The sequence below is a fragment of the Pseudomonas sp. xss_2 genome (assembly GCF_043104195.1).
Taxonomy (GTDB): Bacteria; Pseudomonadota; Gammaproteobacteria; order Pseudomonadales; family Pseudomonadaceae; genus Aquipseudomonas; species Aquipseudomonas urmiensis.
The window spans coordinates 1-57,083 of record NZ_JBICKL010000025.1; the positions used below are offsets into that span (position 1 = coordinate 1).

The following is a 57,083-nucleotide window of genomic DNA, read 5'->3' on the forward strand; positions in this document are numbered from 1 at the left end:
CACGTGGGAGCGGACTTGCCCCGCGATAGCGCCGGCCGAGGCGATCAATGCACCTGAGCCAAACGCGCCCGCCGTGCCCGCCAGCCGGCCACCAACGACGGCCCCAGGGCGACCATCGCCGACCCCGCCACCACCGTCACCGCGCCCACATAACCCAGGGCATTGATGTCCTCGGCATGCACATAATCCGGCCACAACCACGCCGCCAGCGCCACGGCAACGAAGGTCACCAACGGCGTCAAGGCCAGGGTCGCACTCACCCGCGAGGCTTCCCAGTGGGCCAACGCCTCGGCAAACGCGCCGTAGGCCACCAGGGTGTTCAGGCAGCAGGCCAACAACAGCCAACCCTGCAACGGGCTCAACTGCTGCGCCTCCAGCGGATGCACCCAGGGCATCAGCAAGCCGGCGCAGCCCAGGTAGATCACCATCATCACTTGCTGCGAGTTCCACACGGTGAGCAACTGCTTCTGGCTCAGGGCATAGAACACCCAGATGCTGGTCGCCAGCAAAATGGTCAGTACCCCAGTGGTGTAGGCACCCAGCGAGGTCAGCAGTTCTTCCAGGCGCTGATTGAAAAACAAGCCAAAGCCCATCAGCAACACCAGCAGACCCAAGCCCTGCCCCAGGCTGAAACGCTCTTTGAAGACGAACACGCTGGCCACCAGCAGCAGCACCGGGCCAAGTTGCACCACCAGTTGCGCGGTGCCGGGGCTGAGCAGCTTCAGCCCGATCAGGTACAGCACGTAGTTCCCCAGCAGGCCGCAGATGGCCACGCCCACCAGGCCCAGACGCTTGCGCCCCATGCCTGCAAAGGTTGGCAGCCGTCGATTGGCCGCAAGCCAGGCGAACAGCAGGCCGCCTGAGACCAGCAGGCGATACCAGGTGACGGTCACCGGATCCATGACCTGCAGGACTTGCTTGAGCTTGATCGGCAAGATGCCCCAGAGCAGCGCGGTCAATAGTGCCAACAGCAGGCCATGGACCCAGCGTCCGGAAGTGATATGCATAGCGTCCTCGTTCAAGCCCTTGGTTCGGGTCTGTGGATTCTAAGGGCTTGGAGTACGTGGCTGGGGGAAAGTGGCGGGAAAAGAATTCATCAGGTCATTCCCGCAGGGCATGGCTCCTCGTGCCGGCCTCATCGCGGGGCACGCCCGCTCCCACGCGATGTCACGTTGCCGAGGTCGTCAGCGTGGGAGCGGGCTTGCCCCGCGATGAGGCCAGCGCTGAAACCATCACTTCTTGTCCTTGGCGAACGCCGCCTCCAACGCATCATTGATGGTGCGCAGCACCTTGACCCGCGCCCAGCGCTTGTCATTGGCCTCGACCAGCGTCCAGGGCGCGATCTCGGTACTGGTGCGGTCGACCATATCGCCCACCGCCTCGGTATACACATCCCACTTGTCGCGGTTGCGCCAGTCTTCCTCGGTGATCTTGTAGCGCTTGAACGGGATCTGCTCGCGCTCTTCGAAGCGCTGCAACTGGGTCTGCTGGTCGATCGCCAGCCAGAACTTGACCACTACCACGCCAGCGTTGCTCAACTGCTCTTCGAAGTCGTTGATCTCGCTGTAGGCGCGCATCCAGTCAGCTGGGCTGCAGAAGCCCTCGACCCGCTCGACCAATACCCGCCCATACCAGGAGCGATCGAAGATGGTGAACTTGCCGCGCGCCGGAACATGCCGCCAGAACCGCCACAGATACGGCTGGGCGCGCTCTTCCTCGGTCGGCGCGGCAATCGGCACGATGCGGTACTGGCGCGGGTCGAGCGCCGCCGCTACTCGGCGAATCGCCCCACCCTTGCCCGCCGCGTCGTTACCTTCGAACACTGCCACCAACGCATGCCGACGCATGTGCTTGTCACGCAGCAGCCCGGCCAGGCGTGCTTGTTCGGTGACCAACTGTTCCTGGTAGTCCTTCTTGTCCAGGCGCTGGGTCATGTCCAGCGCGCCGATCAGGTTGAGGTTGTCGATACTGCGCCCAAGCGGTGCGACGTTGCTCTTGTGCTTGGCCTTGGGGTCGACCGCCAGCGCCGCTTGCAGGCTTTCGAGCAAGATGCGCCCCACGGCCAGGCTGCGGTAGTGAGGGTCGGAGCCTTCGATCACATGCCAGGGGGCAAAGTCGCGGCTGGTGCGGCGCAGCACCCGCTCGCCGAAGCGCACGAAGCGGTCGTAGGTTTGCGACTGCTGCCAGTCCAGCGGGCTGATCCGCCAGCTGTGCAGCGGGTCGTCGCGCAAGGCCTTGAGGCGCGCTTTCATCTGCTTCTTGGACAGGTGGAACCAGAACTTGATGATCAGCGCGCCTTCATCGCAAAGCATCTGCTCCAGCCGCTCGGCGCCAGCGATGGCTTGGTCGAGCACGGCATCCTTGAACTGGCCATGCACCCGGCCCTGGATCATCTGGCTGTACCAGTTGCCGAAGAACACCCCCATCCGCCCCTTGGGCGGCAGTGCGCGCCAATAGCGCCACGCCGGCGGCCGGGCCAGTTCCTCGTCGGTCTGCTGATCGAAGGTCAGCACATCGATCAGGCGCGGGTCCATCCACTCGTTGAGCAGCTTGACCGTCTCGCCCTTGCCGGCGCCCTCGATGCCGTTGATCAGCACAATTACCGGAAAGCGCGACTGCTGCTTGAGTTCGTACTGAGCCTCGAGCAGTGCCTCGCGCAGGGCGGGCACTTCGGCTTCAAAGGTCTCCTTGTCGATGCTGTGACCGATTTCCGCAGATTCGAACATGGCTTTGCCTGGCTCCTTCAATGGAATGACAAGACTAGCGGAAACGCAGCTACAAGTTGCAAGCGACCAGCTGCAAGAAAAACCGAACCGTGCCACCATCTGCTTTTTCTTGCAGCTTGTCGCTTGCAACTTGAAGCTGAATTCGACCATGCCCGACACCCACCTCCCCCGCCATGCCCAGATCGATTGGGACGACCAGGGCCGCCCGCATTCGCGGCACTACGACGACGTGTATTTCTCGATCAACGAGGGCGTCAACGAGACCCAGTACGTGTTCATCGAAGGCAATCGCCTGCGCGAGCGCTTCGCGGCATTGGCCGCGCACAGCTGCATGGTCATCGGCGAAACCGGTTTTGGCACCGGGATGAACTTCTTCTGCGCCTGGCAGCTGTTCGCCGAGCAAGCCCCTGCCCAGGCGCGGCTGCACTTCGTCAGCGTCGAGAAGTACCCGCTGAGCTACGACGATCTGAGCCGCGCCGTGCAGTTATGGCCGGATCTGGCGCCTTACTGGCAACCGTTACTGGAGCAGTACGTCGCCGTGCACCAGGGTTTCCAGCAGTTCAGTTTCGACGGCGGCCGGGTCACCCTGACGCTGATGATCGGTGACGTGCTCGAGCAACTGCCGCACCTCGATGCCCAGATCGACGCCTGGTTCCTTGACGGTTTCGCGCCGGCGAAAAACCCCGACATGTGGACCCCAGCGCTGTTTGCCCAGCTTGCGCGCCTGTCGCATCCGGCCACCACCCTAGGCACCTTCACCACCACCGGCTGGGTTCGCCGCGGGCTGATCGAAGCCGGGTTCAGCATGAAGAAAGTGCCAGGGCTGGGTAAAAAGTGGGAGGTGATGCATGGCCAGTTCACTGGCCAAGCCAGCGCGAAGGTAGCGCCCTGGTACGCCCGCCCACCTGCGCTCGAAGGGCCCCGCCGGGCCCTGGTGATTGGCGCCGGCCTGGCCGGTAGCGCCACGGCTGCCAGCCTCGCCGCGCGTGGCTGGCAGGTCAGTGTGCTGGAGCGCCATCAAGCCCCGGCGCAGGAAGCCTCAGGCAATCCCCAAGGTGTCCTGTACCTGAAGTTGTCGGCCCATGGCACTGCTCTGTCGCAGATGATCCTGGCGGGTTTCGGCTACACCCGTCGCTGGCTCGAACGGTTGCAGCGCGGCCAGGACTGGGATGGCTGTGGCGTGTTGCAACTGGCCTTCGATGCGAAGGAGTCCGAACGCCAGGCCAAGCTGGCAGCGGCCTTCGACAGCAGCCTGCTGCACTCGCTCGATCGGGCTCAGGCTGAGGCCGTTGCCGGGGTGCAATTGGCCTGCGGCGGCTTGTTCTATCCCGAGGGTGGCTGGGTTCACCCACCCGCGCTGTGCACTGCGCAATTGCAGCATCCGTTGATTCAGTTGCTGACGCACCAGAACGTTATCGAACTGCGTAAGGTCGATGGGCTTTGGCACGCCTGGGACGGCGAACAGCTGCTGGCCAGCGCGCCACTGGTGGTGTTGGCGGGCGCGGCAGATGTGCGCCGCTTTGCCCCCTGCGCCGACCTGCCGCTCAAGCGCATCCGCGGGCAGATCACCCGTTTGCCGGCCACCGCGAGTAGCCGTGAGCTGAGTACCGTGGTCTGTGCAGAAGGGTATGTAGCACCGGTGCGCGGGGATGAGCACACCCTGGGCGCCAGCTTTGATTTTCATAATGAAGACCTGACGCCGAGCACTGCCGAGCACCAGGGCAACTTGACGTTGCTAGATGAGATTTCCACTGACCTGGCGCAGCGGCTGGGCACGGCCGGGATGGATCCGGCAGCGCTACAAGGTCGTGCGGCGTTCAGGTGTACCAGCCCGGATTATTTGCCGATTGTCGGGCCGCTGGCCGATGCGCAGGCGTTCGCGCAAGCGTATGCCATGTTGCGCAAGGATGCGCGGCAACTGCCGGCGGTGGAATGTCCTTGGCTGGAGGGGCTGTATGTGAACAGTGGGCATGGCTCGCGGGGGTTGATCACAGCGCCCTTGAGCGGCGAGATGGTCGCTGCTTGGGTGTGTGGCGAGCCGTTGCCGGTGCCTCGGGCGGTGGCCGAAGCCTGTCATCCGAACCGATTTGGCTTGCGCGCCTTGATTCGCGGCAAGGCATAGATTTTTGGGGCTGCTGCGCCGCAAAGCGGCCCCAATACCGCCCACCCATATAACAGATTGATCTAAAACTCTCACAAACCGCACAGGTCAGTTCCTAAGTGCCCTACTTTTGGGCACCCCTCCCCAACGGCAAAACCGGTAAGGACTTATGTGCGGATTAGCAGGAGAGTTACGCTTCACCCCGATCAACCAAGCCCCGCGCCCGGCGGACCTCGCCGCGGTCGAGCGCATCACCCATCATCTGGCGCCGCGTGGCCCGGATGCCTGGGGCTTCCATAGCCAGGGCCCGATCGCCCTCGGCCACCGCCGGCTGAAGATCATGGACCTGTCCGATGGCTCAGCCCAACCGATGGTCGACAACAACCTCGGCCTGTCGCTGGCGTTCAACGGCGCCATCTACAACTTCCCCGAACTGCGCCAGGAGCTGCAAGCGCTGGGCTACACCTTCTGGTCCGACGGCGACACCGAGGTGCTGCTCAAGGGCTATCACGCCTGGGGCGCAGCCTTGCTGCCCAAGCTCAACGGCATGTTCGCCCTGGCCATCTGGGAGCGCGACAACCAGCGCCTATTCCTCGCCCGCGACCGCCTCGGCGTCAAGCCGCTGTACCTGTCGCGCAATGGCGAGCGCCTGCGCTTCGCCTCGACCTTGCCGGCACTGCTCAAGGGCGGCGATATCGACCCGATGATCGACCCGGTCGCACTCAACCACTACCTTAATTTCCACGCCGTGGTTCCCGCGCCGCGCACCCTGCTGGCCAACGTGCAAAAGCTCGAACCCGGCACCTGGATGCGCATCGACCGGCACGGCGAAGTCGAGCGCCAGACCTGGTGGCAGCTGCAATACGGGCCTAACCCGGACGAGCACAAGCTCGACCTCGAAGACTGGACCACCCGCGTACTCGACGCCACCCGCGACGCCGTGGCGATCCGCCAACGGGCAGCGGTCGACGTTGGCGTGCTGCTCTCTGGCGGGGTCGATTCGAGCCTGCTGGTCGGCCTGCTGCGCGAGGTTGGCGTGGACGATCTGTCGACCTTCTCCATCGGCTTTGAGGATGCCGGCGGCGAGCGCGGTGATGAGTTCCAGTACTCCGACCTGATCGCCCGTCACTACGGCACCCGCCATCACCAACTGCGCATCGATGAGCGCGAGATCATCGAGCAGTTGCCGGCCGCGTTCCGCGCCATGAGCGAGCCGATGGTCAGCCATGACTGCATCGCTTTCTACCTGCTCTCGCGCGAAGTAGCCAAGCACTGCAAGGGCGTGCAAAGCGGCCAGGGTGCAGATGAACTGTTCGCCGGCTATCACTGGTACCCGCAGGTCGATGGTGCCGAAGACCCGTACGCAGCCTACCGTGAGGCATTCTTCGACCGCAGCCACGCCGAGTACCGCGACACGGTACAAGCGCCGTGGCTGCTGGAGACCGATGCCGCAGGCGAGTTCGTCCGCGAGCACTTCGCCCGCCCCGGCGCTCCCGATGCAGTAGACAAGGCGCTGCGCCTGGACAGCACGGTGATGCTGGTCGACGATCCGGTCAAACGCGTCGACAACATGACCATGGCCTGGGGCCTGGAGGCGCGTACGCCATTCCTCGACTATCGCCTGGCCGAACTGTCGGCGCGCATTCCAGCACGCTTCAAGCTGCCAGATGGCGGCAAGCAGGTGCTCAAGTCGGCGGCGCGCCGGGTCATCCCTCATGAGGTGATCGACCGCAAGAAGGGCTACTTCCCGGTCCCGGGCCTCAAGCACCTGGAAGGCGCGACCCTCGATTGGGTGCGCCAGTTGCTGACCGACCCAAGCCAGGACCGTGGCCTGTTCAACCCGGCGATGATCGACAAGCTGCTGAGCAATCCGCACGGCCAGCTCACGCCCCTGCGCGGCTCCAAGCTGTGGCAGCTGGCGGCCCTGAACCTGTGGCTCAGCGAACAAGGAATCTGATCGATGAAAGCCCACGAAATCGCCTATGGCCAGCGCCTGCTACGCGGCCAGGCGCCCTCCTACGAGCGCCTGCAAGCGCGCCTGGCCGGTGACGGTAGCGAACCGCACAACCAGCCACGCGCGGTGCATTGCGGCTGGGGCCGATTGCTGATCGGGCATACCTACCCAGACCCCAGCGAGCTGGCCGAAGCGCTGCTTGAAGAGGCTCCCGGCGAGCGTGATATCGCCCTGTACGTGGCGGCGCCGCAGCAGGTGTTGGCGCATGCGCCGCAGCAACTGTTTCTCGATCCGTCCGACACCCTGCGCCTGTGGTTCACCGACTACCGCCCGGCGCAGCGGGTATTTCGCGGTTTTCGTATCCGGCGGGCGCAGACCGAGGCCGACTGGCAGGCGATCAACAGCCTGTACCAGACCCGCGCCATGCTGCCGGTCAACGCCGAGCTGCTCACCCCGCGCCACCAGGGCGGTCCGGTCTACTGGCTGGCCGAAGACGAAGACACCGGGGCAGTGATCGGCAGCGTCATGGGCCTGAATCACAGCAAGGCGTTCGATGACCCGGAGCACGGCTGTAGCCTGTGGTGCCTGGCGGTCGATCCGCACTGCAGCCGCCCCGGCGTCGGCGAAGTGCTAGTGCGGCATTTGATCGAGCACTTCATGAGCCGTGAGCTGGCCTACCTCGATCTGTCGGTCATGCACGACAATCGCCAGGCCAAGCGCCTGTACAAGAAGCTTGGCTTTCGCAACCTGCCCACCTTCGCGGTCAAGCGCAAAAATGGCATCAACCAGCCGCTGTTCCTTGGCCCCGGCCCCGAGGCTGGGCTCAACCCGTATGCGCGAATCATCGTCGACGAGGCCTTTCGTCGCGGCATCGAGGTGCAGGTCGATGACGCCGCTGCCGGCCTGTTCACCCTCAGCCTTGGTGGGCGCCGGGTGCGCTGCCGGGAGTCGCTCAGCGACTTGACCAGCGCCGTGAGCATGACCCTTTGCCAGGACAAGCGCCTGACTCAGCACGCCCTGCACAATGCCGGGCTGCAAGTGCCGGTGCAGCAACTGGCGGGCAATGCCGACGACAACCTGGCGTTTCTCGAAGAGCATGGCGCGGTGGTGGTCAAGCCGGTAGATGGCGAACAGGGCCAGGGCGTGGCGGTCAACCTGACCACCCTGGAAGAGATCAGCCAGGCGGTCGAGCAGGCGCGGCGGTTCGACAGCCGGGTGCTGCTGGAAAGCTATCACCCAGGTTTCGACCTGCGCATCGTGGTGATTGGCCATGAAGTGGTCGCCGCCGCGATTCGCCATCCGGCCCAGGTGATCGGCGATGGCAAGCACAGCGTCAAGGCGCTGATCGAGGCGCAGAGCCGTCGTCGCCAAGCCGCAACCGGGGGTGAGAGCCGTATCCCGCTGGACGAGGAAACCGAGCGCACGGTGCGCGCTGCCGGGCTGCAATACAGCGACATCCTGCATGCTGGGCAGCGCCTGGCGGTGCGCCGCGCGGCCAACCTGCATACCGGTGGCACCCTGGAAGATGTCACCGAGCGCCTGCACCCGATCCTGGCCGATGCTGCCGTGCGTGCGGCACGGGCGCTGGATATCCCGGTGGTGGGCCTGGACCTGATGGTGCGCGACGCCGAGCAGCCTGACTACGTGATTATCGAGGCCAACGAACGGGTCGGGCTGGCCAACCACGAGCCGCAACCGACCGCTGAACGATTTGTCGACCTGCTGTTTCCCCATAGCCGGTCGCCTGCCTGAATGATGGTGTCCTGGTGGGCCTCATCGCGGGGCAAGCCCGCTCCCACGCTGTGCTCTCTTTTGAGGTAAAGCAGTCAACGTGGGAGCGGGCTTGCCCCGCGATGAGGCCCGCCAGCACAACCACCCACCCGCCGAGGAGTGCACATGTCCAAACACCACCCCGAACCGGATTTGGAATACCTCAAACGCGTCCTGCTGGAGATGCTCGCCATCCCCAGCCCGACCGGCTTCACCGACACCATCGTGCGCTATGTCGCCGAACGCCTGGATGAACTGGGTATCCCCTTCGAACTGACCCGCCGCGGCACCATCCGCGCCACCCTCAAGGGCCGCCAAAGCTCGCCCGACCGCGCCGTCTCGGCCCACCTGGACACCATCGGCGCCAGCGTGCGCCAACTGCAAGACAACGGCCGCCTGGCCCTGGCCCCGGTCGGTTGCTGGTCGAGCCGCTTTGCCGAAGGCAGCCGGGTCAGCGTGTTCACCGACACCGGTGTACTGCGCGGCAGTGTGCTGCCGCTGATGGCCAGCGGGCACGCCTTCAATACCGCGATCGACCAGATGCCGATCAGCTGGGATCACGTCGAAGTGCGCCTGGACGCCTACTGCGCAACCCGCGCCGACTGCGAGACGCTGGGCATCTCGATTGGTGATTTCGTCGCCTTCGATCCGCTGCCGGAGTTCACCGAGAGCGGCCATATCAGCGCCCGCCACCTGGATGACAAAGCCGGCGTAGCGGCGTTGCTTGCCGCACTCAAGGCAGTGGTGGAAAGTGGCCAGCAGCCGCCGATCGACTGTCACCCGCTGTTCACCATCACCGAAGAAACCGGCTCCGGCGCGGCCGGCGCATTGCCGTGGGATGTCAGCGAGTTCGTCGGCATCGACATCGCCCCGGTAGCACCTGGGCAGGCCTCCAGCGAACACGCGGTGAGCGTGGCCATGCAGGACTCCTCTGGCCCCTACGACTACCACCTGTCGCGCCACCTGCTGAAACTGGCAGGTGATCAAGACCTGCCGGTGCGCCGCGACCTGTTCCGCTACTACTTCAGCGATGCGCATTCGGCCGTCACCGCCGGTCATGATATCCGCACCGCGCTGGTAGCTTTTGGCTGCGATGCTACCCATGGCTACGAGCGCACCCATATCGACAGCCTGTCGACCCTCAGCCGGCTGCTGGCCGGTTACCTGCTCAGCCCGCCGGTATTTGCCAGCGATTCCAACCCGGCCAGCGCTTCGCTCGAACGCTTCAGTCACCAGCTGGAGCATGATGCGCAAATGGAGAGCGATACCCGCGTGCCGGCCGTGGACAGCCTGGTCGGCAACAAGAGCTGATGCCTACACGCAGGGGGCGGGTTTCGCGTAGCATGGGGCCACTCCCGACTACAGACCGTCCCTGCGTATGCTGATCCCCTACGACCAACTCGAAGCCGAAACCCTGACCCGCCTGATCGAAGACTTCGTCACACGCGAAGGCACCGACAATGGCGATGACACGCCCCTGGAGACCCGCGTGCTGCGCGTACGCCAGGCTCTGGCCAAGGGTCAGGCGTTCATTCTGTTCGACTTGGACAGCCAACAGTGCCAGCTGCTGGCCAAGCATGAAGTGCCCAGGGAACTGCTCGAGTGATCAACCGGGGTTGCCCCGTGCAGCCCCGCTTACATGTCCCGCTGCTGTTTCTCCTGCGCCTTGATCCGCTTGTACACCTCGCTGCGGTGCACCGGCACTTCACGCGGCGCGCTGATGCCAAAGCGCACCAGCCCGTTGCCCACCGCCATCACCTTGATCTCGATGTCATCGCCGACGGTGATGACTTCGCCAACATCGCGTCCAATTACCAGCATGCTCCGATCCTCGCCGCTAAGGGAAAACCGGAGCCTGCTTCAGGTCTATCGGGCTACACAATATTGCGCCAGCGAAAGAGACGAGTCCTACCAGCAAAGGTAATTCGCCCTACAGAAATACCTGGCTTTAACCCTGCTGCAAGCGTGGCCCGAAGACGATGATGGTTGCGCCGAGCACGCACAGCAGCGCACCGAGCCAGTCGCTGCCCAGCGGCCGTATACGCTCTACCAGGGCCAGCCAGAGCAAAGACGAAACGATATAGATGCCACCATAGGCTGCATAGGCGCGGCCCGCGTAGGCGGCCTCGACGCGGGTGAGGATCAGGCCGAACACGGTCAGGCTGAGCAGCGCCGGTACGATCCACCACGCACTCTTGCCCAGGCGTAGCCACAGGTAGAAGGCGTAGCAGCCACCGATCTCGAACAGAGCGGCCAGGAAGAACCAGAAGTAGTTGATCACGCCAGGCTCCCTTAGGCCATGTAAAAGGCGTCTAGGATACCTGATTGATCTGCAATAACAGGGTGACAGTGATGGCCTCTTCGCGGGCAATTCGCAGCGGCGCACCGCCGCGCCTACAGGACACGCTAGCCCCGACTCCCCGCCTTGGCACGCATCTTCACCGCCATCTCGGCCATCTCGTCATACAGCCGCTCTGGCGCCTGGCACTTGAGCTTCCACGCCTCACGCCCGGCCTCATGCGGCAGAATCAGAAACTCGCCAGCGCCAATCCGCTCATGCATGTACTCGGCGATATCCGCCGCACTGATCGGCGAGCCCTGCAACAACTTGCCCACCTGCGCCTTCATTGCCGGGTTCGGCCCGCGGAACGAGTCGAGCAGGTTGGTCTGGAAGAACGATGGACACACCACATGCACCGCCACTTCCAGCTGGCGCAACTCGACCAGCAGGCTCTCCGACAACGCCAGCACGCCGGCCTTGGCCACGTTGTAGTTGCTCATCCCCGGCCCCTGCATCAGCGCCGCCATCGAGGCGATGTTGACGATCCGCCCCTTGCTGCGTTCAAGCAGCGGCAAGAACGCCTTGCAGCCCTTGACCACGCCCATCAGGTTGACCGCGATCTGCCAGTCCCAGTCTTCCAGCGACAGCTCGGCGAAGAACCCGCCCGAGGCGACCCCGGCGTTGTTGACGATCACATCGATGCCGGCGAACTTCTCTTCGCAGGCCTGGGCCAGGGCAGTCAGCTGGCTGTAGTCGCGCACATCGCAGCGCTGGGTGAAACCATCGCCGCCTGCGGCGCGTACCCGCTCGAGGGTTTCGCGCAGGCCGGCATCGTTGACATCGGCCAGGGCCAGGCGCCAGCCCTCGCGCGCCCAGCGCAGGGCGATCTCGCGGCCAAGGCCGGAGCCTGCGCCAGTGATCATCATTCGGTTGTGCATGGTGCAGGCCTTGTTCTGTGGGCAATGGGCCGAGTCTAGCCAAGGCCTGCATCGAGTTGGTGCGCTATCAGGCTGCTGAATGGGCCGGCATGGCCGCGCCTGTGTTGGGCACGATCCTCGTGGGAGCGGGCTTGCCCCGCGATAGAGCCAGTACTGACACCACAAAATCCACTGCCCGCAACGCCAATTGAATCTTTGCCAAGCGGCGCAGGTCGGAATTGTAAGCGGCCAGCATTCCTAGGCCCCTTCCCCTAGAACAACGCAAGGATTCTGCCCATGACCACGATCCTCATCATCATCCTGATCCTGCTGTTGATTGGTGGCTTACCCGTCTTCCCACACTCGCGCAGCTGGGGCTATGGCCCATCCGGCATCATTGGCGTGGTGCTGGTGATCCTGCTGGTGTTGTTGTTGCTTGGCATGATATGACCCCGCCCCCTGGCCGCCAGCCAGGGGGCCGTCCTCTCAGACACTGCGAGCGGCCTGGTTATCCAGTTGCCGCTCAAGGTGTTGCATGGCCTGGCGCAGCGCCTGTACATCGGTGCTCAAGCGCTCACGGGCCAACGGCCGGCTAGCACAACTCTGCTCGACCCGCTCGCACAGCGCCACCAGGTGCAGGACACGGGCGATTCGCGCGCCGCCCTTGACCCGATGGGCAAGTTGCGCCAACTCCAAGGTATCTTCCGCGACCCGCTCCAGGCGTTGCAGGTCTTCGCGGTTACTGGCGCGCAAATCACCAAGTAACGCCTTCAGCGCCGCTTCATCCTTGCCCACCAAACGTTGTAGATGGTCCATATCCAACATCAAGGCATCTTCATCGCTGGTATTGGCCCGGCAACTGGCCAGGGCTTGCAGCAGTTCTTCCAGCCCCAAGGGTTTGAACAGACAATCGTCCATGCCTGCCGCTTGGCAGCGCCGGCGTTCTTGCTCCTGAGCGTTGGCCGTCAGGCCGATCAGGCGGCATGCCGGCCTGCGACTGCGCCGCTCATGCTCGCGAATCGCTCGGGCCAGGGCATGGCCGTTGAGCCGCGGCATGTTGCAGTCACTGATCACCACGTCGAAGTGTTCCTTGAGCCACAGGCGCAGCGCCTGGGCGCCATCTTCGGCGACCCGCGCCTGGTGGCCGAGGTAGTCCAGCTGCTGGGCCAGCAATAGCCGGTTGGCCGGATAGTCGTCGACCACCAGCACCCGCAGGCGCTCGCTGTCGGCGGGAAACAGCAGCACCGGTGTGTCCAGAGTGGGCTCGGCGGGCAGCACTGCCAGGCTCAAGCGGATATCCACCTCGGTGCCCTGGCCCAACACGCTGCGCAGGCGTAGGCGCCCGCCCATCATCTCGCACAGGCTACGACTGATGCCAAGACCCAAGCCGGCACTACAACGCGGCGACTGTTGCTGGTTGCTGGCCTGGCGAAACGGCTGGCCGAGCCCGGCCAACTCGGCCTCGGCAATACCGACCCCGGTATCCTTGATCTGCACTTGCACCGCCAGCCGGCCATCTCGCGGCACGGCGTTGAGGCTGACCGCCACATAGCCTTGGCGGGTGAATTTGATGGCATTGCTCAAGAGGTTGGCCAGCACCTGCTTGAAGCGCAGCGGATCAAGCATCACCTGCGCATCCACCTCGCCATGCATCTGCAAGCGCAACTCCAGGCCCTTGCCACGCGCTTGCTGCTCGAACAACTGCACCACCCGCGCCACCTGCTCGCGCAGACACACCCGCTGTGGCGCCAGGTGCAGATGACCCGCCTCGATACGGGTAATGTCGAGAATATCGCCGATCAGCTCCAGCAAACCGCGCGCAGCATCGGTTGCCACTTCGATCGCCAGGCGGTCGAGCACACCTTGTTCAGCCTTGTGCTGGGCCAGCTCGAGCATGCCCAGCACCGCGTGCAGCGGGGTGCGGATTTCATGGCTCATGGTGGTCAGAAAGCGCGTCTTGGCCTGGTTGGCCGCATCGGCCTGGCGGGTGGCTCGACGCAGCTGAACTTGCAGGCGGCGCAGGTAGCGAATCCACATCAGCGCCAGCAACAGCAACACCAGCGCCAGGCTGAAGCCAAGCAGGATCTTGCCGCGATAGCGGGGCCAGACGCCGTCGGCGACGATCATCGGATTGCGCCAGCGCCGCACCAGTACGTCAGTCTCACGCGGCGCTAGGCTGAGCAAGGCCTTGTTGAGGATGCCCTGCAACTCCACTGAACCTCGGGCGCTGGCCAGGGCAAAATGCGCCGGCGACATCGGCAAGCTGGCACTGATGCGCAAGCGCCCCGGATACCAACGGGCAATCAGCGGACGCGCATCATCGAGCGTCAGCACCGCGGCTGCCGCCTGGCCACGAGCCACCGCCTGCAACGCCGCTACCGGACCGGGCACGATCAGCGGCTCGACCAACGGATAGTGCTGTTTGAGTTCCTCCAGCACATCGCTACCCCACACCGCTGCCAACGGCCTTCCAGTCAACTGCGCGAGATTGCTCGGCGCGCGCGGATCGTCACGGGTAACCAGCACCCGCGAAGCACTGAGATAGGCCCGGCTAAACCCTAGGTACTGCTCAAGCGCAGCACTGCGGGGAATGCCGGCGATCAACTGCGCCTGGCCCTGGCGCACCTGCTCGAGCATGCGCGCAACGCTGCCACCGGCCTCCACTTCAAAGCGCAGGCCGGTACGCCGGCTGATCAACTGCAGGATATCCAGGCTCAAGCCGCGCCACTGCGCTTTGCTATCGCGGTAGCTCAACGGCAGCAAGTGCTCGTCGAGCAACACCTTGACCGATGGGTTTTCGTTCAGCCAACGCAGCTCGCGCTCGTTCAGTTGTAGCGGTTGGGCCTTGTGCGCGTTGGCCGACACCGGGCTCCAGCGTTCACGGATACGTGCATGCTGGCGCTCGGACAACGCTGCCAGGCCGGTATCGACCAAATGTGGCAAGGGCGAGTCAGCTTCAAGCATGGCAAAGCCGATGGCCTGGCGCGGCAAGGCGGCATGGCCGATTTCCTCGATCCCGCTCAACTGACTGCGCCCCAGCACATAGCGTGCGGCCAAGCCATTACCCAGGTACAGATCGGCCTGGCCGAACGCCAACGCAGTCAACGCGCTAAAGGGGCTTGGGTGCAGATGAACCCGGGCCAGCGGGTAATGCTCACTGACCTGCTCCTGGGTCCGATAGCCCTCGACCATCACCAGATCGAAGGGCTCGGCACGCCGGATGCGGGCGCGCAGGTCCTGTTCCTGGGCCATCAATAACGGCCGGTCTTCACCATACGGCCGCGACAGGCGCAGGTTCGCCTGCAACGCCTGCTGGGCAGTCACCGAGGCGAGAAGATCGATCTGGCCGTCGCGCAATGCCCTGACCGCCTCGGCGAACGAGGCAAACACCTGCACGCTCATTTCAAGGTTCATCTGCTCGGCCAACAGCCCTGCGTAATCGGCGCTGATGCCCTCATAGGCCTGACCGGTACCGAGTATGTCGTAGGGCGGGTTCTCCCGATTAAGCACACCCAAACGCAGCTGGCGCCGCTCCCACAGCCAACGCAGTTGGCTGCTGTCCGGCTCCGGTCGCGGTCCATCCAGGCTGGCGCGGGCATGCAATACCGGTGCGGCGGCGACCGGCAGCCACACCCAGGCAAACCACACTGCCAGTAACAGGGCACTCAGGCGCACCAGTAAGGCATTCAGATGAGCAGGTTGCGGCGGGCAAAGTCCGCCAGGTCGATCAGCGAGTTGACCCGCAGCTTCTCCAGCAGGCGAGCCTTGTAGGTACTGATGGTCTTGTTGCTCAGCAGCATCGCCTCGCCGATGGCTTTGTTGCTCAAGCCCCGCGCCAGCTGCTGCAAAACCATCAGTTCGCGGTCGGTGAGGCTGGCGATGCACTGGGCTTCGGTGGCCTTCAGGTCCTGGCTATGCACCGAGCTCAGGGCCACTTCCGGAAAATAGGTATAGCCGGACATCACCGCGCGTACCGCCTTGTTCAACTCGCAAAGGTCGTCGGTTTTCGACACGAAACCCGCAGCGCCTGCCTGCATGCAGCGCAGAGAGTAGGCCTCAGCCAACTGCGAGGTGAGCACCAGGGACTTGGCCGGATGCTCCAAGCCGCGGATCCTGGCAATGACATCCAGGCCATCGAGGCCAGGCATGGTGATGTCGAGGATCACCAGGTCGGGCCGGTGTTCGCGCACCAGGCGAACCGCATCGATGCCGTTGTCTGCCTGCCCGACCACCTCGACCTGTTCCTGGCGCAGCAGCAGGCATACCGTGGAGCGGATGAATGGATGATCATCAACCACCAAGGCTGTGTACATAGGCGACCTCGCGAGTGGTGCCGGGCAGGCTAGAGTTCGGCATCGAACACCACCGTGACCTGGCCTGTGTAGGTGCTGCCGGGGTGGGCAAGCATTGTGCTGACATCGCCCTTGGCGACTTCGAAATGCAAATGCCCGGGACGATTGAGAGTGGGTTGCGCGGCATCCAGTTGCAGGGCTGCGGCGGGTCCGGTTGGCAGTACCAGGCGTTCGACCGGGCGGTTTTGATATTGAATGCCAGGCGGCAGGCTCAAGGCGACCTCCACCGGCACCTGGTGGCTGGCATCGTTAATGATCGCGCAGCGCACGTCGGCCTGGTACTGGCAGAGCTTGTAGACTTTGAACGGGCCGGTCGACCACAGCCGAAATGGCAGATCACGGTACACACGGCCTGGTGCTCGGCCACCAGCGAGCCAGGCGCTCCAGCCGTTTCTGGGCTCCAGCACGGCCTTCTCCGAGCCTGGGGCGAACTCGAACAGAAATGCATGCTGCACATCCAGCTCGAAGTTGATCGTCAGCGTATCGCCACTGAGCGCCGAGACGTCGTTGCCGAAGTCGAAGTCGCCACCGGGGCCAATGCTGTAGGTGACGCTGCCGCGGTAGATGCCGGCTCGCAGGCGGTAAGGGGGAGGAATATCGAGGGTATAGGTGACCCCTGTACCTTCGACCTGGACGTTTTCCACAGTGCCTGGCCTTGGATCGTAATGGGTAGACCAGCACCCGCCCGGTGACAGCGGATCGTTGAGGTACCAGACATAGAAATACGTCTTGAGGTTTTGCCAGCCCAACCCCGCGCCTTTTCTGCATGGCCCATCGACGGTCACTCTGTTCACCGGGTTGCGATAGTAGATGGTGCTGACAACCCGTTGCCCCACCGAGTTGAACTGAAAAGTCATTCGTCGTGACTCACCCGTTTGCTCGTGATAAACGTCGACGCTCCTCTGCCCCGGTAGTTTCACGTAAAACTGGTCTCGCGGATCAGGTGCTGACTGCACCGTGCGTTTGGCGTACGTGATCGGCAGGTCCACGGTCGCCCTCTCATTACACAGCGACCCAAAGTGACGACAAAACGACGCTGGCGGCGTGGTGTTTTCAAATCGCCCGGAACCCCCGCCGCGATACTGCGCCGTCAGCGTTGTTTCCACGGCACTGGCCGAAAGCGCGGTCATTGCCAGCACCAAGCCGCCGCTGTAACGGCTCAGGCGCTTTTGCCATGAGTTCGAGACGCTCATCCCTCTACCACCATGTCTTTGTGCTCACTGCCTTCGTGCAGCTCGAATTGATGCACCTTGCCTATCTGCCCATCGAAGTCGCGACTGCGCCCCGGGAGCAGGTGGTGCTTGGTTGCCGCCTCGCACCCCTGTCCGGCAGCCTGGCACTGGCGAAAGTGATCGAGGACCACGGTGCTATTGCCTTCGTTGCTCACCGTCAGCCGGCCGCCGTGGCGTTGCACGGGCGTTAGGAAACGGGTTTGGCCGGGGCGCACGAACAGGATCGAGCCATAGCCGGCCAACAGGTTGACCCCGGCCTTGAGGCTGTCGCGATACTGCTCGGCCTCCTGTTCGTTGACCGCAAAGCCATCGCCCGATTCGGGCAGCACCGGCACGAAGCGCAGGCGGAAGTAGCGCTCCTGGTCACGCGCCCCTCGATACAGCAGGCGCACCGCTTGCATGCCCTGGGCCGGGACGATCAGTCGGGCCGGACTGGCCACCAGGCCGCGCTGCTCAAGTGGCAGGCCATCGGTGGCGATTTCGCGAGGCACGCCGTCCTTGTCATAGACCAGCTCGGCCACACTGATCTTGACGAACGCGGTGGTGTCGCCACTGTTGCGCACCCGCTTGAGCAGGGTGCTCTTGCCACTGTCGAGGTAGTCGTACAGGGCGCCGACGTTGAGCTCCGGCGCAGCGCGTGAGGCCAGCGGGGTGAGCAGCAGGATCAACAGGATCAGCCTGGGGATGGTCATGATTAGGGGTCTCTTTTTAGGCATAACGAGAGTATTGATACAGTGGCGTTGATGGCTATGGTCTAGGTCGCGGGATTGCTCCTAAAACCAGTTCGGAAAATTCCCAAGTGCAGCTCTGAAATTGGTGATTGCGTTGAGCATATGGGCGCCAGTGCCGGCCTCATCGCGGGGCAAGCCCGCTCCCACTGGCTTTCACGTTTCCTGTCGCGCGATAGGGCCAGCACTGACTCAACCGCGCCCGTTACCCGCTACATCGCCCACCCCGGCCAGGCTCGTCGGACTGCAGGTCTGATCCCCTGCCAGCACCACGTCGCCTTCGCGCTCCAGCACCAGCAGGTCGAGGCTGAGCAAACAGGCCGCCGCGCCGTGCTGGTGAACCTCAAGGCTCGGGGTCGCTTCGCTCATCTCTACGGCGAAGAACCCATCGGCTTCACTCACCGTGCGGCTGGCGTGATTGATCACCTGAGCCCCCCGCAGCGGCCTACCCTTGACGTCGATCAGGCGGCCAATCACGGTCACGGTGCGCAGCACACGCAACTGTCGATAGGCGATCCCGCCGCGGTTGAGGTGGTAATCGAGGCTCGAGGGTTGGATCACTGCCGCAGTCGCCTCGCTGCCTTCAAAATCGAACTGCACATGGCCAGCCTTATAGGCCGCTACCGGAATCACGTTGCGCCCAGGGCGCAGGCTGGCGGTGCTGCCGTTGGGATCGTCGGCGCGCAGCTCCAGGCCATCCAGATCCGTCTCGACATCGACGATCAAACCGGCCTGATGCGGCAAGTACTGGCCACTCAGCGCCGCCTTGCCATCGCCCACCGCGAGCAGGCTCTGCATGTTCAAGCCACCATTGAACTCGCCGCTGTAGGACGAGCGCTGGACATAGGCATCGCCATGCATCACCTGGTTTTCAAACTGGGTATCGCCGCCCAGGCCAACGCCATAGCGGTCAGCGCTGGCAGTCAGGCCAAGGCTGCGCAACGGGCCGATGTCGACATCCTGCTGGTAGGCCAGCGAGGCATTCAGATCACGCCCACCCTCACGAGACGTGCGGGTACCGACACTGGCCGACAGCCGCCGCCCGCCGCCGCCCAGGCTCATGCTCAAGCTCAGGTTGACCCCGCGACTGCGCGCCTGGCTGGTACCCACCGTGCCAGGTCGATCGAACAGTGACAGGCGCCAGTTGGCGTCCGACCCCAGCACCCGGCCGAAGTACGACCATCCCAGGTCGACCCCCATACCTTCGCTGGCGCCACTGCTGTGGGAAATGCGCAGGCTGGCAGTGTTGCGCGGATCAAGGCGATGGTTGAGCGACAGCGAGGATTGCGTCTGCCTCTCTACGAACGCCGCACTGCGCGCTTGCCGCGGGCGCGACAACCACGAACGGCTGTGGCTGGCGACCAACGAACCGCTGTCATAGGTGTGAATGGCCTGCAGGTCGTAACCGTTGCCGTAGCCTTGGGCCTGGAACACATTGGCAAAGAGCTTGAAACGGTCGTACAGGTCCCAGTCCAGCGAGGTGCCGTATTGCATCATCTGGTCGATACGCTGGGCCGACAGACCAACAATCGCCCGTGGGTGCAGCAGGTAGTTGGCCAACACGCCAGCGCTGAGGCTGTCGTCATGCTCGCGCTGCCAGTTGCTCAGCAGGCTGCTCTGCCGGCCTAGATAGACGTTGTAGCGCCACGGCGCATCGGTGCTGCGCCAGTTGCTGGGTTTGTAGATGAAGGCCTGACTGCGCGAGGTAACCTGGCCGTCCTCCACCAGGCGAACTTCAATTTCGTAGATGCCGCCAGGCAACACCTTGGTGTCGAGGGTTTGCAACCCGGGTTGCACCGGCTGGCTGTTGATCAGTACACCGTTGCGATAAATCTCAGCCACTGCCGGGCGATCAGGGGTGACGTAGATAGGCGTGGCACTGGGGGCGCCATTGTCGATGGCCAGGCCGTCGCTGCTGCCGAACATCAGGCCAAGCGTGGTATCGGTGCTGGCACCCATCAGCCGGGGCTGGCGGGTCAAGCCTTGGGCGCTAGGGGTGAAGTAGCCCAGGCGATAGAAGTTATCTTCAACCAGGCGCTCGGCGTAGAGCTGGTCGAGGCGGTAGCGGGTGCCTTGTTCGCTATCGCTGCCACGGTCGAGCTGGCCGTCGGCCAAGGCGGTCCAGTTGCCGATACTGCCTTGCCCTTGCATGGCGTAACGCCCCGTAGTACCACGCCCATCCCCCACCAGATTGAGCTGATTACGCAACAGCAGGCCATAACTGCCCTGAGCCGGGAGTTGATGAAAGCGTTCAACACCTGCTTGCACTTCAGCCTGATTGGTCAATAACGACAACTGTGAATTGACCAGGCTGTAGTGCACTGCGCGTAACCCATCAGGGCAATCGGACTGGCAGTCTCCCAATGGCCGGGCATTGCTCAAGCGCTCACGCCACAGACGACGCACACGCTCGGGCTCGCGGCTCTCTTGGGTATCGGTGAATTCGATCAGCTGCACACGTTGGTCGCGGCTGAGCACGACCATGGCATCGCCCAGATAGCGGCCATCCAGGTCGACCCGCACCGCCAAGGGCACGTCGAAGAAATGCGCCTCGAATTCACGCGGCAGGCCGTCGATGCGCCCCAGCGCCGTCGCCGCAGCATTTGCTCCACAGGGCAAGGTGGCCAGGCAGACAGCCAATGGCAGCCAACAGCGCAGGACGGCGATGGAGGGGTATTTGATTGGCATGAGCGTCGCTTACAGGCAATACCCCCCCTCCCCTCGACAGGCGTGGAGGACAAGGAGGGCAACAACGAATGGGTTAACCGATAACTGCCCGCTTCAAGGCGCAGCGGTTTCAAACATCATGCTGACCAAGCCTTGGTAGCTGCCCGGCACATAACCGGTGGTAGGCGCGGCTTGGGCATGCACTTCAAAGCCAACGGTGGTGCCGGGGGCAGCCAGGGCCGCACTGACCACTTCGGTCGGCGTGGTCTTGAGCACGGTGCCGGCAACCTTGACATCCAGGCCGATGTTGTTGACGCCGCTGGCAATGACAGCAGGCGACACTAGGTAGGCGGTAATCGGCCCCACGGTGCTCTTGACCTGCAACTCCTTGCGAATCGGTTCTAGCTTGGATTGATAGGAGTTCCAGGTCATCTCTTGCGGGTCGTTCATCCAGTTGCCGCCCACAGGCTCGACAAAGAACGCTCCAGTGGGGATCTGAGCGGTGACCTGGACCTGCTTCTCGATCGGGTCAATGGCAAAAGCCGAAGTGGCGCAGCACATGGCCAGGGGAAGGGCGAATAACGTACGTTTCACGAATCTGATCTCCTTGAAGGGCTAATGCCTGCCGGGGGTTTCCCGGTCAGCAAGGAGATTATTCAGGATCGATTCGTCGCGATGAGTAAGACCGTTCCGAGCGGGCTTCGGAAATTTCCCAGCGACCTCAAAACGCCATCAAACTGGCTTGCAAGGCGGATCAGCCATTCACAAACGACAACGCCCCGACTAGCGGGGCGTTGTGGCACTGCATGCAAGGATTAGTGGGAAACCGCGCCACTGGCACCCAGGCCAGTCTGCGAACGCACGAACTGCGGGAAGAACAACGCACGTTCGTTTTCAGCAGCCTTGGACTTGTCGGTGACCGAGAAGAACCAGATCCCGACGAAGGCGATGATCATCGAGAACAGCGCTGGGTACTCGTAAGGGTAGATGGCTTTCTCATGACCGAGGATCTGCACCCAGATGGTTGGGCCAAGGATCATCAGGCCCACTGCACTGACCAGGCCCAACCAGCCGCCGATCATGGCGCCGCGGGTGGTGAGTTTCTTCCAGTACATCGAGAGCAGCAGTACCGGGAAGTTGCAGCTGGCGGCAATGGAGAAGGCCAGGCCGACCATGAAGGCGATGTTCTGTTTCTCGAACAGAATGCCCAGGCCGATCGCCAGTACGCCGAGGGCGATGGTGGTGATCTTCGAGACGCGGATCTCGTCCTTGTCGTTGGCCTTGCCTTTGCGCCAGACGCTGGCGTACAGGTCATGGGATACCGCCGAGGCACCGGCCAGGGTCAGGCCAGCGACCACCGCCAGGATAGTGGCGAAGGCCACCGCCGAGATGAAGCCGAGGAAGATACTGCCACCCACGGCATCGGCCAGGTGCACCGCCGCCATGTTGTTACCGCCCAGCAACGCGCCAGCGGCGTCCTTGAAGTCTGGGTTGGTGCTGACCAGCAAGATCGCGCCGAAGCCGATGATGAAGGTCAGGATGTAGAAGTAGCCGATGAAACCGGTGGCGTACAGCACGCTCTTGCGCGCTTCCTTGGCGTCGCTGACGGTGAAGAAGCGCATCAGGATGTGCGGCAGGCCAGCGGTACCGAACATCAGTGCCAGGCCCAGGGAGAACGCCGAGATCGGGTCTTTGACCAAACCGCCCGGGCTCATGATCGCCTCACCTTTGGCGTGCACCTTGATCGCTTCGGTGAACAGGGTGTTGAAGTCAAAGCCCACGTGCTTCATCACCATCAGCGCCATGAAACTGGCACCCGACAGCAGCAGCACGGCCTTGATGATCTGTACCCAGGTGGTGGCGAGCATGCCGCCGAACAGCACGTACATGCACATCAGGATGCCGACCAGGATCACCGCAACGTGGTAGTCCAGGCCGAACAGCAGCTCGATCAGCTTGCCCGCGCCGACCATCTGCGCGATCAGGTAGAAGGCCACTACCACCAGCGAGCCGGACGCCGACAGGGTGCGGATTTCCTTTTGCCCGAGGCGATACGAGGCCACGTCGGCGAAGGTGTATTTACCCAGGTTGCGCAGGCGCTCGGCGATCAGGAAGAGAATGATCGGCCAGCCGACCAAGAAGCCGATCGAGTAGATCAGGCCATCGTAGCCGGAGGTGAATACCAGGGCGGAAATCCCCAGGAACGAGGCTGCCGACATGTAGTCACCGGCAATGGCCAGACCGTTCTGGAAGCCGGTGATCTTGCCGCCGGCGGCATAGTAGTCGGAGGCTGATTTGTTGCGTTTGGACGCCCAGTAGGTAATCCCCAGGGTGAACAGGACGAAGGCCAGGAACATGACGATGGCAGACATGTTGAGCGGCTGTTTCTGCACCTCGCCGGTGAGCGCATCAGCGGCCCACACAGCGGGTGCAAAAACGCCGCAGGCCAGGACGGCCAGGGCTTTGGCTTGGCGGATCATTGCTTGGCCTCCTCGAGGATTGCCTTGTTCAACTCATCGAACTCGCCGTTGGCACGACGCACATAGATGGCGGTGAGGATGAAGGCCGAGAGGATCAGGCCGACACCGAGGGGAATGCCCCAGGTGATCGACGAGTCCGGGCTCAGCTTGGCGCCGAGAATTTGCGGGCCATAGGCGATGAGGAGGATGAAGCCGCAGTAGAGGCCGAGCATGATCGCCGAGAGAATCCAGGCGAAGCGTTCGCGTTTGGTGACCAGTTCCTTGAAGCGCGGACTGTTCTGTATCGAGAGGTAAATGCTGTCGTTCATTGTTTTTGTCCTAGCAGCACAGATTAGGGATAACCCGCCTGTAACTTTATGCTGCCGTTGGACGCCAACCAGACGACCTTAGTCTTAGATGCAACGGTGTTTTGCAGATTTGGTAACAACAGACAGGCCAGGGTCGCCCTTTTCGCGGGCAAGCCCGCTCCCACAGCGTTCGATGAAGGCCCTGTGGGAGCGGGCTTGCCCGCGAAGAAAACACACTGGCCGCTATGCCTTACTCGCTCATTTGCCAGTCCACTCGGCAACCCGCTCCGGATGCTTGGCCACCCAGTCCTTGGCCGCCTGGTCAGGCTTGGCGCCATCTTGAATCGCCAGCATCACCTCACCGATCTCATCCTTGGACTGCCACTGGAATTTCTTCAGGAATGCCGCCACTTCCGGCGCCTTCTTGTCCAGCTCCTTGCTGCCGATGCTGTTGACGGTCTCAGCCGCGCCGTACACGCCTTTAGGGTCTTCCAGGAACTTGAGTTTCCATTTGGCGAACATCCAGTGCGGTACCCAACCGGTCACCGCGATCGACTGCTGCTTGGGATAGGCCCGGCCCAGTTCGGCGGTCATGCCCGCTCCGGAGCTGGCCTGCAACTTGTAGCCCGTCAGGTCGTAGTCCTTGATGGCCTGTTCGGTCTTGATCATCACCCCGGAGCCTGCGTCGATGCCGACGATCTTCTGCTTGAAGGTGTCGTCGGTCTTGAGGTCTTCGATGCTGGTGGCTTTGACGTACTCAGGGACGATCAGGCCAATCTTGGCATCCTTGAAGTTGGGGCCGTAGTCGACCACCTTGTCCTTGTTCTTGGTCCAGTACTCACCATGGGTGACCGGCAGCCAGGCCGAGAGCATGGCGTCGAGTTTACCGGTGGCAACCCCCTGCCACATGATGCCGGCGGCCACCGCCTGCAGTTTCACGTCATAACCGAGCTTCTGCTTGATTACTTCGGCGGCCACGTTAGTGGTCGCCACGCTGTCGGCCCAACCATCTACGTAACCAATGCTCACTTCTTTGGCCATTGCCTGCGCAGCGCTCATGGCCAACACCAGGGCGGATCCCACGCCCAGGAAACGTCGCATATTCATCAAAGCATCCCCTCGTCAGGTCTTGGAGATTGCATCATCAACCTGCCACACAGGTCGACCTGCTCTATCAGCGACCTCCACCCCAATCAGATGCGACAGCACTTGGCCATTAGCGTCATCGGCCCGCCCTGCCCTGCGCGATCCTTGCATGCCAATGCGTTGGCGCCGGGCATTTGCGGCTATCATCTAGCCCTTTGCGCCTGACGATGGACCGCCTGATGCCCAGTTCCGCCCGCTTGCTACTGCCCCTTTACCTCCTCGCCTGTCTGCTCGCCTTGCTCGGGCTCGGGGCGCTCTGGTACGGGCTGGGCAAGCCGGTGCTGCTGCCCGATGCGGCCAGCCCCACGCATAAACTGCAATGCGCCTCGTACACCCCGTTCGATAAAGACCAGTCGCCGTTCGACCAGCCGTTCCGCCTGCGCCCGGCGCGCATGGACGCTGACCTGGCGCTGCTGGCGATGCGTTTTCAGTGCATCCGCACCTATTCGATGACCGGTCTTGAGGCGATTCCGGCTTTGGCGCGCAAGCATGGGCTGAAGCTGATGATCGGCGCCTGGGTCAATGCCAACGCTGCCGACACCGACAAGGAAGTCGAGCTGCTGATCGCCTCGGCCAACGCCAACCCGGATGTGGTCAGCGCGGTGATCGTCGGCAACGAGGCGCTGCTGCGCAAGGAAGTTACGGGTGCTCGCTTGGCTGAGCTGATCGCCCGGGTGAAGAGTCGTGTGACCGTGCCGGTGACCTATGCCGATGTCTGGGAGTTCTGGTTGCAGCATCCACAAGTGGCGCCTGCGGTGGACTTTCTGACCATCCACCTGCTGCCCTACTGGGAAGATGACCCCAGCGGGATCGACCAGGCCCTGGCGCATGTCGCCGAGGTTCGGCGGGTGTTCGGCACGCGCTTTGCGCCCAAGGACGTGATGATCGGCGAGACCGGCTGGCCCAGCGAGGGGCGCCAGCGCGAGACGGCGGTGCCGAGCCGGGTCAATGAGGCACTGTTCATTCGTGGTTTTGTCGCCATGGCCGAGCGCAATGGCTGGAGCTACAACTTGATCGAAGCCTTCGACCAACCGTGGAAGCGCGCCAGCGAGGGCGCGGTGGGTGGTTACTGGGGGCTGTATGACGCCGATCGCCAGGACAAAGGGGTGCTTGAAGGGCCGGTGAGCAACCTGGCGCTGTGGCCGCAGTGGTTGCTGGCGAGTGTGTTGTTGCTGATCGCGGTGCTGCTGCTGGCTGGCCGGCCGGCCGATCCGCGTGCGGCATTGTTGCTGCCGCTGTTGGCAGCGATTGGTGCCGGTAGCCTGGGGCTATGGGGCGAGCTGATGCGCACCAACGCGCGGTTTGCTGGCGAGTGGCTGTGGGCGGTGTTGCTGGCGGGGCTGAATCTGCTGGTGCTGGCGCATGCGGCGCTGGCCTTGGCGCAGCGTAGCGGCTGGCGCCAGCGGCTGTTCGCCTGGCTTGAGGCGCGGGCTGGGTGGTGGCTGCTGGCGGCAGGGTTCGCTGCGGCAGTGAGCATGCTGGCGATGGTGGTTGATCCGCGCTATCGCAGTTTTCCCAGTGCGGCCTTGTTGCTGCCGGCGTTGGTTTATCTGCTGCGACCCGTGCCAGCGCGGCGGGCTGAGGTGGCCTTGCTGGCGTTTATCGTAGGCGCAGGGGTTGCACCGCAGTTGTTCCGGGAAGGGTTGCACAATCAACAGGCTTGGGTCTGGGCGGGGGTCAGTGTTTTGATGACTGCAGCGTTATGGCGCAGTCTGCGCAAGATTTGAGCCTGCTATCGCGGGGCAAGCCCGCTCCCACGCCATGACCTGTATGGAAAACTGCGTGGGAGCGGGCTTGTCCCGCGATGAGGGCTGCGCAGTCTCCGCTTAACCGACCTTGCTCGGCACTGGCTGACGCACCAACCGCAACCCAGCCAACACCACCGCAAACACCGCAATGCTGGCGGTGTACAGCACTAACGCCGGGATCCCGAACAGCAACGCCAGCGCCGCCAGAATCCATCCGGCCCGCCCCGCCAGCAACTGCGCCAACAGCGCCAAGCCCAGCCCGGCCCAGGCAATCACCTGAAAATGAATCGCCAACCCCAGCAGCGAGCGCAGCTGGCATTGCCAGTACTCCCCCGGCACGCCGCACAGGCCGACCCACTGGGCGTCTTCCATCAGCCCATAACGCACGCCATAGCTCGCTGCCAGCCATAACGGCAAGCACAGCAGCAAGACAATCACAGGCAATGAACGGGGCATGACGATCTCCGGGTGGTAATAACAATGCGCAAGCATAACCCTGTGCAACATCTGTGCAAGGCAAGAACGCCCGCCACCAGCTATGTTGCACAGAAGCACCGTTGCCGCGCTGTTGTAAGGCGCGGCAATATCCAGCGCGACGGACAACCGTGCACTGGGCAACTTTGTACAGGCCGCCATTGTCAGAGCCTGGGTATCGCACCGCCTTGCTGATTTTTCTGGGGGATTCAATGCTTCGATCAATGCGCCTCGCCGCCCTCCTGGGTGGCCTGCTACTGGCTGCGGCCGCCTCGGCGCGGGACATCGACGCCGCCAGCTACGGTTTTCCCTTGACCAACCCGTTCGAGGCGACCATTGCCACCACCCCGCCCGAACAACGACCGACCCTGCCCAGTGACGAAGACATCACTCAAGCCGACTACAGCCTGAACCTGCGCCCGGAGCGCGCCTTCACCCTGCCCGATAACTTCTGGCCAGTAAAAAAACTCAAGTACCGCCTGGCCCGCCAGGACCGCGAGGCGCCGCTGATGTTCATCATCGCCGGCACCGGCGCCCCCTACTCCAGCACCATCAACGAATACCTGAAGAAGCTCTACTACCAGGAAGGCTTCCACGTCGTGCAGCTGTCGTCACCGACCAGCTGGGACTTCATGAGCGCCGCCTCGCGCTTCGCCACCCCCGGCATCACTTCAGAGGACGCCGAGGACCTGTACCGGGTCATGCAGGCGGTACGCGCCCAGCATCCGCGCTTGCCAGTCAGCGACTTCTACCTCACCGGCTACAGCCTGGGCGCACTGGATGCGGCGTTCGTCAGCCACCTGGATGAAACCCGGCGCAGCTTCAACTTCAAGCGGGTGCTGCTGCTCAATCCGCCGGTCAATCTCTATACCTCGGTCAGCAACCTGGACAAACTGGTGCAGACCCAGGTCAAGGGCATCGACCGCAGCACCACCTTCTATGAGTTGATGCTGGAAAAGCTCACGCTGTACTTCCAGGAAAAGGGCTACATCGACCTCAATGACGCCCTGCTGTACGACTTCCAGAAGTCGCGCCAGCACCTGTCCAACGAGCAGATGGCGATGCTGATCGGCACTTCGTTCCGCTTCTCGGCGGCCGATATCGCGTTTACCTCCGACCTGATCAATCGCCGCGGCCTGATCACCCCACCGAAACAGCCGATCACCGAAGGCAGCACCCTGACCCCGTGGTTCAAGCGCGCCTTGCAGTGCGACTTCGAGTGCTACCTGACCGAGCAAGTCATCCCCATGTGGCGGGCCCGCACCGATGGCGGCAGCGTGCTGCAGCTGGTCGATCAGGTCAGCCTATATGCGCTGGCCGATTACCTGCACAACACGCCGAAAATCGAGGTCATGCACAACGCCGACGACGTCATCCTCGGCCCTGGCGATATCGGTTTTCTGCGCAAGGTGTTTGGCGATCGCCTGACCCTGTACCCGCACGGCGGCCATTGCGGCAACCTCAATTACCGCGTCAACAGCGACGCCATGCTGGAGTTCTTCCGTGGTTAAAAGACTGCTGCTCGTCACCGCCCTGTTCGCTGCCGGCCATGCCATGGCGGCGGAGATCGCGCCGCGCACCAGCGTGATCGAAGCCGACCCGGTGGTTACCCCCCAAGCAGAAAGCGATGGCTTTCTCGATCCGATGCGCGCGCTGAAATTCAACCCTGGGCTCGACCAGCGTGAATTCGAACGTTCGACCCTGACTGCGCTCAACGTCTACGACCCGCTGGAGTCGATGAACCGGCGCATCTATCACTTCAACTATCGCTTCGACCAGTGGGTGCTGCTACCAGCGGTCAAGGGCTACACCGCCATCACCCCGCGCTTCTTGCGCACCGGGGTGAGCAACTTCTTCAACAACCTGGGTGATGTGCCCAACCTGTTCAACAGCGTGTTCCAGCTCAAGGGCAAGCGCTCGGCGGAGATCACCGCGCGGTTGATGTTCAACACCATCATCGGGGTCGGCGGCCTGTGGGACCCGGCGACCAAGATGGGCCTGCCCCGCCAGAGCGAAGACTTTGGCCAGACCCTGGGCTTCTATGGCGTGCCCGATGGGCCATACATCATGCTGCCGATCCTGGGCCCGTCGAACCTGCGCGATACCACCGGGGTGGTGGTCGATTATGCTGGCGAGCAGGCGATCAACTTCCTCAATGTGGCCGAGGCCAGCACCGATCATCCGGAGATTTTCTTCGTCAGGGCGGTGGATAAGCGCTATACCACAGCCTTCCGCTATGGGCAGCTGAACTCGCCGTTCGAGTACGAGAAAGTGCGCTACGTGTATACCCAGGCGCGCAAGTTGCAGATTGCTGAGTAGGGAGGGTCAATACCGGCCCTATCGCGGGGCAAGCCCGCTCCCACGTGCTGGTCGAACGAAGGCTGCGTAGGAGCGGGCTTGCCCCGCGATAGGGCCGGTCCCTGCCAGCATCACAATCCCAGAAACTGCCCCAGCTCGCGGCGCTTGGCCAGGGCGTCGTTGCGCCCCAGTTCAATCAGCTCGCTGCAATAGCTCGCCTCGAACAAGAGATAACTCAACACCCCTGCCCCGCTGGTGCGGGTCGCTCCCGGCCCGCGCAAGAACATGCGCAACGCCGCCGGCAATTCACGCCGATGGCGCGCCGCAATCTCATCCAGTGGCTGACTTGGCGCCACCACGAGCACCTCGATCGGCGCCAACCCCAAACGCCGCGCGTCCAGGTGCGCGGGCAACAGGTGGCTGAGGTGATTGAGCCGCTGCAGCAGCTCGATGTCATCTTCCAGGCTGTCAATGAAGGTGCTGTTGAGCATGTGCCCACCAATCTGCGCCAGGCTGGGCTGCTGACCGCTGAACACCCGCTGGGTCGGCAACGGCGGCGCCGGCCGCTGCGGGTTGCCGCTGACTCCGACCACCAGCACCCGACTGGCGCCCAGGTGCAAGGCCGGGCTGATCGGCGCCGACTGGCGCACTGCGCCATCGCCAAAATACTCCTCGCCCAGTTTGACCGGAGCGAACAGCAGCGGGATCGCCGAGCTGGCCAGCAGGTGCTCGACCGTCAGCGCCGTGGGCCGGCCAATGCGCCGATGGCGCAGCCAGGGCTCGATGGTGTCGCGGCCCTGATAGAACGTCACCGCTTGCCCGGAGTCATAGCCAAAGGCGGTGATGGCCACGGCGCGCAGCTGCTCGCTGGCCAAGGAATGGGTGATGCCGTCCAGGTCCAGGTGCGCTTGCAACAGGCCGCGCAGCGGGCTGCTGTCGAGCAGCGCCACCGGCAGCTGGCCGCCTATGCCTAACAGGCTGTGGCTGACGAAGCGGCTGGCTTGGCGGATAACCCCGGGCCAATCGCTACGCAGCACCAGGTGGCTGCGAAAGTTCTGCCAGAAGTGGGTCAAGCGTTGTACCGATTCGCCAAAGCGGGTGGCGCCGCTGGCCAGGGTCACGGCATTGATGGCGCCGGCCGAGGTGCCGACGATGACCGGGAAGGGATTGGCCGCGCCGGGGGGCAACAAGTCGGCGATGCCAGCCAATACGCCGACCTGATAGGCGGCGCGGGCGCCGCCGCCAGAGAGGATCAGGCCGGTGGTTGGGGTCATGTGGTCCTCCCTGGAATCATTGCTGTCATCGTTCATGCTATCGCGGGACAAGCCCGCTCCCACGTAGCCCACGAGACCTGCTGCTAGAACCGGGACTCACGTGGGAGCCCATGTGACCTGCGGTTAGAACCGGGACTCACGTGGGAGCGGGCTTGCCCCGCGATAGGGCCTTCACTGACACCCCAGATCAACGCTTCTTCTTGTCATACAACCGCGGCGCACCCTCTGGCCGCGACTTGAACCGCCGGTGCGCCCACAGGTACTGCTCGGGGCACTCGCGCAACACACCTTCGACCCACTGGTTGATGCGCAGGCAATCGGCCTCTTCGCTCTCGCCCGGGAAGTCGTCCAACGGCGGATGAATGACCAGGCGATAACCACTGCCATCGTCCAACCGCCGCTGGGTGAACGGAATCACCCGTGCCTTGCCCAAGCGGGCGAACTTGGTCGTGGCGGTCACCGTCGCTGCCGGGATGCCAAACAGCGGCACGAACAGGCTCTGCTTGGCGCCATAGTCCTGATCCGGTGCATACCAGATCGCACGGCCACTGCGCAGCAGCTTGAGCATGCCGCGCACATCCTCACGCTCCACCGCCAGCGAATCGAGGTTATGCCGCTCACGACCGCTGCGCTGGATGAAGTCGAACAGCGGGTTGCCGTGCTCGCGGTACATGCCGTCGATGGTGTGTACCTGGCCGAGCAGCGCCGCGCCAATTTCCAGGGTGGTGAAATGCACGGCCATCAGGATCGCCCCTTGGCCATCGCGTTGCGCTGCCTGCAAATGCTCGAGGCCTTCGATATGCGCCAACCGCGCCAACCGGGCCTTGGGCCACCACCAGCTCATGGCCATTTCGAAGAAGGCGATGCCGGTGGAGGCGAAGTTTTCCTTGAGCAAATGCCGCCGTTGGTCGGCGGACAGCTCCGGGAAGCACAACTCCAGGTTGCGCGCGGCAATCCGCCGACGCTCGCCGGCCACCCGGTACATCAGCGCACCCAAGGCGCGGCCGAGCCACAGCAGCGCGCGATACGGCAGCTGGACGGTCAGCCACAGCAGCCCAAGGCCTAGCCACAGGCCCCAGAATCGCGGGTGGAGAAAATACGGACGAAAACGCGGGCGTTCCATTGAAGCTTCCGGCAAGACAAGGGCCGAGCATTCTACAACGGATCGCCGCCGGTTGCGGGCAACCGGCGTTCTCGTTATAAGTCAGGGCACTTTTTGAGCAACAAGCCGTCTATGCAGACCATGAGCCTAAACCAGACCCCCGAAAGCGCCCCCGTGTTCCAGCTCAAAGGCAGCATGCTTGCCATTACCGTGCTGGAACTGGCGCGCAACGACCTCGAGTCCCTCGACCGGCAACTGGCGGCGAAAGTGGCCCAGGCGCCGAATTTCTTCAGCAATACCCCGCTGGTGCTCGCGCTGGACAAGCTGCCCGCCGACGAAGGGGCGATCGATTTGCCTGGGCTGATGCGCGTCTGCCGCCATCATGGCCTGCGCACCCTGGCCATTCGCGCCAGCCGCATCGAGGACATCGCCGCGGCGATCGCCATCGACCTGCCTGTGCTACCGCCCTCCGGCGCCCGTGAGCGGCCGCTGGAGCCCGAACCTGAGGTGAAGAAGCCCGAGCCAGTGCCTGCGCCGCCCGCGGAGCCAGAAATCCGTCCGACCCGGATCATCACCACCCCGGTGCGTGGCGGCCAACAGATCTATGCTCAAGGCGGCGACCTGGTGGTGACCGCCTCGGTCAGCCCCGGTGCGGAACTTCTCGCCGATGGCAACATCCATGTGTACGGCGCCATGCGTGGCCGCGCCCTGGCAGGCATCAAGGGCAACACCAAGGCGCGTATCTTCTGCCAGCAGATGACCGCAGAGCTGGTCTCCATCGCGGGTCAGTACCGTGTCTGCGAAGACCTTCGACGCGACCCGTTGTGGGGGGCCGGCGTGCAGGTCAGCCTGTCCGGCGATGTGTTGAACATCACCCGTCTTTAACGGATACTTGCCGGCATTTTTAGAGCAACTTTTTCCTCGTTGCCATTTTGTGTATTTGCTGGGACTCGCGTCCCGATTATTTTTAGGGGTGAAACACCTTGGCCAAGATTCTCGTGGTTACTTCCGGCAAAGGGGGTGTGGGCAAGACCACCACCAGCGCCGCCATCGGTACTGGCCTCGCTCTGCGCGGCAAAAAGACTGTCATCGTCGACTTCGACGTGGGCCTGCGTAACCTCGACCTGATCATGGGTTGCGAGCGCCGCGTGGTGTACGACTTCGTCAACGTGGTCAACGGCGAAGCCAACCTGCAGCAAGCCCTGATCAAGGACAAGCGCCTGGAAAACCTGTTCGTCCTGGCTGCCAGCCAGACCCGCGACAAAGACGCGCTGACCCTCGAAGGCGTGGAAAAGGTCATCGAAGAGCTGGCCAAGGATTTCGACTACGTCATCTGCGACTCGCCAGCCGGTATCGAAAAAGGTGCCCACCTGGCCATGTACTTCGCTGACGAAGCGATCGTGGTGACCAACCCTGAGGTGTCCTCGGTACGTGACTCCGACCGTATGCTCGGCCTGCTGTCGAGCAAGTCGCGCCGCGCCGAGCGTGGCGAAGAGCCGATCAAGGAACACCTGCTGATCACCCGCTACAACCCTGAGCGCGTCAACAACGGCGAAATGCTCAGCATCGCCGACGTCGAAGAGATCCTGGCGATCAAGCTCAAGGGTGTGATTCCAGAGTCCCAGGCCGTGCTCAAGGCCTCCAACCAAGGCGTCCCGGTTATCCTGGACGACCAGAGCGATGCCGGCCAGGCGTACAGCGACACTGTCGACCGCCTGCTGGGCCAAGAGAAAGAACTTCGGTTCATCGATGTACAGAAGAAGGGATTCTTCGAGCGCCTTTTCGGGAGCAAATAAACCATGAACCTTTTTGACTTCTTTCGTGGCAGACAAAAACAGACCAGCGCGTCGGTAGCGAAAGAGCGTCTACAGATCATCGTGGCGCACGAGCGCGGCCAGCGCACTACGCCGGACTACCTGCCCGCCTTGCAGAAGGAGCTGGTCGAGGTGATCCGCAAGTACGTCAATATCGGTAACGATGACGTGGTGGTTGCCCTGGAAAACCAAGGCAGCTGCTCGATCCTCGAGCTGAACATCACCCTGCCCGAGCGTTGATTCACGCTTTCGGGTAATCGCCACGGCGCCTGCTGACTTGCAGGTGGCTCGTGGGAGCGGGCTTGCCCCGCGATTGCGCCAGACCCAGTTGCAGCGGGTCGGGTAGTCGCCGAGCAAGCCTCCTCCCACCAGCCACTCCCAGTCCGCAGGCGCCGTTGGCATTTGCAGAGAACACGTAATGCCGCTGTCGAACGTGCAGATCCTCCATGAAGACGCCGCCATCCTGGTGGTCAACAAGCCGACCCTGCTGCTCTCGGTGCCTGGCCGTGCCGAAGACAACAAGGACTGCCTGATCACCCGCCTGCAGCAAAATGGCTACCCCGACGCACTCATCGTGCACCGGCTGGATTGGGAAACCTCGGGGATCATCCTGCTCGCACGCGATGCCGACAGCCACCGCGAGCTGTCACGCCAGTTCCACGACCGCGAGACCGAGAAGGCCTACACCGCGCTGTGCTGGGGCCAACCCGCGCTGGACAGCGGCAGCATCGACCTGCCGCTGCGCTACGACCCGCCGACCAAGCCACGGCATGTGGTGGACCATGAACAGGGCAAGCATGCGCTGACCTTCTGGCGCATCGTCGAGCGCTGTGGCGACTATTGCCGCGTCGAGCTGACGCCAATCACCGGGCGCTCGCACCAGTTGCGGGTGCATATGCTGTCGATTGGCCATCCGCTGCTGGGTGATCGTTTGTATGCCAATCCCGAGGCGCTGGCGGCCCATGAGCGGCTGTGCTTGCATGCCTCGATGCTGAGCTTCACCCACCCGGTAAGCGGGCAGCGCCTGAAGTTCGAGTGCCCGGCACCATTCTGAAGCCATAGGTCCATCGCGGATTCGTGGGAGCGGGCTTGCCCCGCGATGGCACCGACACAAATTCCCGGGCAATTACGCTAAACTCGCGCCACTGCTGTCTGGAGTGACTTATGCGCGATGCTTTGAACCAGGGCCTGATCGAATTTCTCAAGGCCTCCCCGACGCCCTTCCACGCCACCGCCAGCCTGGCCCAGCGCCTCGAAGCCGGCGGCTACCAGCGCCTGGATGAGCGCGACAGCTGGGCCACGGTGCCTGGCGGGCGCTACTACGTAACCCGAAACGACTCCTCGATCATCGCTATCAAGCTCGGCAAGCACTCGCCGCTGCTCAGTGGCATCCGTATGGTCGGCGCCCACACCGACAGCCCGTGCCTGCGGGTCAAGCCGCAACCTGAGCTGCAGCGCCATGGTTTTCTGCAATTGGGCGTGGAAGTATACGGCGGCGCGCTGCTCGCACCTTGGTTCGACCGCGACCTGTCGCTTGCAGGCCGAGTCACCTTCCGCCGGGACGGCAAGGTGGAAAGCCAGCTGGTCGATTTCAAGCTCCCCATCGCGATCATTCCCAACCTGGCCATTCACCTCAACCGCACCGCCAACGAAGGCTGGCCGATCAATCCGCAGCTCGAGTTGCCGCCGATCATCGCCCAGGTGGCCGGTGACGAGCGGGTCGACTTCCGCGCCTTGCTCACCGAGCAACTGGCCCGTGAGCACGATCTGAACGCCGACGTGGTGCTCGATTACGAGCTGAGCTTCTACGACACCCAGGACGCCGCGCTGATCGGCCTGAACGCTGACTTCATCGCCGGCGCGCGCCTGGACAACCTGCTGTCGTGCTACGCCGGCCTACAAGCGATGCTAGCCTCGGACAGTGACGAAACCTGTGTGCTGGTGTGCACCGATCATGAGGAAGTCGGCTCGTGCTCGGCCTGCGGCGCCGACGGGCCGATGCTCGAACAAACCTTGCAGCGTCTGCTGCCCGATGGCGACGAGTATGTGCGCACCATCCAGCGCTCGCTGATGGTTTCGGCCGACAACGCCCACGGCGTGCACCCCAACTATGCCGACAAGCACGACGGCAACCACGGGCCCAAGCTCAATGCCGGGCCGGTGATCAAGGTCAACAACAACCAGCGCTACGCCACCAACAGCGAGACCGCGGGCTTCTTCCGCCACTTGTGCATGGCCGAAGAGGTGCCGGTGCAGAGCTTCGTGGTGCGCAGCGACATGGGCTGTGGCTCGACCATCGGCCCGATAGCCGCCAGCCATCTGGGTGTGCGCACGGTGGATATTGGCCTGCCGACCTTTGCCATGCACTCAATCCGCGAGCTGTGTGGTAGCCACGACCTGGCGCACCTGGTGAAGGTGTTGACGGCGTTCTATCGCACTCGCGAATTGCCCTGAGTAATGCTTCGTTAGTACCGGCCTCATCGCGGGGCAAGCCCGCTCCCACGCCGTTCGCCTCGCAGGACAATGGCGTGGGCGGGCTTGCCCCGCGATCGGGCAGGTACAGGCAAAACACCTGCCACGGATCAAGCCCCTCCCCGCCCCAGCCGCTATGCTTACTACATGGCCCCCAAAGCAGAAGGATTCTGTCCATGTCCCCGTTCATCTCGCTGTTCTTGCCGGTATTCCTCCTGCTGATGCTGCTGACCATCGGTTTCAGCCTGCGCGAGCGTAATGTCGGGGTGGTGATGATGTGGGTCGGTACGCTCGGCATTTTCGGCATCATGTGCTGGAAGATCCTTGAGAAACTGCCCACATAAACCTCTACACTCGGTCAATCGTTTGACCTGAGGTAGATTTCCCGGTGCCTGCCCTCCTGCGTTGCCTGACCCTGCTGCTGTTGCTGTTCACCCTGCCCGTACACGCTGCCGGTCTGCCGGGGATACTCGGCTCCAGCGCCCCTGCCCAGCCGCAAGCCAGCGAGCCGTTGGCCAAGTCGCTGGACGAGGTGATCAAGAACCTTGAGAACGACCAGCAACGGAGCAAGCTGCTGGCTGACCTGAAGAAGCTGCGCGACGCCAGCAAACAGACCCAGACCAGCCCCGAGCAAGGCGTGCTCGGCCTGATTGGCGGCGCCCTGCACGACCTGGAAAGCCAGTTCAGCGGTGACGCCAGCCCGTTTCGCCGCTGGTCTCAGGAAATCGAGCAAGCCCAAGCCGAGCTGACCTCACTGATGGTGCCGGTGCACCAATGGCCAGCGATCCTGTTCGGCTTCATCGCCATCATCGCGGTGTGGAGCCTGCTGGCCTATGCCTTCAACTGGATCGGCCACCGCGTACGTCTGCGCTTCGGCCTGAGTGAAGAACTGCCGCAGCACCCGCGCACCTGGGACCTGGTGCGCTTTGCCCTGCGCAAACTCGGCCCCTGGCTGGTGGCGCTGGTGTTCACCGTGTACCTGAGCTTCGCCCTGCCCTCCTCGCTGGGTAAATCGATGGCGATGGTGCTGGCCTATGCGCTGGTGGTCGGCACCTGTTTCTCGGCGATCTGTGTGATCGCCTTCTCCCTGCTCGACGGCCCGCACCGCCACCGCGCCTTGCACATCCTGCGCCATCAAGCATTCCGCCCGCTGTGGCTGATCGGCAGCTTCGCAGCCTTCGGCGAGGCGATGAACGACCCGCGCCTGACCACCGCCCTGGGCACGCACCTGGCGCATGCCCTGGCGACCCTGGCCAATGTGTTGGCGGCGCTGTGCACCGGGTTGTTCATCCTGCGTTTCCGCCGGCCGATCGCCCACCTGATCCGCAACCAGCCACTGTCGCGGCGCCTGACCCGGCGTACCTTGAGCGACACCATCGAAATCCTCGGCAGCTTCTGGTACATCCCGGCGCTGATCCTGGTGGCGATCTCGCTGTTCGCCACCTTCGTCTCAGCCGGCGATACCAGCACCGCCTTGCGCCAGTCACTGATGTGTACCGTGCTGGTGGTGGTGTGCATGGTGCTCAATGGCCTGGTGCGCCGCCACGCCGCCAACCCCAAGCGCGCCAACCGTCGCCAGGAGGTCTATACCGAGCGCCTGAAGAACTTCGGCTATGCCTTGGTGCACCTGTTCATCTGGCTGGTGTTCATCGAGCTGGGTTTGCGCGTGTGGGGCTTATCGATGATTGGCTTTGCCGAAGGCCAAGGGCATGAAGTGAGCCTGCGCCTGCTGGGCCTGGCCGGCACCCTGATCGCCGCCTGGCTGGTGTGGATCCTGGCCGACACCGCCGTACACCACGCGCTGGTGCGCTCGCGCCGAGGGCTGGCCAACGCCCGCGCGCAGACCATGATGCCGCTGATCCGCAACGTGTTGTTCGTGGCCATTTTCATCATCGCGGTGATCGTCGCCCTGGCCAACATGGGCATGAACGTTACCCCGCTGCTGGCCGGTGCCGGGGTGATCGGCCTGGCCATCGGTTTTGGCGCGCAGTCGCTGGTGGCCGACTTGATCACGGGCCTGTTCATCATCATCGAAGACTCGCTGGCCATCGATGACTACGTCGATGTCGGCGGCCACCTGGGCACGGTCGAGGGCCTGACCATCCGCACCGTGCGCCTGCGCGATATCGACGGCATCGTGCATACCATCCCGTTCAGCGAGATCAAGAGCATCAAGAACTACTCGCGCGAGTTCGGCTACGCCATTTTCCGAGTGGCGATCCCGCACAGCATGAACATCGATGAGGCGATAACGCTGATCCGTGAGGTGGGCCAAAAGCTGCGCAACGACCCGCTGATGCGCCGCAATATCTGGTCGCCGCTGGAACTGCAAGGGGTGGAAAGCTTCGAGTCCGGCCAGGCGATCTTGCGAGCACGCTTCAAGACCGCGCCGATCAAGCAGTGGGAAGTGTCGCGGGCGTTCAACCTGGCGCTCAAGCGTCAGTTGGATGAGGCTGGAGTGGATCTGGCAATGCCTAGGCTGTCGGTGCAGGTGGTGACGGCTGGGGGTGGTGTTTTGACCGAAACTGGCGCTGCCGGGTGACGCCTCATCGCGGGGCAAGCCCGCTCCCACGCAGCGCCCTACATTGACCGTGGGAGCACTTGGCGTGGGAGCGGGCTTGCCCCGCGATGGCGTAGCGTGCAGCACTACCCTGCCTCAGCCCGAATACGAATCGCATCATGGCGCCAATACTCAAGGTCACAGTCGATCAAATGCCCATGCTGATCGCTGTTGACCCGGGTGATGTGCAACCCCGGGCTACCCGCTGAGACCTTCAAAGCCAGCGCCGCCGCCACCGGCAAGGCAGTAGGCAGAATCTCGAAACACACCTGCCCGTAGCGAATCTGATACTCGCGCTGATAGATCTCGGTCAGCGACTGGGCCAGGTCCTGTTCGAGAATCCCCGGAAAATAGTGCGGATTCAAATAGTGCTCGGCATACAGCACTGCCCGCCCATCGATGCGGCGCAACCGGCAGATCTGCACCACGCAGGACAACCCCGGCAGGCGCAAGCGCGCGCAGATCGCCGCCGACGCCGGCAGTAACCGCGCCGACAACAGCTCGGTACTCGGCAGCCGCCCCTGGTCACGGACCATGGCGTGAAAGTGGCTGCGCTCGATCAGGTCATAGGTCAGCCGCTGCGGCGCGACAAACCAGCCACGGCGCTCTTCGCGATAGATCAGCCCCTGCGCCTCCAGCTGCACCAATGCCTCGCGCAGGGTGATACGCGTGGTATCGAACACCTCGCTGAGCTTGCGTTCAGCCGGCAGCTTGCCGCCCGGCGCCAGCAGACCGTGTTCGATCTGCTCCTGCAAGGCATGACAGATAGCTGTTACCGCGCGCGGTGGCGTCGCTTGCATCAAAGGTTACCTATCTGGACTAGTCCAGCCCCAGAACAGGGCATTTGGAGAATAGTGCAAGCCTAGGCACAGCCGATGAACATCCTGTGACAAAGACCTGCACAAGCCCCTGCCAGAAACGGGCCAGCCCTTGCCAATCAAGGCGTGGGTCTTGGTCTACGCTGTATCTCCAGGGCTGCCGGTTGCCCGTACTGGCGCCTTTCCTACATCAAACTGTCACGCAAGCGGCCTACCTTGGCTCAAGGTTTGCTGACCTAGACCACCACCGTAAGCAAGGTTTGCTCGATAAGCATAATTTCAAAGCGCAACTGCAAGGCATCCCCACCAAAGGAGCTTCGGATGAAAAAGTTCTTCATGGCGTCACTGCTGGGCTCGGCCATCGCCCTGGGTAGTTCGGCGTGGGCCGCGGACGATCTCAAGGCCCTCGAAGACGCCGCCCGTAAGGAAGGCGCAGTCAACAGCGTGGGCATGCCCGATGCCTGGGCCAACTGGAAAGGCACCTGGCAAGACCTGGCCAGCAAATACGGCCTCAAGCACAGCGACACCGACATGAGCTCGGCCCAGGAAATCGCCAAGTTCGACGCCGAGAAGGACAACGCCAGCGCCGACATCGGTGACGTCGGCGCCGCCTTCGGCCCCATCGCCGTGGCCAAGGGCGTGAGCCAGCCGTACAAGCCGAGCACCTGGGATCAGGTCCCGGAATGGGCCAAGGACAAGGACGGCCACTGGGCCTTGGCCTATACCGGCACCATTGCCTTCATCATCAACAAGGATCTGGTCAAGGAAGGCGATCGGCCAAAAACCTGGCACGACCTGGAAAAAGGCAAATACAAAGTCGCCATTGGTGACGTCGGCACTGCCGCCCAGGCCGCCAACGGCGTGCTGGCGGCGGCGATTGCCTACAAGGGCGACGAGACCAATATCGAACCGGGTCTGCAACTGTTCACCAAGCTGGCGCAGCAGAAGCGCCTGTCGCTGGCCAACCCGACCATCCAGACCATCGAGAAGGGTGAAGTGGAAGTCGGCGTGGTGTGGGACTTCAACGGCTTGAGCTACCGCGACCAGATCGATCCGAAGCGCTTTGAGGTACTGATCCCGTCGGACGGCTCGATCACCTCCGGCTATACCACCATCATCAACAAGTACGCCAAGCACCCCAACGCGGCCAAGCTGACCCGCGAGTACATCTTCAGCGATGCCGGGCAGATCAACCTGGCCAAGGGCCATGCCCGGCCGATTCGTGCCGAACACCTGAAGCTGCCGGCCGATGTGCAGGCCAAGTTGCTGCCTAATGAGCAGTATGGTGCGGCGCAGCCGATCAAAAATGCCGAGGCCTGGGAAGCGACCTCCAAGGCCCTGCCGCAAAAATGGCAAGAGCAAGTGATCATCGAAATGGAATGACGTATCCGGACCCTCGTGGGAGCGGGCTTGCCTCGCGATAGCGTCAGCCCCGGCAACCCTGGCGCTTGCCCAACCGCCATCGCGGGGCAAGCCCGCTCCCACGCCTAGGTTCTCACTGTCCCTGCGGAGTCAACATGCAACACAACGTCATCCTGGTCCTGCTCGACGGCCTCAACCACCAGGTGGCCCATCACGCCATGGGCCACCTGCACGCCTACGTCGAGGCCGACCGCGCCGCCCTGTATCGGGTCGAATGCGAACTGCCGTCACTGTCGCGGCCGCTGTACGAATGCATCCTCACCGGCGTGCCGCCGATCGACAGCGGCATCGTGCACAACAATGTCAATCGCCTGTCCAACCAGCGCAGCGTGTTCCACTACGCCCGCGAAGCCGGCCTGGGCACCGCGGCGGCGGCCTATCACTGGATGAGCGAGCTGTACAACCGTTCGCCGTTCGACCCGCAACGCGACCGCCATACCCACGCGCCCAAGCTGCCGATCCAGCACGGCCTGTTCTACTGGGACGACCGTTATCCCGATTCGCACCTGCTGGCCGACGCCGAATACCTGCGCCGGCGCCACGCACCGAATTTTCTCCTGGTGCATCCGATGAGCATCGATGACACCGGCCACCGCCATGGCCTGGACAGCAGCCAGTACCGCAACGCGGCGCGCAGCGCCGACATCCTGCTGGCCGACTACCTGCCGCGCTGGCTCGAAGAGGGTTACCAGATCCTGGTCACCGCCGACCACGGCATGAACAACGACCGCTCGCACAACGGCCTGCTGGCCGAAGAGCGCGAGGTGCCGCTGTTCGTCTTCGGCGACGCGTTCAGCCTCGATCCTGCAGCCAAGCCCTTGCAAACCGAGCTGTGCGGGACGATCTGCGAACTGCTCGGGGTGGCCCACGACAAAACGGTTTGCCGGGAGCTGCTCAAGTGACCTCCAGCCGCCGCGGCCGTTTCCTGGCCCTGCTTTGCCTGCTGCCGTTCGCGGTGTTCTTCTTCATCTTCCAGATCGCCCCGCTGGGCTGGGTCGCGGTGCACAGCCTGCACGCCGAAAGCGGCTGGGGGCTGGACAACTTCAGCAAGATATTCGCCTCCAAGTTCTACCTGCAGGCGCTGCAACGCAGCCTGGAAATCAGCTTCTATTCGAGCCTGTTCGGCATCCTGATTGCCACCCTCGGCGCCTATTCGCTGCGCCAGGTCGACTCGCGGCTGCGTGATTTCGTCAGCGCCTTCGCCAACATGACCAGTAACTTCTCCGGCGTGCCGCTGGCCTTCGCCTTCATCATCCTGCTCGGGTTCAACGGCGCACTGACCTTGCTGCTCAAGCAGATCGGCCTGCTCGAAGACTTCAGCATCTACTCCAAGAGCGGCTTGATCCTGGTCTACACCTATTTCCAGATCCCGTTGGGGGTGCTGCTGCTCTACCCGGCCTTCGACGCCCTGCGCGAAGACTGGCGGGAGTCGGCCGCGCTGCTGGGCGCCAGCCACTGGCAATACTGGCGACACATTGGCCTGCCCGTGCTGATGCCAGCCCTGCTGGGCACCTTCGTCATCCTGCTGGCCAACGCCCTGGGCGCCTACGCCACCGTCTACGCGCTGACCACCGGTAATTTCAACGTGCTGCCGATCCGCATCGCGGCGCTGGTGGCCGGCGACATCAGCCTCGACCCGAACCTGGCCAGCGCCCTGGCGATGGTGCTGGTGGGCTTGATGACGCTGGTGACCGTGGTCCATCAATGGCTGTTGAAGAGGAGCTACCATGCGCGCTGAACCTGGCAAGGGCGGCGTGTACCACCGCGTGGTGGTGTACTTGCTGTTCCTTATTTTGCTGCTGCCCCTGGCCGGCACCCTGCTCTACTCGCTGGCCACCAGTTGGTCGGCAAGCCTGCTCCCCAGCGGGCTGACCTTGAAGTGGTACGTGGCGCTGTGGAGCGAGCCGCGCTTTCTCGCCGCATTCGGCCAATCGCTGCTGGTTTGCGTGGGCGCCCTGCTGCTGTCGGTGGTGCTGATCCTGCCGTTGTTGTTCGTGGTGCATTACCACTTCCCGCGGTTGGACGCACTGATGAACATCCTCATCCTGTTGCCGTTCGCGGTGCCGCCGGTGGTGTCTTCGGTGGGCTTGCTGCAACTGTATGGCAGCGGGCCAATGGCGATGGTCGGTACGCCGTGGATCCTGATCGGTTGCTACTTCACCGTCGCCCTGCCGTTCATGTACCGGGCGATCACCAACAACCTGCAGGCGATCAACCTGCGCGACCTGATGGACGCCGCCCAATTGCTCGGCGCCAGCACCTGGCAGGCGGCGTTGCTGGTGGTGCTGCCCAACCTGCGCAAGGGCTTGATGGTCGCCTTGCTGCTGTCGTTCTCGTTCCTGTTCGGCGAGTTCGTATTCGCCAACCTGTTGGTCGGCACCCGCTACGAGACCCTGCAGGTGTACCTGAACAACATGCGCAACAGCAGCGGCCACTTCAACAGCGCACTGGTGATTTCCTACTTCGCCTTCGTCCTGCTGCTGACCTGGGTCGCCAACCGCCTGAACAAGGACAAATCCTGACATGAGCTTCGTCAGCGTAGAAAAACTGCACAAAAGCTATGCCGGCACCCCGGTGTTCCAGGACATTGACTGCCAGATCCAACGCGGCGAGTTCGTCACCCTGCTCGGCCCCTCCGGCTGCGGCAAGTCCACCCTATTGCGCTGCATCGCCGGGCTGACCCCGGTGGACAGCGGGCAGATCCTGCTGGACGGCCAGGACATCGTCCCGCTCAGCCCGCAGAAGCGCGGAATCGGCATGGTGTTCCAGAGCTATGCGCTGTTCCCTAACATGACCGTGGAGCAGAACGTCGCCTTTGGCCTGCGCATGCAGAAAACCAAAGCCGAAGAAAGCCAGGCGCGGGTGCGCAAGGTACTGGAGTTGGTCGAGCTGGGCAGCTTCGCCGGGCGTTACCCGCACCAGCTGTCGGGCGGCCAGTGTCAGCGGGTGGCCTTGGCCCGCTCGCTGGTCACTCGCCCGCGCCTGCTGCTGCTCGATGAGCCGCTGTCGGCGCTGGATGCGCGCATCCGCAAGCACCTGCGTGAGCAGATCCGCGCGATCCAGCGCGAGTTGGGCCTGACCACCATTTTCGTCACCCACGACCAGGAAGAGGCGCTGACCATGTCTGATCGCATCTTCCTGATGAACCAGGGCCGCATCGTCCAAAGCGGCGATGCCGAAACCCTCTACACAGCGCCGGTGGACCTGTTTGCCGCAGGCTTTATCGGCAACTACAACCTGCTCGATGCCGACAGCGCCAGCCGCGTTCTGCAGCGGCCAATCGCCAGCCGCCTGGCGATCCGTCCCGAGTCGATCAGCCTCGGCCTCAATGGCGAGCTGGACGGCCTGGTCCGCAGTCATAGCTTGCTGGGTAATGTCATCCGTTACCGGGTCGAGGTGCGCGGGGTGGAACTGGTGGTGGATGTGCTCAACCGCTCATCGGCCGATCTGCATCCGGACGGCCAGCGGGTATCCTTGGCAATCGACCCCACCGCGCTACGAGAAGTGGCTTAGGAGATTTGCGCAATGGCTTTGGCAATTTTCGATCTGGACGAAACCCTCATTCACGGTGACTGCGCGTCACTGTGGAGTGAGCAGATGGCGCGGCTTGGCTGGGTCGACAGCAAGGAGTTTCTGCGCCGAGACCATGAACTGATGGAGGCTTACGGCAAGGGTCACCTGCGCATGGAGGAGTACATGGCCTTCAGCCTGGAGCCGATCGCCGGGCGCACCCTGGAAGAGGTCGAGCATTTGGTCGAGCCGTGGGTCGAGGAGGTGATCGAGCCGATCATCTATGGCGATGCCTGCCGCTGTATTGCCGAGCATCGCAAGCTGGGCGATCGGATTCTGATCATCTCGGCCTCCGGCACTCACCTGGTGGGGCCGATCGCTGCGCGGTTGGGGGTCGATGAGTACCTGGCGATCGAGCTGGAGGCGGTCAACGGGGTGTATACCGGCAAGACCCATGGCGTGCTGACCTACCGCGAAGGCAAGATCACCCGCTTGCTGGAGTGGCTGGATCAGGAGCAGGAGAACCTGGAGGGGGCGAGTTTTTATTCGGACTCGCGCAATGACTTGCCGTTGTTGCTGAAGGTGGATCATCCGAGGGTGGTCAATCCGGATGCGGTGTTGCGTGAGCATGCCCAGATCAATGGCTGGCCGATTTTGACGTGGTCTTGAGCTCGCATTCGCGGGGGCAAGCCCGCTCCCATGCCAGTAAGTCGCTCTGGCGTGGGAGCGGGCTTGCCCCGCGATGGGGTCAGCAGGGACTACACAAGGCTCTGGTCGATCACCAACACCAGCTTGCCCGACACCTGGTTGGTGGCCAGCTCCGCATAAGCCGCCTCGGCAAACGCCACCGGGTAGGTATCGACCAACTGCGCCTTCAGGCGGCCTTCAGTAAACAGCGGCCACACCTGCTGCGCCAACTCCTGCAGTAACTCAGCCTTGAAGCCATCATCGCGATTGCGCAGGGTCGAGCCCGTCACTTGCAGGCGCTTGCCCAGTACCACCGCCAGGTCCAGCTCGACCTTGCGCCCGCCCATCAAGCCAATGATCACCCAGCGCCCATCGCGCGCCAGCAGCTCAAGGTTAAGCGGCCCATAACCAGCGCCCACCGGGTCGAGGATCACGTCAAACGGCGCCAGGCCCTTCAAATCATCCAGGTTCTCATTGCGCACCACGCCACCGGCTGCACCCAGGTCCTGGCAATAGCTCAGCCGCTCGGCCGAGCCAACACTGACCCACACCGGGTTGCCAAACGCCTTGCACAGCTGGATCGCCGCCGAACCGACGCCGCTGGCCCCGGCATGCACCAGCACCTTCTCGCCGGCCTTCAAGCCGCCGAGCTGGAAGATGTTCAACCAAGCCGTGGCATACACCTCGGGAATCGCCGCCGCTTCGTGCAGGCTCAGGCCCTCGGGCACCGGCAGCACATGGCGGGCATCGACCACCACTTCTTCGGCCATGCCGCCACCGGCGAGCAGTGCGCACACCCGATCACCCACACGCCAGTCGGCACCAGCGCCAACCTCCTCGATCACCCCCGAGCATTCCAGGCCCAGATAAGGGCTGGCCCCCGGCGGTGGTGGGTAGAGCCCGGCGCGCTGCAACAGGTCGGCGCGGTTCAGCCCGGCGGCGGCCACACGAATGCGCACCTGGCCCGCGTCACAGGTCGGGCGCTCGGCCTCGACCCACTCCACATGTCCGTCAACGCCTTGCAATGCCTTCACAGTGCCTCCATAGTTGAGTCATGACTGAGCCCGAGGATGCTTACCTCGGGCTTTTCGCAGTATTTGTCCGGCTCCATGGAACCGGCGAACGGAATAGACGGCCTACTATGCGTGATCAATTGCCTTTACGTCGAATCAGCATGAAGCATTTCCTGCCCAGCACCGCCCTCGCCCTGCTCATCGGCGTCGGCAGTCTGACGCTCGGCGGCAATGCGGCGGCCGCCAACAAGTGGGAAAGCCTGCAGCCAGATCGAGACGAGGTTGTTGCCAGCCTCAACGTGGTGGAGCTGCTCAAGCGCCATCATTACAGCAAGCCGCCGCTCGATGATGCCCGCTCGGTGATCATCTACGACAGCTACATCAAGCTGCTCGACCCTTCGCGCAGCTACTTCACCGCGTCCGACATAGCCGAATTCGACAAGTGGAAGACCCAGTTCGACGACTTCCTCAAGGCCGGCAATCTCGACCCGGGTTTCACCATCTACAAGCGCTACCTCAATCGGGTCAAATCGCGTCTGGACTTCGCCCTGGCGGAGCTGAACAAAGGCGTCGACAAGATCGACTTCACTGCCAAGGAATCCTTGCTGGTCGACCGCAAGGACGCCCCGTGGCTGAAGAATGAGGCCGAGCTCGACGACCTGTGGCGCAAACGCGTCAAGGACGAAGTGCTGCGCCAGAAGATCGCCGGCAAGGATCCCAAGCAGATCCAGGAAACCCTGACCAAGCGCTACAAGAACCAACTGGCGCGCTTGAACCAAACCCGTGCCGAAGACATCTTCCAGGCCTATATCAACACCTTCGCCCAGTCCTACGATCCGCACACCAACTACCTGTCGCCAGACAACGCGGAAAACTTCGATATCAACATGAGCCTGTCGCTCGAAGGCATCGGTGCGGTGCTGCAAAGCGACAACGACCAGGTCAAGATCGTGCGCCTGGTGCCGGCAGGCCCGGCAGCCAAGACCAAGCAGGTGGCCCCGGCTGACAAGATCATCGGCGTCGCCCAGGGCAACAAGGAAATGGTCGACGTGGTCGGCTGGCGCCTGGACGAAGTGGTCAAGCTGATCCGTGGCCCGAAAGGCTCGGTGGTGCGCCTGGAGGTCATCCCGGCCAGCAATGCGCCGAACGACCAGACCAGCAAAGTGGTCTCGATCACCCGCGAAGCGGTCAAGCTTGAAGAGCAGGCCGCGAAAAAATCGGTGCTCAAGCTCAAGCAGGACGGGCGTGACTACAAGCTGGGGATCATCGAGATCCCGGCCTTCTACCTGGACTTCAAGGCCTACCGGGCCGGCGATCCGGAGTACAAGAGCACCACCCGCGACGTCAAGAAGCTGCTCACCGAGTTGCAGAAAGAGAAAGTCGATGGCGTGGTCATCGACCTGCGTAACAACGGCGGCGGCTCGCTGCAGGAAGCCACCGAGCTGACCAGCCTGTTCATCGACAAAGGCCCGACCGTGCTGGTGCGCAACGCCGATGGCCGCGTCGATGTGCTGGAAGATGAGAACACCGGCGCCTTCTACAAAGGTCCCCTGGCGCTGCTGGTCAACCGCCTGTCGGCCTCGGCCTCGGAGATTTTCGCCGGTGCCATGCAGGACTACCACCGCGCGCTGATCATCGGTGGCCAGACCTTCGGCAAAGGCACCGTGCAAACCATCCAGCCGCTCAACCATGGCGAACTGAAGCTGACCCTGGCCAAGTTCTACCGGGTCTCCGGGCAGAGCACCCAGCACCAGGGCGTACTGCCGGACATCGACTACCCGTCGATCATCGACACCAAGGAAATTGGCGAGAGCGCCCTGCCCGAGGCGATGCCGTGGGACACCATCCGCCCGGTGATCAGACCGGCGGCCGACCCGTTCAAGCCGTTCCTGGCTGAGCTCAAGGCACGCCATGACGCGCGCAGCGCCAAGGACGCCGAGTTCGCCTACATCCGAGACCGCCTGGCCCTGACCCAGAAGCTGATGAACGAAAAAACCGTCAGCCTCAATGAGCAGGAACGCCGCGCTCGCCACGATGAGATCGAAGCCAAGCAACTGGCCCTGGAGAACATTCGTCGCAAGGCCAAGGGCGAAGAGCCGCTCAAGGAGCTGAAGAAGGAAGACGAGGACGCCCTGCCGGTCGAGGATGAAGACACCAAGCCGGAAGATGACGCCTACCTGTCCGAGACTGGGCGCATCCTGCTCGACTACCTGAGCCTGAACTCGCAGGTGGCCAAGCACTAAGTGCCGAGCAGCCGCTCAAGCGTGTGACACAAACCAGAAGGGCCGAACGTGTGAACGTTCGGCCCTTCTGGCTTATGTACGGCTTGTAACAGCGCCTGGCTCAGGCCTCTTCGGGATAGCGGTACTCGAAGACCCGCACCACTTCCGATGCATGCCAGGACGCCGCCTCCATGCCATCCACCGGCCCGGAAAACCGCCCCAGGCGTTCGACACATTCGAAGAAGCCGGTGCGTGGCAGGCGGCTGGCGCCCTGGCTGATCACCAGCGAGCTGCGCAGCGGTTGCTCGGCTTGGGCATCGAGACGCGCCAGGTATTCCAGGGCAGCGGTCAGCGTCTGCATCGCCGGGGTGGGCAACTGTAGACGCTCGAGCAGGGCGCGGTAGGTAAGCAGATGACGCTGGCGTCGGGCTAGATCAAGTTCATCGAGCAGGCTTTGCCACTGCTGACGGCTGATCCTCACCTGGCTCATGATGGCTCGCTCCAGCCGGCGATACCCAGGTGCCAGGCCAGACTGCGCAAGATCGCCGCATCAGGCCGGCGCTCGCCTGCTTCGATCATGGCCAGGTACGCCGGGCTAATGCCCACCGTACGCGCCAGTTGTTCGGCAGCCAGGCCCTTGGCTTGGCGTAACTGCGCCAGCTCACTCAGGTCGAGCAAGGTTGCGCTTGGCGCAGGAGTATCTGCCTGGCCTGCTTCGACCTTGGCGGTGGCAGGCGCTTGACCAGCCGCCTTGAGCAGTGCCTGGTAGTGCTCCCAGGGAACAACGGCATATTCGGGCTGACCGTCCCGGCTGATGACCTGAATTTCCATCACAATCCCCTTACGTAGGATTACTCCATGTAATCCGTAGGCATAATCCTTATGCCAATTATATTACCAAGCGCGGGAGTCTGTGCAGTTCAGGTGCAAATCAGGGCGTGCGGCGCTCTAGGCGTAGCGCTTCAGGGGTGTCTGGCAGGCGCTCGACCACGCGCAGACGCTCCGGGGCCTGGCTGTCACGCCAGGCTTTGAAGCGGCCCAGCTCATCGGCCACGGTCTTGAGCACCCAACCCAGCACGGCAATGTCATCGAGAAACCCGACGCCCAGCAGCCAGTCGGGAATCGCGTCCAATGGGCTAACGAAATACAACAGGCCGGCCACGACGGTGACCAGCGCCTTGGGGCTGACCGCGCGGTACTCACCCCGCCACCACGCCAGGCACAGCGCCTGCATCAGCCGCACGTCTTCGCGCAGCTGGCCAAGCCTGGGCCCTTTACGGGCAACGGCGAACAGCAAAGCCGGCAACCGACCACGGCTGAGCAGACGCTCGGCCAGGGGCAGGAAACGGGCAAAATTCCAGGGTGCGCTCATGAGGCCTCCAGATCGGCAGAAGGTTATCCACATTTATTGTGGATAACCTTGTGAACAGGGCACAGTTTCCGACGCCGGGCGCCCAGTGGGCAAGGGTCTGGCTCAGATCGGGCGTTTTTTACACAGTTGTTTCATCTTCGCAAACGTTTTGCGGCAACCGCAACGCCAGTCCTTTTTCCGACAGCCCGGCGCCCGCAAGGTTCGTCTTGCCTGCCCTACAGAAACGACAACGCCCCGGCAGGCGGGGCGTTGTGCAGTCAGCCGAGGCTTACTTGGCTGGCGCTTCGGCAGCGTCCGGCGCTTCGCCTTCGAGCTTGCTCGGGTCTTTGATGGCGATCAGTTCCAGATCGAACACCAGTACCGAGTTAGCCGGGATCAGCGGGCTTGGGCTCTGCGCGCCGTAGGCCAGTTCAGCCGGAATGTACAGTTTGTACTTCTCACCGACGTGCATCAGTTGCAGGCCTTCGACCCAACCTGGGATCACGCCGCTGACGGGCAGGTCGATCGGGCTGCCGCGCTCGACCGAGCTGTCGAACACCTTGCCATCGATCAGCTTGCCTTCGTAGTGGACGGTGACCACATCGGTCGGCTTAGGCTGCGGGCCATCGGCCTTTTTCACCACTTCGTACTGCAGGCCGGAGGCAGTGGTAACCACGCCTTGCTTCTTGGCGTTTTCTTCCAGGAACTTCTTGCCAGCGGAAGCGGCTTCTTCGCTGGCCTTGGTCAGGCGCTCTTCAGCACGCTTTTGCAGGGCGGTGAAGGCCTCGACCAGCTCTTCGTCCTTGATGCGTTGTTCTTTCTTGCTGACCGCATCCTCGATACCGAGGGCTACCGCTTTGGAATCAAGGTCTTCCATGCCTTCCTGAGCCAGGCTCTTGCCCATGTTCAGGCCGATACCGTAGGAGGCTTTCTGTGCCGGGGTTTTCAGCTCTACGCTGCTGGTCTGGGCATCGCAGCCCGCCAGAACCAGGCTTACCAGGGCAACCGCAGCCGCCAAACGATGTTGTTTCATGCTAGTTCCTTGTTCATGCGCCATAAGGGCAATCAGGGTAAAGCCGCGAGCTTATCAGGCGGCCGTTACCAATGGCTACCGGCATAAGAGCGGGTTGCGGGCTGGAAGTTCAGTGGGTGAAAGGTTGTTCATCCCAGGGTTGCAGCCAATGGCCAGTATTGACGGGATAGGCTCGGTTTGCCTGGTTTTTGTGGCTATTTATTTCGAAGTGCAGGTCACAGGGCACTAGAGAAACCGGTGACATGCCCAGCAAGCTCAAGGATAAACCCCATCCCGATATTGCCCTGCCACCTCGCGCAACACCTCGCACATCCACTGCGCCGGCAGGCTCTGCGGCAACGCGGCATTGCGACAGATCCCCACCGAGCCACCCGGCTCCTGCACGCCGAGGTCCAGCTCAACCAGTTCGCCACTGCCCAGGTCGATCAGCACTGCATCGCGTGGCGCGACCCACACTGCATCGCTGCCCAACAGATAGCGCCGGCTCAACGCCAGCGACAGCGTCTCCAGGCGCTGCGCCGGCAGCTGGATGCCACATTGTACGAACAGGCTGTCAGCATGCTGGCGAATGGTCGTGCCCGCCGGCGGCAGCACCAGCGGATAGTCCCCTACCCGGCCGCGCTCCACTGGCTGGCGCGCCAGCAGCGGATGCCCAGGGCGCACCACCAGGCTCATCGACTCGCTGTACAAATGCTCGAATGACAACCCCTGGATCTGCGGGCTATCAGTCATGCGCCCGACCACCAGTTCCAGCTCACCCACATGCAGCTGGCCCAGCAACTGCGCGCTGACGCCTGTGACCACGCTGATCACCAGATCCTGATGACGCTGGTGCAAGCGGCACAGCACCTCCGGCATCAACAGCCCTTCGACAGTCGAAAGCACACCAATGCGCACCTGCGAAGGCGCTCGCGCCTCGCCACGCAGCGTGCTCACGCCGTCGCGCAACGCCTGCACGCTGGGCCCGGCGTAGCGCATGAAACGGGTCCCAGCCGGGGTCAGCTCGACGCCCTGGCGGGTGCGCTCGAACAGGCGCGTTTCAAGTAGCTCTTCAAGCTCCTTGAGGGTCTTGGAAATAGCCGGCTGGCTGATCGCCAATACCCCAGCCGCCTTGGCCAGACTGCCCTGGCGGGCAATCTCCAGGAAGCACAGAAGATGGCGATACTTGATACGCGTGTCGAGATTCATGCCTTGGGGGGCGGCCGCTGCCGCGATAGCGTCGATGCGCCATCTTATAGCATCGCCAGCTCCACAGCGTCGCCGCGCATCCTTACTGGCCACACCCGCAGCGCCTGCTGCGGATCCTCAAGGCAGCGCCCGCTGTGCAGGCTGAAGTGCTGCTTGTACAAGGGCGCGGCGACCATCAGCTCGCCGCCGATGCTGCCGATCAAGCCGCGGCCGATGATGTTCGCCCCCGAGCGCGGGTCGCGATTGTCGATGGCGTACAACGCCTGCTCTTGATTGGGCAGGTAGAACAGCGCGACCTGCTCGCCTTCGAGCCACACCACTACGCCAGAATCGGCGACCAGGTCCTGCACCTGGCACACCGCCTGCCAGTGGGCGTGTTGCGCAACAGCAGCATTGGACAGGTTCATCAGACAGCCTCCTCGACAGTGGGGATCAGGTGCAGCGCGCTAGCAGGTCGGCGTTGTTCGCGTTCGCGGACGAAGTGCACGTCCGGGTCGGCGCGCCGGTCATTGACGAAGGTACGGAAGCGCTTGAGTTTCTCGGGATCGTTCAGAGCGTTGGCCCACTCGCACTCATACTGGTCGACCACATGCTGCATCTGCGCTTCGAGCTCGGCGCCCAGTTGCAGGCTGTCGTCGAGGATCACCGCCTTGAGGTAATCCAGGCCGCCCTCCAGGCTCTCGCGCCAGACCGAGGTGCGCTGCAGCTTGTCGGCGGTGCGGATGTAGAACATCAGCACGCGGTCGATGGTGCGGATCAGCGCGTCGTCGTCCAGGTCGGTGGCGAACAGTTCGGCGTGGCGCGGGCGCATGCCGCCGTTGCCGCACACATAGAGGTTCCAGCCCTTGTCGGTGGCGATCACGCCAATGTCCTTGCTCTGCGCTTCGGCGCATTCGCGGGTGCAGCCAGACACCGCGAACTTGAGCTTGTGCGGCGAACGCAGGCCTTTGTAGCGATCTTCCAGGCGCAGGGCCATGCCGACGCTGTCCTGAACGCCGTAGCGGCACCAGGTGCTGCCGACGCAGGATTTCACCGTGCGGGTCGACTTGCCGTAGGCATGCCCGGTTTCGAAGCCGGCCTCGATCAGCTCGCCCCAGATCAGCGGCAGCTCGTGCAACTGGGCGCCGAACAGGTCGATGCGCTGGCCGCCGGTGATCTTGGTGTAGAGGTCGTATTTTTTCGCCACCTGGCCGATCACGATCAGTTTGTCCGGGGTGATCTCGCCACCTGGGATGCGCGGCACCACCGAGTAGGTGCCGTTTTTCTGCATGTTGGCCATGAAGGTGTCGTTGGTGTCCTGCAGCGGTACCAGGGCGGGGTCCATGATCGGCTGGTTCCAGCATGAGGCGAGGATCGAACCCACCGCTGGCTTGCAAATGTCGCAACCGACATGACCCTTGCCGTGGCGTTCGAGCAGCTCATTGAACGTGCGGATGCCCTCGACCCGAACCAGGCCATAGAGCTCCTGGCGGGTGTAGGCAAAGTGCTCGCAAAGGCTCTTGTCGACAGTGACGCCGCGGGCGCTGAGTTCGTGTTCGAACACCTGCTTGAGCAATGCCGCGCAGCCGCCGCAGCCGCTGGCGGCCTTGGTGCAACTCTTGACCGCGGCAAGGTCGGCGCAGCCGCTGTCGATGGCGGCGCAGACCGCGCCTTTGCTGACGTTGTGGCACGAGCAGATGGTCGCGCTGTCGGGCAGCGCATCGGCGCCCAAGGCGGGTGCACCAGCGCCTTGCGGCAGGATCAGCGCGGCCGGGTCGGCAGGTAGGGCGATGCCATTCTGGCAGTACTGCAGCAGGGTGTCGTAGTAGCTGTTGTCGCCGACCAGTACCGCACCGAGCACATGCTTGCCGCTGGCATCGACCACCAGGCGGCGGTAGGCCGCATTGGCTTCGTCGATGAAGCGATAGCTGCGCGAGCCGGGCGTGGCACCGTGGGCATCGCCGATCGAGCCGACATCGACGCCGAGCAACTTGAGCTTGGTCGACATGTCGGCGCCGGTGAACGGGCTGCTGGCCTCCCCGAGTAACCGCGCAGCCAGGTTGCGCGCCATGCTGTAGCCCGGCGCGACCAGGCCGAACACGCTGCCATTCCACGAGGCGCATTCACCGATGGCGAAGATCTGCGAGTCGCTGGTGCGGCAGTCGTTGTCGATCACCACCCCACCGCGCGGGGCGATGTCCAGGCCGCAGCTGCGACCCAGGGCATCTTGCGGGCGAATGCCGGCGGAGAACACGATCAGGTCAGTTTCGAGGAACTCGCCACCGTCGAAATTCATCCGGTAGCGGTAGGCTTCGCCGGCACTGATCGACTGGGTGGCACGCGACAGGTGCACGCCAACGCCGAGGGCTTCGATCTGCGCCTTGAGCGCCGCGCCGCCCTCGCCGTCCAGTTGCACCGGCATCAGGCGCGGGGCGAACTCCACCACGTGCGCTTCCAAGCCAAGAGATTTCAGCGCGTTGGCCGCTTCCAGGCCGAGCAAGCCGCCACCGACCACCACCCCGCGACGGGCATCAGCGGCTGCCGTGCGGATGGCGTCGAGGTCATCCAAGGTGCGATAGACCAGTCGCGCAGTGCCGCTGGAGCCTTCGATGGGTGGCACGAACGGGTAGGAACCGGTAGCCAGGATCAGTTGGTCATAGCCATAACGGCCCTCGGCGGTGACCACCTCGCAACGCTCGCGGTCGATGCCCACGACCGCTTCGCCCAGGTGCAGGTGCACCCCGTGGCCGGTGTAGAAATCGCTGGGGCACATGGCCAAGGTTTCAGCATCGCTGCCGGCGAAGTACTCCGACAGGTGCACCCGGTCGTAGGCGCGCTGGCGCTCTTCGCCGAACACCCGCACCTCGAAACGGGCCAGGGCGCCACGCTCGACCAGTTGCTCGACGCAGTGGTGACCGACCATGCCGTTGCCGACGATGACCAGTCGCTGTAGATGTTCGCCGCTCGCTGTTGCCTTCATAGCCGATCCTCGATCACGGTTGGCGGGGTTGGCCGCCGTAAAGACAAAAAAAAACGCCTGGAGCCGAAGCTCCAGGCGCCTTTGCCTGTTCTCATCAGTGTGAGGCCCCTGAGTGATCGCCGTTGATCAGCGGGGCTGTTGTACAAGAGTAAAAGCAGGGAGTGTGCCAATTTGATGTGCTGACTGTGCAGGGAGCATTTTTTGCGTTGCACCTGCTGGCCTCTTCGCGGCGGTTCGGCGCCCCGACAAGCCCGCTCCCACATGGCCCTGCAAGCCGCAGCCCCTGTAATCGACCCGGCCCCTGTGGGAGCGGGCTCGCCCGCGAAGAGGCCGGTACGGGCAACCTCGATCTGCGAAAAATCGCACAGCCAAAGTGCATCACTCCCCATAATGGGGCATTCAGTACACATCACGGCGGTAGCGCTTGTCCTGGCTCAACGCCTCGACATAGGCAGCCGCCGCCTCGGCGCTCATGTCGCCCTGCTCGGCCACGATCTGGCGCAACGCCGCATCGACATCCTTGGCCATGTGCAGGGCATCGCCACAGACATAGAAATAGGCCCCCTGCTGTAGCCAACGCCAGAGCTCAGCGCCTTGCTCGCGCATGCGCTGTTGAACGTAGATCTTCTCTGCCTGATCACGGGAAAACGCCGTATCCAAGCGCAAGTGGCCACTGGCTTGCCAAGCCAGCAGCTCGTCGCGGTAATAGAAGTCGCAGGCCTGGTGCTGTTCACCGAAGAACAACCAGTTACCGCCGCTCGCGCCCCTGGCCTGGCGCTCTTGCAGAAAAGCCCGGAACGGCGCAATACCGGTGCCCGGGCCGACCATGATGATCGGCACGGCGTCATCCTCGGGCAGGCGAAAATGCCTGGAGACCTGGGGGAAGATCGCCACCTTGAGCGCTTTGGCGCGATCGGCAAGAAACGCCGAGCACACACCCTTGCGCTGGCCATAGCGCACCGTCGACACGGTCAGGTGAACTTGCTCAGGGTGAGCCCTGGGGCTTGAGCTGATCGAATACAGGCGCGGTTGCAATGGTTTGAGCAGCTCAAGCCAGGTGGCCAACGGCAGTTGCTGGGGAAACTCGCGCAGCACATCGACCAACTGCCGCCCCCACAACCAGTCCTTGAGCTCGGCGCTGTGTTCAGGCTGTAGCAAACGACGCAAATCAGCGGCGGTTTCGCTGAACACGTGTAGCTGCTGGGAGGTGACCCGAGCGATCTCCAGATGCTGCTCCAGAGCGCTCGCCAATGACATGGCGGGGTGCCCCTGCAACTCGACCGTGGTGCTGGCGTCGAGCTTGATCAAGGCCAGCAGTTCTTCGACCAACTGCGGACAATTGCGCGGCCACACGCCAAGGGCGTCTCCGGCCTGATAGGTAAAGCCGCTGCCCGCCAGATCAAATACCAGCTGCCGGGTTTCCTTGCTCGCATTGGGGCCATTGAGCAGGCGGTTCTCCAGCAATTGCGCCGACCAAGGCCGGCGCTTGCCATAGGCGGCCAGTGGCTCAGGCTCTATGGCCGCTGGCAGCGGCGCGACACTGCCCAGCTCGGTCAGCAGCGCGTCGAGCCAAGCGGCAAAGGCCTGGTCGAAGTCCGGTTCGCAATCGACCCGCGCCAGCAGCCGGCGCCCACCCAGTTGCGCCAGGCGCTCATCGAGCTTGCGCCCGAAGCCACAGAATTGGCCATAGCTCGAATCGCCCAGGGCCAACACCGCGTAGGGCAGTTCAGCGCAATCAATGGCCTGCTCGCCCTGCAACGCTTGCCAGAACGCCGCGCCGCTATCGGGCGCCTCGCCGTCGCCAAAGGTGCTGGCGATCAGCAGCACACTGGCGGCGCCTTGCAGTTGGCTGGGCGTGACCGCTTCCATGCAACTGAGCTCCACGGCCAGCCCGGCGGCACGCAAACGCTGCGCGCAACGATCGGCCAGGGCCTCGCCGTTACCCGTCTGCGATGCCCACAGCACCCGGTGCGGGGCGGTTTCGGGCAAGGCGCTCGGCAGCGCCTGGGGCTGGACGAACAGCCCGGCCAGCAAGCCATCGACAAACAGGCGCCGGGCCGGCGCCAGCGGTGCCGTGGCGGGCAGGCTGGGCACCCCTTGCGGGCGCGCCTGGCCCAGACCGAGCAAAAAACCTTGCAGATAATGCCGCTCATCCTCGGCCAGGGCCGGGGCTGGCAAGCTATCCAGGCCGAGCAGACGGTTGAGGGTGGCTAGCGGCATGCTGGCAGGCTCCGAAGGGGCGGCAGTGGTCAAGTCCACGGCATCGATGCGTGCACCGCTGACCCGTTCCAGGGCCACGGCGCAGTGCTTGTAGGCTGGTTGCAGTGAAGTTGGGTCGAGCGCATCAGAGGTCACGGCATTGATCGCCAATTGCTCGCCGTACAGGTCGTTCCAGTGAAACGGCGCAAAGCAACCGCCAGCCATGACCCGGTCAGTGACGCGCGCAGGCAACAGCGCCTGACCACGGCGCGAGCGGATCGCAACTTGATCGTGCTCG

Annotated in this window: 50 protein-coding genes (1 of these 50 running past the window's edge); 23 read left to right on the forward strand and 27 right to left on the reverse strand. The window is 63.3% G+C overall.

What is annotated here, in order from left to right; translation table 11 throughout:
• Positions 1 to 44 precede the first annotated feature (44 nt).
• Both ACF8K2_RS03535 and pap read right to left on the reverse strand, forming a co-directional pair.
• Positions 45 to 1,007 carry a DMT family transporter gene (locus ACF8K2_RS03535; protein WP_392463494.1) on the reverse strand — a complete coding sequence of 321 codons (963 nt, stop codon included), beginning with the start codon at positions 1,005 to 1,007 and terminating at the stop codon, positions 45 to 47.
• A gap of 225 nt (positions 1,008 to 1,232) precedes the next feature.
• Positions 1,233 to 2,726, reverse strand: coding sequence for a polyphosphate:AMP phosphotransferase (gene pap / locus ACF8K2_RS03540; protein WP_186554740.1), 1,494 nt, complete (start codon positions 2,724 to 2,726; stop codon positions 1,233 to 1,235).
• Between the two features lie 148 nt (positions 2,727 to 2,874).
• Between pap and mnmC the strand changes: the two genes are divergently transcribed.
• The 5 genes from mnmC (at position 2,875) to ACF8K2_RS03565 (ending at position 10,157) form a co-directional block, all read left to right on the forward strand.
• Positions 2,875 to 4,848, forward strand: coding sequence for a bifunctional tRNA (5-methylaminomethyl-2-thiouridine)(34)-methyltransferase MnmD/FAD-dependent 5-carboxymethylaminomethyl-2-thiouridine(34) oxidoreductase MnmC (mnmC, locus tag ACF8K2_RS03545; RefSeq protein ID WP_392463495.1), 1,974 nt, complete (start codon positions 2,875 to 2,877; stop codon positions 4,846 to 4,848).
• Positions 4,849 to 4,996: 148 nt separating this feature from the next.
• Positions 4,997 to 6,784 carry an N-acetylglutaminylglutamine amidotransferase gene (locus ACF8K2_RS03550; protein WP_186554738.1) on the forward strand — a complete coding sequence of 596 codons (1,788 nt, stop codon included), beginning with the start codon at positions 4,997 to 4,999 and terminating at the stop codon, positions 6,782 to 6,784.
• A 3-nt stretch (positions 6,785 to 6,787) separates the two neighbouring features.
• A complete protein-coding gene (gene ngg / locus ACF8K2_RS03555; RefSeq protein WP_392463497.1) occupies positions 6,788 to 8,533 on the forward strand; it encodes an N-acetylglutaminylglutamine synthetase in 1,746 nt (581 codons plus the stop codon).
• A 144-nt stretch (positions 8,534 to 8,677) separates the two neighbouring features.
• The gene (locus ACF8K2_RS03560; RefSeq protein ID WP_186554736.1) at positions 8,678 to 9,862 is read left to right on the forward strand and encodes an osmoprotectant NAGGN system M42 family peptidase; all 1,185 of its coding nucleotides are present in this window, start codon (positions 8,678 to 8,680) and stop codon (positions 9,860 to 9,862) included.
• A 67-nt stretch (positions 9,863 to 9,929) separates the two neighbouring features.
• Positions 9,930 to 10,157: a YheU family protein gene (locus ACF8K2_RS03565; RefSeq protein WP_186554735.1), complete on the forward strand. Its 228-nt coding sequence runs from the start codon at positions 9,930 to 9,932 to the stop codon at positions 10,155 to 10,157.
• 29 nt (positions 10,158 to 10,186) lie between these two features.
• Here the strand turns inward: ACF8K2_RS03565 and csrA are convergent, their stop codons facing one another.
• From csrA to ACF8K2_RS03580, 3 genes are all read right to left on the reverse strand, one after another.
• Positions 10,187 to 10,372: a carbon storage regulator CsrA gene (gene csrA / locus ACF8K2_RS03570; protein WP_186554734.1), complete on the reverse strand. Its 186-nt coding sequence runs from the start codon at positions 10,370 to 10,372 to the stop codon at positions 10,187 to 10,189.
• A 127-nt stretch (positions 10,373 to 10,499) separates the two neighbouring features.
• Positions 10,500 to 10,832: a YnfA family protein gene (locus ACF8K2_RS03575; protein ID WP_186554733.1), complete on the reverse strand. Its 333-nt coding sequence runs from the start codon at positions 10,830 to 10,832 to the stop codon at positions 10,500 to 10,502.
• Positions 10,833 to 10,957: 125 nt separating this feature from the next.
• A complete protein-coding gene (locus ACF8K2_RS03580; protein ID WP_392463499.1) occupies positions 10,958 to 11,770 on the reverse strand; it encodes an SDR family oxidoreductase in 813 nt (270 codons plus the stop codon).
• 270 nt (positions 11,771 to 12,040) lie between these two features.
• Here ACF8K2_RS03580 and ACF8K2_RS03585 point away from each other — a divergent pair, with 270 nt between their 5' ends.
• On the forward strand, positions 12,041 to 12,199 hold the full coding sequence (locus tag ACF8K2_RS03585; protein ID WP_186554816.1) for a DUF3309 family protein: 159 nt from the start codon (positions 12,041 to 12,043) through the stop codon (positions 12,197 to 12,199).
• Between the two features lie 36 nt (positions 12,200 to 12,235).
• Here ACF8K2_RS03585 and ACF8K2_RS03590 read toward each other — a convergent pair whose 3' ends face one another.
• The 9 genes from ACF8K2_RS03590 to ACF8K2_RS03630 form a co-directional block, all read right to left on the reverse strand.
• On the reverse strand, positions 12,236 to 15,424 hold the full coding sequence (locus ACF8K2_RS03590) for a transporter substrate-binding domain-containing protein (protein ID WP_392463501.1): 3,189 nt from the start codon (positions 15,422 to 15,424) through the stop codon (positions 12,236 to 12,238).
• A gap of 11 nt (positions 15,425 to 15,435) precedes the next feature.
• Complete coding sequence (locus ACF8K2_RS03595) at positions 15,436 to 16,062, reverse strand: response regulator (protein ID WP_392463502.1); 627 nt, start codon at positions 16,060 to 16,062, stop codon at positions 15,436 to 15,438.
• 29 nt (positions 16,063 to 16,091) lie between these two features.
• Positions 16,092 to 16,958 carry a hypothetical protein gene (locus ACF8K2_RS03600; RefSeq protein WP_392463503.1) on the reverse strand — a complete coding sequence of 289 codons (867 nt, stop codon included), beginning with the start codon at positions 16,956 to 16,958 and terminating at the stop codon, positions 16,092 to 16,094.
• Positions 16,959 to 17,290: 332 nt separating this feature from the next.
• Entirely contained in the window at positions 17,291 to 18,025 is a 735-nt protein-coding gene (locus ACF8K2_RS03605) for a molecular chaperone (RefSeq protein ID WP_392463504.1), read from the reverse strand.
• A gap of 228 nt (positions 18,026 to 18,253) precedes the next feature.
• The gene (locus tag ACF8K2_RS03610; RefSeq protein ID WP_392463505.1) at positions 18,254 to 20,749 is read right to left on the reverse strand and encodes a CS1-pili formation C-terminal domain-containing protein; all 2,496 of its coding nucleotides are present in this window, start codon (positions 20,747 to 20,749) and stop codon (positions 18,254 to 18,256) included.
• A gap of 93 nt (positions 20,750 to 20,842) precedes the next feature.
• A complete protein-coding gene (locus ACF8K2_RS03615; RefSeq protein WP_392463506.1) occupies positions 20,843 to 21,322 on the reverse strand; it encodes a CS1 type fimbrial major subunit in 480 nt (159 codons plus the stop codon).
• Between the two features lie 221 nt (positions 21,323 to 21,543).
• Positions 21,544 to 23,208, reverse strand: coding sequence for a cation acetate symporter (locus tag ACF8K2_RS03620; RefSeq protein ID WP_186554724.1), 1,665 nt, complete (start codon positions 23,206 to 23,208; stop codon positions 21,544 to 21,546).
• Positions 23,205 to 23,516: a DUF485 domain-containing protein gene (locus tag ACF8K2_RS03625; RefSeq protein WP_186554723.1), complete on the reverse strand. Its 312-nt coding sequence runs from the start codon at positions 23,514 to 23,516 to the stop codon at positions 23,205 to 23,207. The genes ACF8K2_RS03620 and ACF8K2_RS03625 overlap by 4 nt, the downstream gene beginning before the upstream one ends.
• A 237-nt stretch (positions 23,517 to 23,753) precedes the next feature.
• The gene (locus ACF8K2_RS03630) at positions 23,754 to 24,602 is read right to left on the reverse strand and encodes a glycine betaine ABC transporter substrate-binding protein (RefSeq protein WP_186554722.1); all 849 of its coding nucleotides are present in this window, start codon (positions 24,600 to 24,602) and stop codon (positions 23,754 to 23,756) included.
• A 206-nt stretch (positions 24,603 to 24,808) separates the two neighbouring features.
• On the opposite strand from ACF8K2_RS03630, the gene ACF8K2_RS03635 reads away from it, so the two are divergent.
• Positions 24,809 to 26,368 carry a beta (1-6) glucans synthase gene (locus ACF8K2_RS03635; RefSeq protein WP_392463508.1) on the forward strand — a complete coding sequence of 520 codons (1,560 nt, stop codon included), beginning with the start codon at positions 24,809 to 24,811 and terminating at the stop codon, positions 26,366 to 26,368.
• 99 nt (positions 26,369 to 26,467) lie between these two features.
• Here the strand turns inward: ACF8K2_RS03635 and ACF8K2_RS03640 are convergent, their stop codons facing one another.
• Positions 26,468 to 26,845: a hypothetical protein gene (locus ACF8K2_RS03640; protein WP_392463509.1), complete on the reverse strand. Its 378-nt coding sequence runs from the start codon at positions 26,843 to 26,845 to the stop codon at positions 26,468 to 26,470.
• A gap of 230 nt (positions 26,846 to 27,075) precedes the next feature.
• Here ACF8K2_RS03640 and ACF8K2_RS03645 point away from each other — a divergent pair, with 230 nt between their 5' ends.
• Both ACF8K2_RS03645 and ACF8K2_RS03650 read left to right on the forward strand, forming a co-directional pair.
• Positions 27,076 to 28,374, forward strand: a complete 1,299-nt coding sequence (locus ACF8K2_RS03645; protein ID WP_186554719.1) for a serine/threonine protein kinase — start codon at positions 27,076 to 27,078, stop codon at positions 28,372 to 28,374.
• Complete coding sequence (locus ACF8K2_RS03650) at positions 28,367 to 29,182, forward strand: VacJ family lipoprotein (RefSeq protein WP_264235795.1); 816 nt, start codon at positions 28,367 to 28,369, stop codon at positions 29,180 to 29,182. The genes ACF8K2_RS03645 and ACF8K2_RS03650 overlap by 8 nt, the downstream gene beginning before the upstream one ends.
• 110 nt (positions 29,183 to 29,292) lie before the next feature.
• Here the strand turns inward: ACF8K2_RS03650 and ACF8K2_RS03655 are convergent, their stop codons facing one another.
• Together ACF8K2_RS03655 and ACF8K2_RS03660 are read right to left on the reverse strand one after the other, a co-directional pair.
• Positions 29,293 to 30,435: a patatin-like phospholipase family protein gene (locus ACF8K2_RS03655; RefSeq protein ID WP_392463512.1), complete on the reverse strand. Its 1,143-nt coding sequence runs from the start codon at positions 30,433 to 30,435 to the stop codon at positions 29,293 to 29,295.
• Between the two features lie 187 nt (positions 30,436 to 30,622).
• Positions 30,623 to 31,558, reverse strand: coding sequence for a lipid A biosynthesis lauroyl acyltransferase (locus ACF8K2_RS03660; protein ID WP_186554716.1), 936 nt, complete (start codon positions 31,556 to 31,558; stop codon positions 30,623 to 30,625).
• A gap of 111 nt (positions 31,559 to 31,669) precedes the next feature.
• Here ACF8K2_RS03660 and minC point away from each other — a divergent pair, with 111 nt between their 5' ends.
• The 7 genes from minC to ACF8K2_RS03695 all read left to right on the forward strand — a co-directional run bounded on the left by minC (position 31,670) and on the right by ACF8K2_RS03695 (position 38,365).
• Positions 31,670 to 32,422, forward strand: coding sequence for a septum site-determining protein MinC (gene minC, locus ACF8K2_RS03665; RefSeq protein WP_186554715.1), 753 nt, complete (start codon positions 31,670 to 31,672; stop codon positions 32,420 to 32,422).
• A gap of 98 nt (positions 32,423 to 32,520) precedes the next feature.
• On the forward strand, positions 32,521 to 33,333 hold the full coding sequence (gene minD, locus ACF8K2_RS03670; RefSeq protein ID WP_186554714.1) for a septum site-determining protein MinD: 813 nt from the start codon (positions 32,521 to 32,523) through the stop codon (positions 33,331 to 33,333).
• 3 nt (positions 33,334 to 33,336) lie between these two features.
• Complete coding sequence (minE, locus tag ACF8K2_RS03675) at positions 33,337 to 33,591, forward strand: cell division topological specificity factor MinE (protein WP_119139657.1); 255 nt, start codon at positions 33,337 to 33,339, stop codon at positions 33,589 to 33,591.
• A gap of 178 nt (positions 33,592 to 33,769) precedes the next feature.
• A complete protein-coding gene (locus ACF8K2_RS03680; RefSeq protein ID WP_186554713.1) occupies positions 33,770 to 34,405 on the forward strand; it encodes an RluA family pseudouridine synthase in 636 nt (211 codons plus the stop codon).
• 110 nt (positions 34,406 to 34,515) lie between these two features.
• Complete coding sequence (locus ACF8K2_RS03685; RefSeq protein WP_186554712.1) at positions 34,516 to 35,805, forward strand: M18 family aminopeptidase; 1,290 nt, start codon at positions 34,516 to 34,518, stop codon at positions 35,803 to 35,805.
• A 194-nt stretch (positions 35,806 to 35,999) separates the two neighbouring features.
• The gene (locus ACF8K2_RS03690) at positions 36,000 to 36,167 is read left to right on the forward strand and encodes a hypothetical protein (protein WP_186554711.1); all 168 of its coding nucleotides are present in this window, start codon (positions 36,000 to 36,002) and stop codon (positions 36,165 to 36,167) included.
• A 44-nt stretch (positions 36,168 to 36,211) separates the two neighbouring features.
• A complete protein-coding gene (locus tag ACF8K2_RS03695) occupies positions 36,212 to 38,365 on the forward strand; it encodes a mechanosensitive ion channel family protein (protein ID WP_392463517.1) in 2,154 nt (717 codons plus the stop codon).
• A gap of 104 nt (positions 38,366 to 38,469) precedes the next feature.
• On the opposite strand, the gene ACF8K2_RS03700 is transcribed toward ACF8K2_RS03695, so the two are convergent.
• Positions 38,470 to 39,183, reverse strand: a complete 714-nt coding sequence (locus ACF8K2_RS03700; protein ID WP_392463519.1) for a UTRA domain-containing protein — start codon at positions 39,181 to 39,183, stop codon at positions 38,470 to 38,472.
• 339 nt (positions 39,184 to 39,522) lie between these two features.
• Here ACF8K2_RS03700 and ACF8K2_RS03705 point away from each other — a divergent pair, with 339 nt between their 5' ends.
• From ACF8K2_RS03705 to ACF8K2_RS03730, 6 genes are all read left to right on the forward strand, one after another.
• On the forward strand, positions 39,523 to 40,584 hold the full coding sequence (locus ACF8K2_RS03705) for an ABC transporter substrate-binding protein (RefSeq protein WP_392463521.1): 1,062 nt from the start codon (positions 39,523 to 39,525) through the stop codon (positions 40,582 to 40,584).
• Positions 40,585 to 40,718: 134 nt separating this feature from the next.
• A complete protein-coding gene (locus tag ACF8K2_RS03710) occupies positions 40,719 to 41,525 on the forward strand; it encodes an alkaline phosphatase family protein (protein WP_186554707.1) in 807 nt (268 codons plus the stop codon).
• Positions 41,522 to 42,361 carry an ABC transporter permease gene (locus ACF8K2_RS03715; RefSeq protein ID WP_392463523.1) on the forward strand — a complete coding sequence of 280 codons (840 nt, stop codon included), beginning with the start codon at positions 41,522 to 41,524 and terminating at the stop codon, positions 42,359 to 42,361. Before ACF8K2_RS03710 ends, ACF8K2_RS03715 begins: the two co-directional genes overlap by 4 nt.
• Positions 42,351 to 43,145, forward strand: a complete 795-nt coding sequence (locus ACF8K2_RS03720; protein ID WP_186554705.1) for an ABC transporter permease — start codon at positions 42,351 to 42,353, stop codon at positions 43,143 to 43,145. The genes ACF8K2_RS03715 and ACF8K2_RS03720 overlap by 11 nt, the downstream gene beginning before the upstream one ends.
• Before the next feature lies 1 nt (position 43,146).
• Positions 43,147 to 44,136 (forward strand): ABC transporter ATP-binding protein, encoded by a 990-nt coding sequence (locus ACF8K2_RS03725; protein ID WP_392463526.1) that lies wholly within the window; start codon positions 43,147 to 43,149, stop codon positions 44,134 to 44,136.
• Positions 44,137 to 44,148: 12 nt separating this feature from the next.
• A complete protein-coding gene (locus tag ACF8K2_RS03730; protein ID WP_392463528.1) occupies positions 44,149 to 44,802 on the forward strand; it encodes an HAD family hydrolase in 654 nt (217 codons plus the stop codon).
• A gap of 89 nt (positions 44,803 to 44,891) precedes the next feature.
• On the opposite strand, the gene ACF8K2_RS03735 is transcribed toward ACF8K2_RS03730, so the two are convergent.
• The gene (locus ACF8K2_RS03735) at positions 44,892 to 45,854 is read right to left on the reverse strand and encodes an NAD(P)H-quinone oxidoreductase (RefSeq protein ID WP_392463530.1); all 963 of its coding nucleotides are present in this window, start codon (positions 45,852 to 45,854) and stop codon (positions 44,892 to 44,894) included.
• Between the two features lie 140 nt (positions 45,855 to 45,994).
• Between ACF8K2_RS03735 and ACF8K2_RS03740 the strand changes: the two genes are divergently transcribed.
• Positions 45,995 to 48,076, forward strand: a complete 2,082-nt coding sequence (locus tag ACF8K2_RS03740) for a carboxy terminal-processing peptidase (RefSeq protein WP_264235784.1) — start codon at positions 45,995 to 45,997, stop codon at positions 48,074 to 48,076.
• Between the two features lie 100 nt (positions 48,077 to 48,176).
• On the opposite strand, the gene ACF8K2_RS03745 is transcribed toward ACF8K2_RS03740, so the two are convergent.
• The 8 genes from ACF8K2_RS03745 to ACF8K2_RS03780 all read right to left on the reverse strand — a co-directional run.
• Entirely contained in the window at positions 48,177 to 48,545 is a 369-nt protein-coding gene (locus tag ACF8K2_RS03745) for a hypothetical protein (RefSeq protein WP_186554700.1), read from the reverse strand.
• Positions 48,542 to 48,886 (reverse strand): helix-turn-helix domain-containing protein, encoded by a 345-nt coding sequence (locus tag ACF8K2_RS03750; protein ID WP_392463533.1) that lies wholly within the window; start codon positions 48,884 to 48,886, stop codon positions 48,542 to 48,544. Before ACF8K2_RS03750 ends, ACF8K2_RS03745 begins: the two co-directional genes overlap by 4 nt.
• Positions 48,887 to 48,986: 100 nt before the next feature.
• The gene (locus ACF8K2_RS03755; protein WP_186554698.1) at positions 48,987 to 49,427 is read right to left on the reverse strand and encodes a YkvA family protein; all 441 of its coding nucleotides are present in this window, start codon (positions 49,425 to 49,427) and stop codon (positions 48,987 to 48,989) included.
• Positions 49,428 to 49,695: 268 nt separating this feature from the next.
• On the reverse strand, positions 49,696 to 50,439 hold the full coding sequence (locus ACF8K2_RS03760) for an FKBP-type peptidyl-prolyl cis-trans isomerase (protein ID WP_186554697.1): 744 nt from the start codon (positions 50,437 to 50,439) through the stop codon (positions 49,696 to 49,698).
• Between the two features lie 255 nt (positions 50,440 to 50,694).
• Positions 50,695 to 51,627, reverse strand: coding sequence for a pca operon transcription factor PcaQ (gene pcaQ / locus ACF8K2_RS03765; RefSeq protein WP_392463536.1), 933 nt, complete (start codon positions 51,625 to 51,627; stop codon positions 50,695 to 50,697).
• A gap of 44 nt (positions 51,628 to 51,671) precedes the next feature.
• Complete coding sequence (nirD, locus tag ACF8K2_RS03770; protein ID WP_186554695.1) at positions 51,672 to 52,034, reverse strand: nitrite reductase small subunit NirD; 363 nt, start codon at positions 52,032 to 52,034, stop codon at positions 51,672 to 51,674.
• Entirely contained in the window at positions 52,034 to 54,586 is a 2,553-nt protein-coding gene (gene nirB / locus ACF8K2_RS03775; RefSeq protein WP_392463539.1) for a nitrite reductase large subunit NirB, read from the reverse strand. Before nirB ends, nirD begins: the two co-directional genes overlap by 1 nt.
• Positions 54,587 to 54,985: 399 nt before the next feature.
• Positions 54,986 to 57,083: the 3' portion of a molybdopterin-dependent oxidoreductase gene (locus tag ACF8K2_RS03780; protein WP_392463541.1), read on the reverse strand. Its footprint extends 1,931 nt past the window's final position; the window shows 2,098 of its 4,029 coding nt (coding positions 1,932–4,029); its start codon lies beyond the right edge, outside the window; it ends in the stop codon at positions 54,986 to 54,988.

Excerpts from the sequence above, each read along its gene's own strand:
- ACF8K2_RS03535 (WP_392463494.1), bottom strand. The coding sequence starts at position 1,007 with ATGCATATCACTTCCGGACGCTGGGTCCATGGCCTGCTGTTGGCACTA.
- pap (WP_186554740.1), bottom strand. The coding sequence starts at position 2,726 with ATGTTCGAATCTGCGGAAATCGGTCACAGCATCGACAAGGAGACCTTT.
- mnmC (WP_392463495.1), top strand. The coding sequence starts at position 2,875 with ATGCCCGACACCCACCTCCCCCGCCATGCCCAGATCGATTGGGACGAC.
- ACF8K2_RS03550 (WP_186554738.1), top strand. The coding sequence starts at position 4,997 with ATGTGCGGATTAGCAGGAGAGTTACGCTTCACCCCGATCAACCAAGCC.
- ngg (WP_392463497.1), top strand. The coding sequence starts at position 6,788 with ATGAAAGCCCACGAAATCGCCTATGGCCAGCGCCTGCTACGCGGCCAG.
- ACF8K2_RS03560 (WP_186554736.1), top strand. The coding sequence starts at position 8,678 with ATGTCCAAACACCACCCCGAACCGGATTTGGAATACCTCAAACGCGTC.
- ACF8K2_RS03565 (WP_186554735.1), top strand. The coding sequence starts at position 9,930 with ATGCTGATCCCCTACGACCAACTCGAAGCCGAAACCCTGACCCGCCTG.
- csrA (WP_186554734.1), bottom strand. The coding sequence starts at position 10,372 with ATGCTGGTAATTGGACGCGATGTTGGCGAAGTCATCACCGTCGGCGAT.
- ACF8K2_RS03580 (WP_392463499.1), bottom strand. The coding sequence starts at position 11,770 with ATGCACAACCGAATGATGATCACTGGCGCAGGCTCCGGCCTTGGCCGC.
- ACF8K2_RS03595 (WP_392463502.1), bottom strand. The coding sequence starts at position 16,062 with ATGTACACAGCCTTGGTGGTTGATGATCATCCATTCATCCGCTCCACG.
- ACF8K2_RS03600 (WP_392463503.1), bottom strand. The coding sequence starts at position 16,958 with ATGACTTTTCAGTTCAACTCGGTGGGGCAACGGGTTGTCAGCACCATC.
- ACF8K2_RS03605 (WP_392463504.1), bottom strand. The coding sequence starts at position 18,025 with ATGACCATCCCCAGGCTGATCCTGTTGATCCTGCTGCTCACCCCGCTG.
- ACF8K2_RS03610 (WP_392463505.1), bottom strand. The coding sequence starts at position 20,749 with ATGCCAATCAAATACCCCTCCATCGCCGTCCTGCGCTGTTGGCTGCCA.
- ACF8K2_RS03620 (WP_186554724.1), bottom strand. The coding sequence starts at position 23,208 with ATGATCCGCCAAGCCAAAGCCCTGGCCGTCCTGGCCTGCGGCGTTTTT.
- ACF8K2_RS03625 (WP_186554723.1), bottom strand. The coding sequence starts at position 23,516 with ATGAACGACAGCATTTACCTCTCGATACAGAACAGTCCGCGCTTCAAG.
- ACF8K2_RS03630 (WP_186554722.1), bottom strand. The coding sequence starts at position 24,602 with ATGAATATGCGACGTTTCCTGGGCGTGGGATCCGCCCTGGTGTTGGCC.
- ACF8K2_RS03635 (WP_392463508.1), top strand. The coding sequence starts at position 24,809 with ATGGACCGCCTGATGCCCAGTTCCGCCCGCTTGCTACTGCCCCTTTAC.
- ACF8K2_RS03640 (WP_392463509.1), bottom strand. The coding sequence starts at position 26,845 with ATGCCCCGTTCATTGCCTGTGATTGTCTTGCTGCTGTGCTTGCCGTTA.
- ACF8K2_RS03645 (WP_186554719.1), top strand. The coding sequence starts at position 27,076 with ATGCTTCGATCAATGCGCCTCGCCGCCCTCCTGGGTGGCCTGCTACTG.
- ACF8K2_RS03655 (WP_392463512.1), bottom strand. The coding sequence starts at position 30,435 with ATGACCCCAACCACCGGCCTGATCCTCTCTGGCGGCGGCGCCCGCGCC.
- ACF8K2_RS03660 (WP_186554716.1), bottom strand. The coding sequence starts at position 31,558 with ATGGAACGCCCGCGTTTTCGTCCGTATTTTCTCCACCCGCGATTCTGG.
- minC (WP_186554715.1), top strand. The coding sequence starts at position 31,670 with ATGCAGACCATGAGCCTAAACCAGACCCCCGAAAGCGCCCCCGTGTTC.
- minE (WP_119139657.1), top strand. The coding sequence starts at position 33,337 with ATGAACCTTTTTGACTTCTTTCGTGGCAGACAAAAACAGACCAGCGCG.
- ACF8K2_RS03680 (WP_186554713.1), top strand. The coding sequence starts at position 33,770 with ATGCCGCTGTCGAACGTGCAGATCCTCCATGAAGACGCCGCCATCCTG.
- ACF8K2_RS03685 (WP_186554712.1), top strand. The coding sequence starts at position 34,516 with ATGCGCGATGCTTTGAACCAGGGCCTGATCGAATTTCTCAAGGCCTCC.
- ACF8K2_RS03690 (WP_186554711.1), top strand. The coding sequence starts at position 36,000 with ATGTCCCCGTTCATCTCGCTGTTCTTGCCGGTATTCCTCCTGCTGATG.
- ACF8K2_RS03700 (WP_392463519.1), bottom strand. The coding sequence starts at position 39,183 with ATGCAAGCGACGCCACCGCGCGCGGTAACAGCTATCTGTCATGCCTTG.
- ACF8K2_RS03705 (WP_392463521.1), top strand. The coding sequence starts at position 39,523 with ATGAAAAAGTTCTTCATGGCGTCACTGCTGGGCTCGGCCATCGCCCTG.
- ACF8K2_RS03710 (WP_186554707.1), top strand. The coding sequence starts at position 40,719 with ATGCAACACAACGTCATCCTGGTCCTGCTCGACGGCCTCAACCACCAG.
- ACF8K2_RS03720 (WP_186554705.1), top strand. The coding sequence starts at position 42,351 with ATGCGCGCTGAACCTGGCAAGGGCGGCGTGTACCACCGCGTGGTGGTG.
- ACF8K2_RS03725 (WP_392463526.1), top strand. The coding sequence starts at position 43,147 with ATGAGCTTCGTCAGCGTAGAAAAACTGCACAAAAGCTATGCCGGCACC.
- ACF8K2_RS03730 (WP_392463528.1), top strand. The coding sequence starts at position 44,149 with ATGGCTTTGGCAATTTTCGATCTGGACGAAACCCTCATTCACGGTGAC.
- ACF8K2_RS03740 (WP_264235784.1), top strand. The coding sequence starts at position 45,995 with ATGAAGCATTTCCTGCCCAGCACCGCCCTCGCCCTGCTCATCGGCGTC.
- ACF8K2_RS03745 (WP_186554700.1), bottom strand. The coding sequence starts at position 48,545 with ATGAGCCAGGTGAGGATCAGCCGTCAGCAGTGGCAAAGCCTGCTCGAT.
- ACF8K2_RS03750 (WP_392463533.1), bottom strand. The coding sequence starts at position 48,886 with ATGGAAATTCAGGTCATCAGCCGGGACGGTCAGCCCGAATATGCCGTT.
- ACF8K2_RS03755 (WP_186554698.1), bottom strand. The coding sequence starts at position 49,427 with ATGAGCGCACCCTGGAATTTTGCCCGTTTCCTGCCCCTGGCCGAGCGT.
- ACF8K2_RS03760 (WP_186554697.1), bottom strand. The coding sequence starts at position 50,439 with ATGAAACAACATCGTTTGGCGGCTGCGGTTGCCCTGGTAAGCCTGGTT.
- pcaQ (WP_392463536.1), bottom strand. The coding sequence starts at position 51,627 with ATGAATCTCGACACGCGTATCAAGTATCGCCATCTTCTGTGCTTCCTG.
- nirD (WP_186554695.1), bottom strand. The coding sequence starts at position 52,034 with ATGAACCTGTCCAATGCTGCTGTTGCGCAACACGCCCACTGGCAGGCG.
- nirB (WP_392463539.1), bottom strand. The coding sequence starts at position 54,586 with ATGAAGGCAACAGCGAGCGGCGAACATCTACAGCGACTGGTCATCGTC.